Genomic DNA, 56,478 nt, shown 5'->3' on the forward strand with positions numbered 1-56,478 from the left:
GGAGAGGGGAGGAAGTGCGGTGGCTGCCGGAGAAATCGGTGACCGATTCTTCCAGCACCTGCGGCTGTTTGCCCTGGTGGTGGATTTCAGTCAGCAGCCAGAGGTCGTTCCAGCTGGCACGCGGGTGCTCGGTCAGCGCCAGGAAGTGGCCGCTGACCAGCAGCGGCTGATCGCCGTCGCCTTGCGCCAGTTCGAAGTCGTGGCGGTGGCGTTCGAGGATGCGTTGGCTAAGGTGTTTGCCGCGCTCACGGTCGACGAATCGGCCGGGGTAGTCGTAATCCTCAAGGTCGGGTTTGAATTCGCTCTTGGCGTCCGCTTCCATCAGCAGCTTGGGCTTTTCAAAATCGTAGTCGCGGCGGGTCACCCGGCTGGTACGGGTTTCCACGCGCACGCCAAAGCGCTTGATTACTGGTTTGTCGGCGACCAGGCCGCTGTCTTGTTGATAGGCCGTTGGCGCGAGTTTGGGGAAGACGGTTTGGTCGTCACCAAAGGTCAGTACATGGCCTTGGACGCTGTGCTGGAAGTGGTAGTGGATACCCTCTTCCTCGCACAGGCGCTGGACGAAGTGCAGATCGGATTCGTCGTACTGCACGCAGTACTCGCGCTCGGGGTAGATCGAGCCGAGTTGGAAGTCATAGGCGTTGGCCTGAATGCCGTGCTCTTGCAGCACTTGGCTGATGATCTTTTGCACCGTCAGGTGCTGAAATATACGTTGGTTGGTGCGGTGCGCCAGGTAGGCCAGCTGTGGGCGCAAGGTCACGTGGTAGCGGGTCAGGCGTTTACCGGATTCGCCCTGGGCGACGCGGTAGATCTGCCCGTGAATGCCGTGGCCGGCCTGATCGAAGGCGAGAAAGGCGGCTTGGTGCAGCAGGCTTTCTAGGTCCAGATCGGGACGTTCGCTGACCAGTTCCAGCTCGAACTCGAAGGGCTGACTGATCGCCTCGCGACCGTTGAATTCGAGCACCTGCAGGTCGTGGCTAACGCCTTCGATCGTCAGGCTGAAATGAGTCTGGTTGGCGGCGGCGAACATTCGTTGTTCCTCTTCTTTCGATCCATGAATGAGCCGGAAATTTTACGAGCACAGCGGGCTGGTAACCGGGCGTATTCGACGTTTATGCGCTGACGTTTAGCAAAGAAACTGTTGTTGCGTAGCACGTCTCTCGGTGGACAAGGCTTCGCCATGTCGCACCCTAGGGGGCTCACCGGCGTTGCTGTCAGGACTGAAACGCAACGGCCAGGACGATGCCTGGCCGAAGCGGTGTCGTACGAGCTCAGCCAATGCTTAGGCGGAGATCGGGGTACGCCAGTCGTCGGAGCCGGAAGTACCGGAGACTTCGTGGGTCCAGACGATTTTGCGGTAGGTGAAGTACACGTCTTCCAGGTGAGTGAAGTGCGACATGTTCGGGTCTTGGCAGTTCGGCATACGCGACTGCACGTCAACGATCACGGCATCTTCCAGCTCGATGGTGAAGTAGTGCTCTTGAGTACCGGTGGAGGACGTGCGGTACCACTCCAGACGGCACTTGTTCAGACGCTCACCGGAGGTCAGGGAGTTGAAGATCAGCGGCGAGGATTTGTCGAAGACTTTGGTGATCATCAGCGGCTTGTGCACGCGCTGGCCAGTCGGCTGACCGGATTGCGGATCACGCGGGATGATGACCTGGTGGTTGAAGGCTTGAACCAGGATCTGGTCTTCGTGACCTTCCTGGAAGATGTTACCGACGGAGTCTTCGGTGAAAGTGCCGGCAGTGATCAGGCCTTGCTTGGTGCCTTCGAGGGACAGATACGCGGGTGTTGGCATGAGTGCTTTCCTTGCCTTGGGTCATGGATCTGCAGTGATCCGGGAACTACCCCTAAAGCGACAATCATGCCAATTAAATAAAATCCTTATAAATCAATTAGTTATAATAACAAAAGGTGTGCGCATCAAGCTATTGTGCGCCAGTTCACTGAAAGTTGAGCAACTTCTTGCGCAGCTCTGCGCAAGAAGTTGCGCAGCTTGCTCAAAGCCAGTATTTAAAAGGCTTGCAGCCTGATACCCACAGACTTATCAACAGCCTGCTGCGCAATAAACTGCGCAACAGGCTGGCGCCTCAAGCTCGGCTCAAGCCGTCCCGTCAGCCCGGCGACGACGCTGCAACCAGACCACCAGAGCGAACAGCAGGAAGCCCGGAATCCACATCAGCTCCTTGGTCCAGCGATCCGTTGGGGCGCGCACGCTGATAATTTCCTGATCGAACTCCAGGCCGGCTTCGGCCGCCGGGCTGCCGAAGGTGACGCTGTCGACCAGCACCTTGCCACCCTCTTCATAGGTCAGCAGGCCAAGTTTCGCCAGGCGTTCTTCGCCATTGGCACCTTCCGGCACGGGCAACAGCAGGCTGAATTCACGGGCATCGCCCACCGCGTTCTCACCCTTGATGCGCAAGCGCAGCTGGCTGCCATCAGTCACATCGCCCAGGGCCTGGGCCAGTTGTGCCGGCGGAATGTCGCGGTAAGGGTCGTGCACGATGTCCATCCAGAAACCCGGACGGAACAGGGTGAAGGCCACCAGCAACAGCAGCACGCCTTCGTACCAGCGGCTGCGTACCAGGAAGTAGCCCTGGGTGCCGGCCGCAAAGATCAGCATGGCGATGGTTGCCACGATGAAAATCAGCACGCCATGCCAGAAATCCACGTCGATCAGCAGCAAGTCGGTGTTGAAGATAAACAGGAACGGCAACACCGCCGTGCGCAGGCTGTAGTAGAAGGCCTGAATCCCGGTCTTGATCGGGTCGCCCTTGGACACCGCCGCAGCGGCGAACGAGGCCAACCCAACCGGCGGCGTCACGTCGGCCATGATGCCGAAGTAGAAGACGAACAGGTGCACCGCGATCAGCGGCACGATCAAGCCGTTCTGCTGGCCGAGGGTGACGATCACCGGCACCAGCAGGCTGGACACCACGATGTAGTTGGCGGTGGTCGGCAGGCCCATGCCCAGCACCAGGCTGAAGATCGCCGTCAGTACCAGCATCAGCAGCAGGTTGCCCATCGATAGCAGCTCAACTAGATCAGCCAGCACCAGGCCAACCCCGGTTTGCGACACCGCGCCGACGATGATGCCCGCCGCTGCCGTGGCAATACCGATACCGATCATATTGCGCGCGCCGGCAATCAGGCCTTCACGCAGATCGATCACACCATCGATAAACGAGCCGTGGGCATGCGTGCCATCGGTGCGCAGCCAGGTCAGCAACGGGCGCTGAGTCAGCAGGATGATCACCAGCATCACACTGCCCCAGAAGGCCGACAGGCCCGGAGACAGACGCTCGATCATCAGGCACCAGACCAGCACCACCACCGGCAACAAAAAGTGCAGGCCGGAGAGCAGCACGGCACGGGTTTGCGGCAGTTTGTCGATCGGTGCGTCCGGGTCTTCAGCCGGCAGCACCGGCACGCTAGCGGCGATTTTCAGCAGGCCCAGGTAGACCAGCGCCAGCAGCGCGCCGACTCCTGGTAGAGCGTATTCACCCAGCGCCGGCTTGAGCCAGCCGAGGCCGTAATACACCGCCAGCGACAGGCCACTGATCAGCGCCGCACCGAAGGCGAAACCGGTCAGGCGGCGCAACCATGGCTTGGGCTGATGCCCGCCCACCGGCTGCAGGCCGAGCTTGAGCGATTCCAGATGGACGATATACAGCAGGGCGATATAGGAAATCGCGGCCGGCAGGAAGGCGTGCTTGATGATCTCGACATAGGGCATGCCGATGTACTCGACCATCAGAAAGGCCGCCGCGCCCATCACTGGCGGCATGATCTGGCCATTCACCGACGAAGCCACTTCCACCGCGCCGGCCTTCTCGGCCGAGAAGCCGGTGCGCTTCATCATCGGGATGGTGAAGGTGCCGGTGGTCACTACGTTGGCAATCGACGAGCCGGAAATCAGCCCGGTCAAACCCGATGCCACCACAGCCGCCTTGGCCGGACCACCGCGGAAGTGGCCGAGCATGCTGAAGGCCAGCTGAATAAAGTAATGCCCAGCGCCTGCGCGCTCGAGCAAGGCGCCGAACAACACGAAGAGAAACACGAAGCTGGTGGATACACCGAGGGCGATGCCGAACACCCCTTCGGTGGTGATCCACTGGTGGTTGGCCATGGCATTGAAGCTGACCCCACGGTGCGCCAGCATCCCCGGCATATAGGGCCCGGCCAGGCTGTAAACGAGGAACAGCAGGGCGATGATCGCCAGTGGCGGGCCGAGCACGCGGCGGGTGGCTTCCAGCAGCAACGGGATGCCGATGCACGCGGTGAGCATGTCCGCAGTGGTCAGGCTACCGGGGCGCAAGGCCAGCTGCTGGTAGAAAATAAACAGGTAGGCGGCGCTGGCGGCAGCGACCAGGCCCAGGGCGATATCCAGCAGCGGTATGCGGTCACGCGGCGATTTGCGAAAGGCCGGGTAGGCGAGAAACGCCAGCAACAGGGCAAACGCCAGATGGATAGAGCGGGTTTCGGTGTCATTGAATACACCAATGCCGAACACGAACGGCAGCGGCGAGGCGATCCACAGTTGAAACAGTGACCAGAGCAGAGCCAGGCCGGTGATCACCTGGGCCATGGTCCCCAGCGGGGTGCGCGCACCGACATCCTGGGCGATCAGTTCTTCGGTGGACAGTTGCTTGTCATGCATGGGTTGAACCTGCATTCGAGAGTACGGAAAACGGCAAAACCCGCAGCCTTGCAGCTGCGGGTTTGCTTATCTGAAAACACTAGCCCGTTTGCACGGGCAGTCACGTAGCCCGAATAAGCCTAGGCGTAATCCGGGTAACGCGGTCCCGGATTGCGCTGGCGCTTATCCGGGCTACACAGGCTTACAGCCAGCCGCGCTCTTTGTAGTAACGCACTGCGCCTTCGTGCAGCGGAGCGCTGAGGCCGACTTTGATCATGTCTTCTTCTTTCAGGTCGGCAAATGCAGGGTGCAGACGCTTGAAGCGATCAATGTTGTCGAATACCGACTTAACCAGTTGGTAGACCACTTCCGGGCTGGCCTTGGCCGAGGTGGAAAGTACCGCCTTGCCGCCAATCGACGGGGTTGGCGCGTCGTTGCCCTTGTACACGCCGCCGGGAATATCGGCCTTGGTGTAGTAGCTCTTCTCAGCCAGCAGCTTGTCGATTTCTGCACCAGTCACCGGCACCAGTACCGCGTCGGTGGTGGTGGTGGCTTCCTGGATCGCGCCATTTGGATGGCCAACGAAGTAGGTCATCGCATCGATATTGTTGTCGCCCAGGGCAGACGCCTGCTCGGCCGGCTTCAGCTCAGCAGCCAGGGAGAACGCAGAGCGGTCCCAGCCTTTGACCTGCATGATTTCTTCCAGGGTGTCGCGCTGACCGGAACCTGGGTTGCCGATGTTGACGCGCTTGCCTTTGAGGTCATCGAAGCTGGCGATCTTGGCATCACGGCGGGCGAGGATGGTGAACACCTCACTCTGCAGCGAGAACACCGCACGGATGTCCTCCATGGCGCCTTCTTTCTCGAACGGCGCAACGCCCTTCATGGCCTTGAACTGGTGGTCCGACTGCATGATGCCGAAGTTGAACTCGCCACTGCGGATGCCGTTGACGTTGGCCACACCGCCACCGCTGGCTGGGGCGTTGCACTTGATACCGTGCTCAGCCGCACCGCGATTGAGGAAACGGCAGATCGATTGACCGGCAACGTAATAAACGCCGGTTTGACCACCGGTGCCGATGGTGACGAATTTCTCTTCGGCCTGTACGGCGCTGCTCAGGGTAATACCTGCGAGTGCAGCCGACAGGGCCCATGCCAGGGATTTACCTTTCATGGGAGTTCTCCTTTTCTGTTTATTGTTGAGCCGGTCGCACCTTTTGAGTGCGTCCGGAAGGACAAGAGTCTAACCGCTCAGCCACAGGTTGCACGGAGTAATACCGGCCGCAGCAGTAACCAAGTGTTTAGCTAGACGTCTTAACGCTACCGCCAAGCCACAGCTTTGGGCAGAATCAGGCCATGTCCAAGCACACACTCGAGTCACAACACACCTCGGTCAGCGCCAGCATCACCCTCGCGGTGCTGCATGCCGCCAGCCGCCTGGGCGTTGATCGCGCCCAACTGATGAGTGCCTGCGAGCTGCATGACAACCAGCTTAGCGACCCCGATGCGCGTGTGCCCTTCGCCACTCAGGAACAGCTGTGGCAACACCTCAGCCGCATCAAGCATGCCGAACCCGGCCTGGCCCTGGGCTGCAACCTCGCCCCCGGCCCGTTCAGTGTGCTCGGTTACCTGCTGCAGAGTAGCCCGACCCTGGGCGACGCGCTGGCTGCCGGGCTGCGCTATCAGCGCCTGGTCGGCGAAGGCGGCGAGGTGCAACTGCGTGAACAGGGCGATGAACTGCAACTGCTGTATCGCCCATTGCATCCCGAACTGCCGGCCACCCGCACCCGCGTACTGGCGCTGATGGCCTGCTGGGTACAGATGCTCCACCCGCTGCTGGATAACTGGCAGTTGCTGCGCGCGCAGTTTGTTCACCCAGAGCCGCCGACGCTGGACAGCTACCGCGACACCTTCGCTTGCCCGCTGCAGTTTACCGCCAGTGATTACGGCATCGTCCTGCCGCGCAGTCTGGCCCGCGCGCCGCTGATCCAGGCCAACCCGCCACTGCAAAACCTGCTGCGCCAGCACGCCGAAGCCCTGCTCGCCCGTTTGCCCAGCGAAGGGCTAAGCGCCCGCGTGGTGGCTTTGCTCGGTGAACAATTGGCGCGCGGCGAGCCGGATCGCAGCGAACTGGCGCGCCATCTGCACCTGAGCGAACGCACCCTGCAACGACGCCTGGCCGACGAAGGCTGCAACTACCAGCAACTGCTGAATGACACCCGCCAGCAACTGGCCGAACAACACCTGAGCACCGGCGACTTACCCGCCGCAGAAATCGCCCTGCTGCTGGGTTATTCGGAACCCAGCGTGTTCTTTCGCGCGTTTCGCCAATGGACTGGGTTAACACCGGGTGAGTATCGGGCGCAGCAGAAAGCGCAATAACCGGCAGCTAAATCCCCTGCGCCCGTAAAAACGCCAGAAACGCCTCGCGCGAGCTATAGCGTGGGCTAAAGCCGAAGTCCTGTTTTAGCCGGCGATTGCTTAGCACCGGGCGATAGCGCAGAAAATCCACCTGCTCCGGGCCGTAGGGGCTTAGGCCCAGGGGTTTGAGCACGCGCAACGCGCTGCGAATCAGCCAGGCCGGCAGGGCGCGGTAGGGCTTGTTAAGCAGTTCGGCGATTTCCTTGAGTGACAGCGCGCCATCGCCGGCCAGGTTGAAGATGCCGGCGCTCTGCTGGCGCAGGCCGCGGCTGATAATGTCCACCACATCCTGATCCCAGATAAACACGAAGCGGCTGTCGCTGCCGCGAATGCCCAACACTGCGGGCTTTTTAAACAGTTCGCTGATCTGGTTGTTGACCTGTTTGCCGAGAATGGTGCCGGGGCGCAGCACCAGTTGCTTGAGGTGCGGGTGCTGCGCGCGCGCCTCGGCCAGCAGCAACTCCACTTCACGTTTGTGCTTGGCGTAGGCGAAGTGGGGGTGGCCGCGCAGCGGCTGGTCTTCGTCCAGCCACTCGGCATTTTGCGAGTCATAGCCATAGGCGGCGCCGGAGCTGGTAACGATCAACTGTTCGACGCCATGAGTCGCAGCCGCCTGGATCAGCGCCTGGGTGCCGCCGACATCAATGGCATGCAGCTGGGCTTCGCTCATCCCAGGTGGCGGGGTGACGACTGAGGCCAGGTGGACGATTGCTTGCGGCTGCCAGGTGGCCACGCAGTCTTCCACGGCGGCCGGCTGGCTGATATCGAGCAGCACCGGCTCGATATTCAGCTTCATCCCCGCGCGGTTCTGCGGGCGAATATCGGCGGCAATCAGCATCCACTGCGGGTGCTGAATAGCCAGTTGGTTAAGCAACTGCTGGCCGATATAGCCGGCTGCACCTGTGATCAAAACGCGCATTACCCTCTCCATACGCAGCGCGGCCCGAGGGCGCGAAGGCTGCGTTTCTAACGACTGTGATACCCCATTGCAGGCTATCCAGTGGGTTGCGCGGATGCAGTGGCAAGGCTGGCCAAACAGCGTGGCCAAAGGCGACAGATGCGTGTGCCCTGGCCGGCTGGGCGCGCTATGCTCTGCGCCCGCTTATCCGCCCGGCCGTGTCTATATTCGCCAGGCGCGCAGCGCCTAAATCGAGTTCACCCCATGCCCGTGCTGAAACAACACTTCTTCAAGCTGATCGCGCTGATTCAGCGCAACCCCGGGCTGGTTGCGATCTTTGGCTTTGCCTCGGGGTTGGCGAGCTTTCTGCTGGTCGAGCGCCAGGCCGAGCTGGCGCGGGTGTTGGCGCTGGTGATGCTGGTCAGCTGGTTGTGGCTGATTCTGGAAAACATCCTGCGCGAACGCATCGCCCAGTGGTTCGGCTTCGAGTTGCCGCCGCCCCTACTGCGCTATGCGACGCAGATGATCCACCAGGAGAGCCTGTTCTTCGTTCTGCCGTTCTTCTTTATCACCACCACCTGGAACAGCGGCCAGCTGCTGTTCAGCGGCCTACTGGCTAGCGCCGCGCTGATCTCGATCATCGACCCGCTGTACTACCGCTGGCTGGCACCCAAGCGCTGGCTGTTTCTTGCGTATCACACCCTGGCGCTGTTCGCCGTGCTACTCACCGCGCTGCCGATCATCTTCAAACTGACCACCCCGCAGAGCTACCAGCTGGCGCTGGCGGCAGCGGTGCTGCTGTCGTTTCCCTCGCTGTTTACGATTATCACCGTGCAGCGCTGGTGGCGTGGCCTGCTGCTGGTCGGCATGACCCTGGCGATAGGTGCTGGCGGCTGGCTCGCGCGTGTTTGGGTGCCGCCGGCAACCCTGTGGCTGACCGAAGTGGCGGTAACCAGCGAGTTCGACAACCAAAACCGCGCGCCAGGCGAGAGCATCAAGCAGCTGAGCGTGGCGCAACTGCGTAGCCAGGGCCTGTTCGCCTACACCGCGATCAATGCGCCGCGCGGGCTGAACGAGCGGATTTATCACGTCTGGCGCCGTGATGGCGGCGAAGTCGAGCGTATCGCCCTGGATATTCACGGCGGGCGCAAGAATGGCTACCGCGCCTGGACCCACAAAAAGAACTTCCCCACCGACGCCGTAGGCCGCTGGCAGGTGCAGGTACTGACCGAAGCCGGGCAGATGATTGGTGTGCTGCGCTTTAAGGTAGTGGAGTAGCGGGTAGATTGGCGTTGAGGAGCACAGCAACTAAGCCCAACACAGCGTCAACACCCTGTTGGGCTTCGCTGCGCTCAACACCAACCTACGGCTTATTGCGCCGCAGATCGTTGCCGAACGCTTAAGCCGACGTAGCCCGGATGCAATCCGGGGCAAGATTGGGCCGCTGATAGCCCGTCCCGGATTACATCCGGGCTACAGGCCTGCGCTGGCTCTACCCGAAGAACCAGTAGCAGACGAAGATCGCCGCCACCACACCGGCAAACTCGGCGAGCAGCGCGCAGCCCACGGCATGCCGCACGCGCTGAATGCCCACCGCGCCGAAGTACACCGCCAGCACATAGAAGGTGGTTTCCGTGCTGCCCTGGATGGTCGCCGCCACTAGCGCGGCGAAGCTGTCGACACCCTGGGTCTGCATGGTTTCGATCAGCATGGCGCGCGCCGCACTGCCGGAGAACGGCTTGACCAGCGCGGTGGGCAGCGCGTCGACAAAACGGGTATCCCAACCGAGCACCTCGACCAGCCAGCGAATGCCGTCGAGGCCAAATTCCAGCGCACCCGACGCACGCAGCACGCCAATCGCGCAGAGCATCGCCACCAGGTAGGGCAGCAGACTCTTGGCCACGTCAAAGCCTTCTTTCGCGCCTTCGACAAACTCCTCGTACACCGCCACCTTCTTCAGTGCGCCGAGCAGCAGAAACAGCATGATGATGCCGAACAGGGTGAGATTGCCGGCGAGTGACGACAGGGCCGCCAGCGCCGTGGCGGACAGGGTCGCCAGCACGGCCATAAAGCTGCCGAGCAGCAGCGCGCCGGGGATCAGGTACGCCAGCACCACCGGGTCCCACAGGCGCAGGCGCTGCATCAGTGCCACCGACAGCAGGCCGACCAGGGTCGAGGCACTGGTGGCCAGCAGGATCGGCAGAAACACCAAGGTCGGATCAGGCGCACCCTGCTGGGCGCGGTACATAAAGATGGTCACCGGTAGCAGGGTCAGCGACGAGGCGTTGAGCACCAGAAACAGGATCTGCGCGTTACTCGCCGTGGTGCTGCTGGGGTTGAGGGTCTGCAGGGCGCGCATGGCCTTGAGGCCAATCGGCGTGGCGGCGTTGTCCAGGCCCAGGCCATTGGCGGCAAAGTTCATGGTGATCAGGCCGAGAGCGGGATGACCGCGCGGCACTTCCGGCATCAGCCGCGCAAACAGCGGGCCGAGCATGCGCGCCAGGGCATCGACCAGGCCGGCTTTCTCGGCGATGCGCAGCAGGCCGAGCCAGAGGGTCAGGGTGCCGAACAGCAGCACCATGACCTCGACCGACAGCTTGGCCATGGCAAACAGGCTTTCGACCATGGCGGCAAATACCGCCGGATCGTCACCGAGCAGCCAGCGCGACAGGCCGGCCAGCGCCGCCACCACGAAAAACCCCAGCCACAGCCAATTGAGCATGCCGTCTCTCCCCCAGATCAATGGGCGGGATGATAGCGCGGCTTAGTCAAGCTGGGGTGGGGTTAAGCGGTATGGCTCGCTTGAGCCGCGAGCCCTACAACCACTAGTACCAGTTCGGGTCACTTTTCAGCTGCTCTAGCAGCAACTGCTGAGTGGCTTCATCTGGATCGCCGAGCCAGCGCAGAGTCGCATGCTGGCTGGGAGCCTTGTCCGTCGGCAGGCCGTCGGGCAGTTGCACGTAGAGGGCGTAGGCGTCCTCCTTGTCCCAGCTGAAGGCAACGTAGAGCCGCTGATTGAAGCAGTTGTGCGCTTCACACAGCTGGCCGACCAGGTATTTGTCGCCGTCGTCATCCAGGCCCTGCATGGGGCTGGCGATGCCGCTGAGGTTCATCACCCAGTCCGGCAAACGGCTTTCCGCTTGCACCAGTTCCCGCCAACTTTGTTGATAGGCAGGGTCGCTGGCGAGCAGCTCATTGAGGCGGAATTGGCCATCGGTGTCTGCGGCCAAAGCCGCCGCACTGCCGCCCAGCAACAGGGCGGCAAGCAGCGTCTTGATGGTCATGGTTGCTCCTCTATCCACGTGGGCGACGGCCCATAATGAACGAGACGATAAACATCACCAGGAACACCACGAAGAGAATCTTCGCGATACCCGTGGCGGTGCCGGCGATACCACCGAAGCCCAAGACTGCAGCGATGATGGCGATAATCAGAAAGGTAATGGCCCAACTCAGCATGGCGATACTCCTTGCTCGGGTTGTGCGCTTGCGCGCGGGTAGTACGGGCGCGACCTAAAGGCGCGCCCGAAGGACTTACTGCATGGACTGCTTCAGGGTGCGCATGCGGTCATGGTTGGCGCGTACGTTCGGCATTTCTGCAGTCAGCAGGGCCTGCACGTCCGGCTCGGCGCTTTCCAGGGCATCCTCGAAGGCATGCAGGATGCGGTCTTCGGCTTCTTCCAGCTGCGCCACGTAGGTGGCCTCGGTGTCGCTGACCAGGGTTGCCTTGGTATCGGCATAAACCTGACGCAGCTTGCCGACAAAGGTGCCGCCGCTGGCTGGTACTTCCTGGTTGGCGGCGACTTTCACCGACAGCGCGCGAATCAGCTCGCTCTTGCTCTGCGACATGTCGCGGAACAGCACCTGCAGGCGCACGTCCTTCACTTCGTCGTGGGCGTGCTGATAAAAGCGCTGGCCGTCACGGGTGATTTCGATCAGTTCGTTGAGTTGCTCAGTGGTGTCAGTCATGGTGATTCTCCTGTGGGTTGTAGCGGCTGCCCAGGTAACGGGGCAGCCTCAAACAACAGGTAGCGGCCGGCATGGCTGCTGCCCGGATGGATCAACAGCCGGTTAGCTGGCGACGCGCAGGGCATCGGCATCAACACCGCGCACGCCGCGAATATTGCGCGCGGTCTCAATTGCCAATTGCTTCTCGGCATTGCTCAGCACGCTGCCGCTGAGGCTGACCATGCCCTTCTGGGTGTCGACCGAAATATTCAGGCCGTCGAGGTTGCGGCTGTAGATAAAGCTGGATTTCACCTTGCTGGTGATCCACGCATCGCTGATCGCAGCTGCCGTGTCGTCGGCGGCGTTCTGTGCCTTGGCCGCCGTGCTCTTAGTCGCGCTGACGCTCAGCAGGTTGTTCACCTCACGCACGCCCTCGGTGTTGGCCGCCAGGCGACCGGCCAGTTCCTTGGCCTCGGCGCTTTGCGCGCTACCGGTCAGGCTGACCGTACCGTTGGCCGCTGCGACCTTGATGTCCAAACCTTCAGTGTTGCTGTTCCATAGCAGCTTGGATTTCACCGTGGCGGCCAGGGTGGCGTCGTCAAAACGCTGCGACAGGCTCGGCTCAGTGCTGGCCTTGGCTTCGAAGGCCGGGTCGAGGGTCAGCTGGTTGTCGACCTTGTTCACCCCGTCGATACCCAGGGCAATCTGCTCGGCCAGATCACGCTCAACATCGGTCTCGACTTTACCGGTCAGCTTGGCGCTGCCGTTCTCCACATCCACATCGATGGTGAAGGGGTTGAGGTGGCGGTTCAGGGCAAAGGCGGTCCAGATCGAGCCTTCCTGGCGCGCCTCGCTCAGCTCACGGCTGGTATCGCCCTCGGCAGCATAGGCAGCGAAAGGCGCCAGGCCGATCAGGCCGGCGGTCGCAGTGGCCAGGGCCAGAGTTTTCAGTTGATGCATGGCAGTTCCTCCAATGGATAACGATCAGGCTGGCAGCCGTTTGTCGCCGCCGTTACTGATAGATCGCAAGCCCCATGCCAGCTTCTTAAATCACTATAAATACTTAAATATCAAGTACTTAAAATAAATATGCGAGCCTGCCATACGTGCAGCTTGCATGATCGCCAACGAACGGCCGTGCAACTTGCACGACGCCGCGCGGACTAACCCTGTGCACGCAATGACGGTGTGCGGGATTAGAAGGAGAGGGTTATGCACGCAAGCACAGAGGAACACAGCCTGGGGCGCATTCTGCTGGTGGATGACGAGACCGCCATCCTGCGCACCTTCCGCTATTGCCTGGAAGACCAGGGCTATCAGGTGAGTACCGCGAGCAGTGCGGCCCAGGCCGATGCCCTGCTGCTGCGCCAGGTCTTCGATCTGTGCTTTCTCGACCTGCGCCTGGGCGCGGATGACGGCCTGGAGGCGCTGGCGCAAATGCGCCTGCAGGCGCCCTGGATGCGTGTAGTGATCGTTACCGCGCACTCGGCAGTGGACACCGCCGTGGATGCGATCCAGGCCGGCGCGGCGGATTATCTGGTCAAGCCCTGCAGCCCCGAGCAGCTGCGCCTGGCCGCCGCCAAGCAGCTGGAAGCGCGCCAGCTGATCGAACGCCTGGAACGCCTGGAAGGCTATGTGCGCAAGCCCGGCGACGGCCTCGACTCGCAGAGCCCGGCGCTGATGGCGGTGCTGCAGACGGCCAAACAGGTGGCCGATACCGACGCCAATATCCTGATTCTCGGCGAGTCCGGCACCGGCAAGGGCGAGCTGGCGCAGGCCATTCACCGCTGGAGCAAGCGCGCGAAGAAGTCCTGCATCACCATCAACTGCCCCTCGCTGAGCGCCGAGCTGATGGAGAGCGAGCTGTTCGGGCATAACCGCGGGGCCTTTACCGGCGCCAGCGAAAGCACCCTGGGGCGGGTCAACCAGGCCGATGGCGGCAGCCTGTTCCTCGACGAAATAGGCGACTTCCCACTGGCTCTGCAGCCGAAGCTGCTGCGCTTTATTCAGGACAAGGAGTACGAGCGCATCGGCGACCCGGTGACCCGTCAGGCCGATGTGCGGATTCTCGCGGCAACCAACCTCAATCTCGATGAGATGGTGCAACAGGGGCGCTTTCGCGAAGACCTGCTGTATCGCCTCAACGTCATCACCCTGACCCTGCCGCCGCTGCGTGAGCGCCGCGAGGACATTCTCGACCTGGCCGAGCGCTTTCTCGCGCGCTTTGTCGTCGAGTACGCACGCCCGGCGCGCAACTTCAGCGAAGAAGCGCGCGAAGCGCTGCTGACTTACGCCTGGCCGGGCAATATCCGCGAACTGCGCAACGTCATCGAACGTGCCAGCATCATCTGCACGGAAGCGCTGGTGCAGGTCAGCCACCTCGGACTGAGCGCCGCGAGCAGCCAGTGCGCACCGCAGATCGGTGACCAGCTAAGCCTGGAGGCCCTGGAAAAAGCCCATATCAGCGCCGTGATGGCCAACAGCGAAAGCCTCGACCAGGCGGCGAAAACCCTCGGCATCGACGCCTCGACCCTGTACCGCAAACGCAAGCAGCTCAGCCTGTGAAGCTGCGCAGTCGGCTGTTTCTCAGCAGCAGCGCGCTGCTCACCGTGGCCCTGGTCGGGCTGTTGCTGGGGATGTTCAGCGTGCTGCAGCTGACCCAGGTGCAGAGCCAGGCGATGACCCGCAACTTGCAGATCATCGACGCCAGCCTGGGCCTGCGCCAAGAGTTGGGCAAACAGGTGATTCTGCTGCTCGCCGAAGACCTCGACCGCGAAGCGCTGAAAGCCTCCGACCAGCAGTTCAAGGTCTGGCTGCAACGCGCGGCGCAGAGCGCTACGGATGCCAGCGACCGTCAGGCAGTTGCCGAGATCGAGCGCTCTTACGCCAGCTTCGACGACCTGCTGGCCAAGCCACTGCTGGTACGTCGCGAGCTGCTCAGCAATGACAGCTTCGGCCGCGCCATCGAAGCCCTACGTGACCGCATCAACGCGGTGCAGCTGCGCTACGTCAAGGCCATGGAGCAGGAGGAAGCGCGCGCCCGCGAGCGTGCCTGGCTGATCGCCGGCCTGCTCGGGATGATCGGCCTGGCGGTGCTGGTAATCGGCTTTGTCACCGCGCACAGCATCGCCCAGCGCTTCGGCCGGCCTATCGAGGTGTTGGCGCAGGCCGCCGACCAGATCGGCCAGGGCGACTTCCAGGTCACCCTGCCGCTGACCCCGGTGGCGGAAATGTCCGCCCTGAGCCAGCGTTTCGGCCTGATGGCCGAGGCCCTGCGCGAGTTCAAGAACAGCGATCTCGAAGCGCTGCAAGCCGAGCAGCAACGCCTGCAGGCGGTACTCGACAGCATTGATGACGGCCTGCTGATCTTCGATTGCGCCGGCCGGGTCGAACACATCAACCCGGTGGCCCGGCGCCAGTTGGGCTGGGGCGTCGAACAGCTCGGGCAGACCCTCGATGTGGCGCTGAACCGCGCCGATCTGGCCGAGCAGCTGCACCGGGTGCTGCAGGGCGAAAGCCTGGACGAAACCCTGGACGACCTGCAGGTGCAGATCGACGGTGAAAGCCGTTTGCTGGCCTACAGCCTGTCCGGGGTCAGCCACAATGAAGGCCGCCTGATGTGCGCGGTGATGGTGCTGCGCGATGTCACCGAACAGCGCGCCTTTGAGCGGGTACGCAGCGAGTTCGTGCTGCGCGCCTCGCATGAGCTGCGCACCCCAGTGACCGGCATGCTGATGGCGTTTGCCCTGCTGCAGGAGCGCCTGCAGTTCGCCGCCGAATCCCGCGAGGCCGACCTGCTGAACACCGTGGATGAGGAAATGCAGCGCCTGCTGCGCCTGATCAACGATCTGCTGAACTTCTCGCGCTACCAGAACGGCCTGCAAACCCTGGAATTGTCTGCCTGCGCTCTAGAACCGCTGCTGCTGCAAACCCAGCAGCGCTTCGGCGCCCAGGCCGCCGAGCTGCAGGTCAGCCTGGCCTGTGAGGTACACGGCGAACTGCCGGACGTGCAGATCGACCTGCTGCAGATCGAACGGGTGCTCGACAACCTGATCGGCAACGCCCTGCGCCATAGCCACCCCGGCGGGCATATCCGCCTGCAGGCGCGGCAGCAGGATGATCGGGTGGTACTCAGCGTGGAAGACAACGGCGAGGGCATCCCCTATCGCCAGCAGACGCGGATCTTCGAGCCCTTCGTCCAGGTCAGCCGCAAAAAAGGCGGCGCCGGCCTGGGCCTGGCGCTGTGCAAGGAGATCGTCCAGCTGCATGGCGGGCAGATCGGTGTGCACTCACGCGCAGGGCAAGGTGCGCAGTTCTATGTGGCGCTGCCGGTGTAAGGCATTCCCGAGACTGGGTTGCAGGTTGCTTTGTAGGATGGGTTGAGCGTAGCGATACCCATGCTGCGGCCAGCCCCTTATATGCGGGCCGCTGCAACCCCTGATGGGTATCGCAGGCTCAACCCATCCTACGTATTACCGCGTTTCATGTAGCGCACAGCCATAAGCCACGGGCTTACTGCTGGCGGTTAAGCAGCAACAGCAACGCCGCCGTCTCGGCATCCGGCTCACCGTCATAGCGCGCCGGGCGGTATTTCATCTGCAAGGCGGCAATCACGTTGCGCGTGGCCTGGTCCAGCTCGCCATGGCTGGGCACGGCATAGCCCTGGCGCACCAACTGTTCCTGGAACCACTGCACGCTCGGCAGGCTGGCACTGAACAGCGCCTGCTCACGCGCCACCTCGGCAGCATCCGGCCAAGGCATCAGGCCGGCATCGGCCAGACGCTTCCAGGGGAACAGCGGGCCGGGATCGACCTTGCGCTGCGGCGCGACATCGCTGTGCGCCAGGATGCTGCCGGGGGCCAGCTGGTGGCGCTGCATGATGTCCTTGAGCAGCACGATCAGCGCATCGATCTGCGCCGGGGCAAAGGGCTGCCAGTAGCGGCCGTTGGGGGTGTCGTAGAAACCCTGGTTAACCAGCTCGATACCAATCGTGGTGCCATTGAGCCAGGTGCGCCCTTGCCACTGGCTGTCGCCGGCATGCCAGGCGCGGCGGTTTTCATCGACCAGGCGATAGATGGTCGGCGGCGCTTCGCCGATCAGGTAGTGGCTGCTGACGTCGGTCTCGGTCAGTAGCTGTAGCGAGCGCGCCAGATCGGTGGAGGTGTAGTGCAGCACGATGTACTGCACGCGGCTGTTCTGCCCGCTGGCGGTATGGCTGTCGTCGATGCGTAAACCGCCGCTGCAACCGGCCAGCAACAAAACCAGAAAACTTAAACACAGAACTTTCATGGGCTGATATGCAACACGCTTTGCAGGTTATCCAGCAGCATATCGACGCTGAGCATGATCAACAGCATGCCCATCAGCCGCTCCACTGCGGTCAACCCGCGGGGTCCGAGAAAACGCTGCAGCAACGAGGCCTGCAACAGAATAAAAGCGGTCGCCGCCCAGGCCAGCAGCACCGCGGCGTAGAGTTCCCAGAGCGGCCCGTCATGGGTATTGCGCAGGGTCATCAACACCGCCAGGGCGGAAGGCCCGGCCACCGCCGGGGTGGCCAGCGGCACCAGCATCGGCTCGCCATCCGGCACATCACCCAACACCCCTTGCGGGCCGGGGAAGATCAGGCGCATGGCGATCACGAACAGGATGATACCGCCGGCAATCGCGGTTGCCTCTCGCGACAGGCCCAGGGCGCTGAGCACTTTGTCACCAAAGGTAAGAAACAGCAGCAACAGCGCCAGGGCAAACAGCAACTCGCGCGCGGCAACCCACAGGCGGCGCTTGGCCGGCACGTTTTTCAGCGCGGCGATAAAGATGGCGATATTGCCGAAGGGGTCGGTGACCAGAAAGATCAACGCGGCGATGCCGAAAATTTCCATAGCTACTCCTTACAGATCGGCAGAGTTTAGTGCGTATGCCGGCAGAAAACGCCTTTGATCAGGCACAAACGCCACGCTGGTCTATTGCCTGGGCAGGGTGTGACGGACGCTGCTAGACTGGAAACATGTACAGATATGGATTTTTTGTACAGCTTTTGTATTAATCAGGAGATCGACACCATGCGCGCACTGCTGTGGTTCAAACAGGATCTACGCCTTGATGACCACCCCGCCCTACAGGCGGGCCTGACCGCCGAATGCCTGCTTCCGGTGTATGTGCTGGACCCGGCATTGCTACAACTCAACGAATTCGGCATGCGCCGTATGGGCGTGCACCGCGCGCGCTTTCTGCTGGAAACTCTGGTGGCGTTGGAAGGCGAGTTGCGCCAGCGCGGTTCGCACCTGCTGGTGGTGATTGGCTCGGCAGAACAGGCCATTCCCCAACTGGTCGCCCAGTTCAACCTGGATCAGGTGCTGACCCTGGAGGAAATCGCCCCCGACGAACGCGCCCAGGTGGCCCGCGTAGCCCGGCGTCTCGGTGACATTCCCCTGCAGCAGGCGCCGGCCAACAACCTGCTGCGCACAGATGAACTGCCTTTCAGTGTCGAACAACTGCCGCATGTGTTCAGCCGCTTCCGTAGCCTGGTGGAAGAACGCCTGCAGGTGTTCCAGCCGCGCCATGCGCCGGACCGTTTACCGGGGTTGCCGGATGGTGCGCTGGCACTGATGCAACCGCTGCCGACCTTGTCGCAATTGGGCCTCGGCGAGCCGCTCAGTGTGCCGGCCAGTGCCTTCCCGTTCTCCGGCGGTGAGCCCGCGGCGCTGGGCCGGCTGCGTGACTACCTGTGGAAAACCCAGGGCGTGCGCCAGTACAAGGACACCCGCAACGGCATGATCGGCAGCGAGTATTCATCGAAATTCTCGCCCTGGCTGGCCAACGGCAGCCTGTCCGCACGCCGCGTGGTGGCCGAGTTGCGGCGACATGAGGCGCAGTTCAAGCGCAATGACTCGACCCAGTGGCTGTGGGTGGAGATGCTCTGGCGCGACTTCTTTCGCTGGACCCTGATTCGCCACGGCAGCGCGCTGTTCAAGGCCGGCGGCCTGAAAGCCACCGAACGCGCGCCGCAACAGCTCGACCAACGCTTTCAGGACTGGTCACGCGGGCGCACCGGCATGCCACTGGTGGATGCCAATATGCGCGAACTGGCTGCCACCGGTTTTATGTCCAACCGCGGCCGGCAAGTGGTCGCCAGCTACCTGATCAATGACCTGCAGCAGGACTGGCGCCACGGCGCGGCTTGGTTCGAGGAACACCTGATCGACTACGACCCGGCCAGCAACTGGGGCAACTGGGCTTACCTGGCTGGCGTGGGCAACGATCCACGGCACAACCGAGTGTTCAATGCCCTGCGCCAGGCCCGTGAATACGACCCTGACGCGCAGTACGTCAGCCTTTGGCTACCTGAGCTACGCGATGTGCCGCAGGCGCTGCGGCATACGCCCTTCCTGCTCGCCGGCGGGCACTTGCGCAGCCTCGGTTACCCGCAGCTGGACAGCATTCCGGAGAGTTGGAAACCCTATTTGCACGCTGTGGCCTGAGTCGAATTAACTCAGCTCAACCCGGTTGCGTCCGCCGCTCTTGGCCCGATACAGCGCCTGATCGGCCCGCTCGAACACCTTGTCACTGCCTTCCTCACCGGCAAAGGCAGTCAGCCCGGCCGACAGGGTGATGATCACGCGCTCGCCACGAAAGTGGAACGGGCACTGCTCGACGCCATCGAGCAGGGTCTGCAGCAGCTGGTGACCGCCTTCCATGGGCGTCGAGGGAATCAGCAGAACAAATTCCTCGCCGCCAAAACGGGCAATAAAATCGGTCTTGCGCAGGCGCTTGGCCAGCTCACCGGCAATGATCTTCAACACCTTGTCGCCGGCCAGGTGGCCATAGCCATCATTGATCCGCTTGAAGTGGTCGATATCCAGCACCGCCAGCAGCAGTTCGCCGCCGTAGCGCCTCCAGCGCGCCATCTCCAGTTCCAAACGCTCGCTCCAGCCGGCTCGATTAGGCAGGCCGGTCAGCGGATCGATCAGGGCTTTCTGCCGCTGTTCTTCGAGGTGATCGCGGAAGCTCTGCGCTTCCTGCTCCATATCGGCGACCTTCTGGGTCAGGCTTTGCAGGCGCTGCGCCACTTCTTCCTCATGGCCGTCGCGGTGCTTCTGGTGCTCGCTGACCGTGCTGAGCAAACCTTCCAGGCGCGCTTCAAGTGATTGCTTGAGGGTCGGCAGATCGACCGCATCCTGCACGCTGGCCTGCAAGCCACTGACCTGCTCGCGCAGCTCCAGATTAAAAGTGCGCGCACTTTCCACCGACTCGCTGTAGCCCTCATGGGCCTCACTGAGGGTGGTGAGAAATGACGCCAGGCGTTCGTTGAGCTGTTTCAGGTAGCTGGCAAACTCGCGCTGGCCGCTGTCGGTCACGGCCAGCACCAGCACCGCCAAATCGTCCAGCACCGACACCAGCTCGTACCAGTTCAGGCCGCCCTGCACGCGCTGGCGCAAGGCATCGCCCTGGGGCTGATGACGCTCCGGCAGCTCCAGTTCATCAAGCAAACCCATCAGGCTGTCGCCGATATGCGGAGCGACGGCGCTGTAACCCGGCTCAGGAATCTCCGGCAGGGCGTAGGCGGGATCAGCGGAACCCTGGGCTACTGCAACTATTGCAGGCGCCGCTGCTGCGCTTGGCACTTCGGTCGCCACAGGCTGTGGTTCTGACACAGAGCTTGGCGTGACCGGTGCGACTGACGCAGACGCCGCATTGTTCGGCTTTACCTCCGTTTCAGCCGCCGGAGGGGCGACTTGAGGTTGCGCGACAACAGCTGGGGCAGACGCTGTCGGTTGCGGTTGCGGTTGCGGTTGCGGTTGATCGACCTGTACCGATTCGTCGCCAGCTGGGCTGCCAGGCGCAGCCTCCTTGCCGCCAAACAGACGCTGGAGAAACCCCGGACGCGCCTGGTTGGGTTCAGACTCAAGCGCGGCCAAGGCCTGTTGCTGCAGGCTGCTTAACTCGCTGAGCAGCGCCGGCAGTTCGCGCGGCTGGCTGGCACGCTCCTCGATGCGTTTGGCAAATTGTTTGAGCGCCTTGCGCACCTCGCGCGGCGGCTCCAGGGCGAGCAGTTGATCGGTCAGACTCGTCACACCGGAAATGTTCTGCTCGACGCGATCCTGACGGCGCTTTTCCGAGTCCAGCACGGCCTTTTCCAGGCGCGGAATCAACGCCGACAGGCCGGAATCGATATCGTCGCGGCGCAGAATGTCGCGCAGCTCCTGCATGCACTGGTCGACCGACTTGTCACTGCCCTCGGCAGCCAGCGAGCTGCGCACCAAGCCGCGTCTTAGCAGGTCGAGTCGGGCATCCCAGCTGCGTTCGAGTTTTTCTTGCTGTTCCAGGCTTTCCAGGTACTTGCTTTTCCAGCGCTGGGCATCATCGGTCATGGTTGCAGTCCAAACTTAGAATCCGGTCAAGGCTGAATCAGCATAGGCGTTGCCGGCCCATACAGTGAAGTGGGCAAACGAATTTGCACCGCCACCGGCAGGTGGTCGGAAATCGGCTGCGACAACACTTCACAGCGTTCCAGCGGCAAGCCGGGGCTGAGCAGAATGTGGTCAAGGCAGCGCTGCGGCCGCCAGCTGGGAAAGGTGGCCTCGATCTGCGGAGCCAGCAGGCCAAGATCGCGCAGCGGCGAATGCAGCAGCAGATCATTGGCATGGGTGTTCATATCGCCCATCAACACCATGTGCCGATAGTCACTCAGCAGTTCGCGGATATAGGCCAACTGGCGCGTACGGGTACGGGCGCCAAGGGACAGGTGCATCATCACCACGGCAACTGCATCCGGCCCTTCACCGAGGCGCAGCAACATCGCACCACGGCCGGGCGGGCCGGGCAGCGGGTGATCTTCCAGCAAACTGGGGCGCACACGGCTGAGCACGCCATTGCTGTGCTGCGCCAGGCGGCCAAGATTGCGATTGAGTTGCTGATACCAGTAGGGGAAGGCGCCGAGGTGCGCGAGGTGTTCGACCTGATTGACGTAGCCCGAACGCAGGCTGCCGCCATCGACCTCCTGCAGTGCGACCAGGTCGAAATCACCGAGCAGATCGCCAATCCGTTGCAGATTGTCGCTGCGCCCGGCATGCGGCAGCAGATGCTGCCAGCTGCGCGTCAGGTAGTGGTGGTAACGCTGGGTGCTGATGCCCACCTGGATATTGAAACTGAGCAGCCGCAAGCTGCCATTCTGCGGCCAGTCATCCGCTGGCGCGCAACGTGGATTGACCTGTGGGTCGCACAGGTCAATCACCCGTCTGGCCGGCCAGCGCCTGAGCATGACGCGTTATCCGCGCACGCCGATTACTGCGCGGCGCGTTCTTTGGCGATCAGGTGATCAGCCACTTGCAGCGCTTGCTGCGGGCCGCCCGAGCTGCTGATGTCGAAACGGTATTTGCCGTTGACGATCATCACCGGCACGCCCGTGATCTGGTAAGCCATGGCCAGTTTCTTGGCCTTTTCCAGCTGGCTCTTCACGCCGAAGGAGTTGTAGGTTTTGAGGAAGGCGTCCTTGTCGATGCCTTCGGCCGCCAGAAAGTCGGCCATCTCTTCTGGAGTCGCGAGCTTCTTGCCCTGCACGTGGATGGCGTCGAACACTGCGGCATGCACCTTGTGCTCGGCTTTCATCGCCTCAAGGGTGATAAACAGCTGGCCGTGGACGTTCCACATGCCGCCGAACATGGCCGGGATACGCACGAAATTGACATCTTCCGGCAGGGTGTCGATCCACGGGTTGATGGTGGCCTCGAACTTGTAGCAATGGCCACAGCCGTACCAGAACAGCTCGACCACTTCGATCTTGCCTGGCTTGGCAACCGCTACCGGGTTGTTCAGTTCAACATATTGCTTGCCCGCTTCAATCGGCTCGGCATGAGCGCTCAGGCCAAACAGGCTGGCGGTGACGAGAGTGGCACTGAGGATCAGGTTACGCATGCGTTACTCCTTGGCTATAAACGGTGCGTGGTGACGAACCGAAGTTCGACACGCGAGGCAAACTGGGGTTCCGTGCATTGTAGCGATGCGCACAACGAAAAAGGGTGGCCTGAGCCACCCTATTTCATTACGCCATGTCGCGCTGTCAACGGATCAATGCAGACCCTGGATAAAGCTAGATACCGCTTCGATATCCTTGTTGCTCAGCTTGGCTGCGATGGAACGCATGATCATGCTGTCGCCGTCATTGGTGCGGTTGCCTTCGCGGAAGTCAGTCAGCTGCTTGGCGATGTAGGTTGCGTGCTGGCCACCCAGTTGCGGGTAACCGGCGGCATCCAGGCCCGCGCCGTTCGGCGAATGGCAACCGGTGCAGGCAGGCATGCCTTCCGCCAGTTTGCCGCCGCGGAACAGCTCGCCGCCACGCTTAACCAGCTTCGGATCGGCGGCGCCAACACTCATCTGCTGACTGGAGAAGTAAGCGGCGATATCGGCCAAGTCTTCTTCTGTCAGGTTATCCAGCAAACCGGTCATTTCCACGACAGGACGTGCACCGGATTTGATGTCATGCAGCTGCTTGAGCAGGTATCGCTCGCCTTGACCAGCCAGTTTCGGGAAGTTCGGTGCAGCGCTATTACCATCGGCAGCATGGCACGCACCACACACAACAACCTTACCCTGACCGGCTTCAGCATTGCCTGCGGCATGTGCCAGGCCGGTGATGCCCAGGGTCAACAGCAGACTCACGAGTACTTTGTTCATCAGCTAATCCAATTTACGGCTAAGAGAAAGAGTTTATAAGCCGGGCTTACTCGGTCATCAACTTGATGACGGCTTGGTAATCCTCGGCCGAGCAGTCCATGCACAGCCCACGTGGCGGCATAGCACCCAAACCATTGGTGACGCTCTGTACCAGTGCATCGGTGCCTTTGGCCAGGCGCGGTTCCCAGGCAGCCTTGTCGCCTTTCAGCGGCGCGGTGGGGATCGCCCCGTTGTGGCACACCCCACAAGCACGCGCATAGACGGCTTCCGGGTCCTGTGCAGCCTGAGCACTCAACGACAGCATCAATACACTGGCTGCAATCAGCAAGTTTTTCATCAGATCAACCTCATCAGGGAGGGGAACGTACTGCTTTCTAGGGGCAGATGATCTAAATCGTTCCCGTGAACACTTATCCAACAGCGGGAGAAAGCGCACACAAAATCTGCGCCATTATATACTGGCGTCATTGAAACGGAAACGACGCAGCTTGCCGCGCTATGCGGCAACAGGCAGGCTGCGCGCAAATGTCGCAAGGGCATCGCGCCTGTAACGCCACTCTACGCTCGCCCTCACGGATACCCAGATGCAAGCCAAGAACCCCATTATCGGTCTGTGCCAACAGGCTACTTTCCTTATCAGCGCGGCAAAAGTTGACCAGTGCCCTGAAGATTTCGGCCATGAAGTGGCCTTTGCCGGGCGCTCCAACGCCGGTAAATCCAGCGCGCTGAACACCCTGACCCACGCCAGCCTGGCACGCACCTCGAAGACGCCGGGGCGCACCCAGCTGCTCAACTTCTTCAAGCTCGACGAAGAGCGCCGCCTGGTCGACCTGCCCGGTTATGGCTACGCCAAGGTGCCCATCCCGCTGAAACTGCACTGGCAGAAACACCTGGAAGCCTACCTGGGCAGCCGCGAATGCCTGCGCGGCCTGATGCTGATGATGGACATCCGCAAGCCGCTGACCGAGTTCGACATCCTCATGCTGGATTGGTCAGTTGCCAGCGAAATGCCCATGCACATTCTCCTGACCAAGGCCGACAAGCTGGCTTTTGGTGCAGCGAAGAACACCCTGCTCAAGGTCCGCCAAGATATTCAAAAAGGCTGGGGTGATCGCGTCAGCATCCAATTGTTCTCGGCGCCCAAGCGCATTGGCATCGAAGACGCTCAGGAAGTGCTGGCGCAATGGATGCAGCTGGGCGAGTTTGCCCTGCCGGAAGACGAAGAAGTCGACGACTGAAAAGCTCGCGCTGCGGCGGCCCACTGCCAGCCATAAATGACAGACAAAAAAAACCCCGAAACCTCTTATGGGGGAGGGAAGTTTCGGGGTTCAACATCTGAACCGCTAGGGCGGGGTCCAGAATCTGCCAACACTTAACACAACAAAGGAGCATCGAAGGGCTGTCTAGGCCATTCATAAACTCTGAGTGGTTAAGCCGAGGCAAAGTTCAGGATCGTGGCGTAATTAATTAGTTATAAGCGGGGGCGTATTGATACTCATGCGCCTTTAGCGCCCGCCATCCGGGCGCTACAGCCTGGCTATGGGCGTGCATCAATGGGCTTCATCCCAGTTATCGCCCACACCCACTTCCACCAGTAACGGTACATCCAGCTCGGCGGCATTGCCCATCAGCGGCTTGATCTGCGCGCTAACCTGCTCGAGCAGATCCTCACGCACTTCCAGCACCAGTTCGTCGTGAACCTGCAGGATGACTTTGGCATCCAGGCCGGATGCGCTCAACCAGTTGTCCACCGTCACCATCGCACGCTTGATGATGTCCGCTGCCGTGCCTTGCATCGGCGCGTTGATCGCGGTGCGTTCGGCGCCTTTGCGCAACGCCTGGTTCTTCGCATGAATATCCGGCAGGTACAGGCGGCGGCCAAACAGCGTTTCGACAAAGCCCTGCTCGGACGCCTGCTCGCGTGTGCGCTCCATATAGGCCAGCACGCCGGGATAACGGGCGAAATACACATCGATATACGCCTGCGCCTGTTTACGGTCGCAGCCGATCTGCTTGGCCAGACCAAAGGCGCTCATGCCGTAGATCAAACCGAAGTTGATCGCCTTGGCGCTGCGGCGCTGATCGCTGGTTACGTCCTCCAACGCCACGCCGAACACTTCGGCAGCCGTGGCCTTGTGCACGTCGCGGCCATGACGGAAGGCATCCAGCAGGCTTTCGTCTTTGGCCAGGTGGGCCATGATGCGCAGCTCGATCTGCGAGTAGTCCGCCGCCAGCAGCTTGTAGCCCTTGGGCGCAACAAACGCCTGGCGAATACGTCGACCCTCGGCGGTACGGATCGGAATGTTCTGCAGGTTCGGATCGGTGGACGATAAACGCCCGGTGGCCGCCACCGCCTGGTGATAGCTGGTATGGATGCGCCCAGTGCGCGGGTTGATCTGCTCCGGCAAGCGGTCGGTGTAGGTGCTTTTCAGTTTGCTTAAGGAACGGTACTGCATCAGCACCTTGGGCAACTCGAAGTCCTGCTCGGCCAGTTCGGCCAGCACCGCTTCGGCGGTCGAGGCCTGGCCCTTGGCGGTTTTGCTAAGCACCGGCAGACCGAGTTTCTCGTAAAGAATCACGCCCAGCTGCTTGGGTGAGGCCAGGTTGAATTCTTCACCGGCAATCTCGAAGGCCTGACGTTCCAGCGCCACCAGCTTCTCACCCAGCTCGTTGCTTTGCAGGCCGAGCAGATTGGCATCGACCAGCGCACCCTGGCGCTCAATACGCGCCAACACCGGCACCAGCGGCATTTCGATCTCCTGCAGCACCTTGGCCAGGCTCGGCTCGGCTGACAACTTGGCCCACAGGTGCTGATGCAGGCGCAGGGTCACGTCGGCATCCTCGGCGGCATAGGGCGCGGCCTGGGCCAGATCAATCTGGTCAAAGGTCAGCTGCTTGGCGCCCTTGCCGGCAATGTCCTCGAAACGGATATTGCTGTGATCCAGGTACTTGAGCGCCAGGCTGTCCATATCGTGGCGGGTGGCGGTGGCGTCCAGCACGTAGGATTCGAGCATGGTGTCGAACGCTACGCCCTGCACCGCAATTGGCGTCGAGGCATTGGCGAGGATATTAATGTCGTACTTGGCGTGCTGACCGACCTTGGCCTTGTGCGGGTCTTCCAGGATCGGCTTCAACGCCTTGAGCACCGCATCGCGGTCCAGCTGGGTCGGCACGCCCATATAGGAGTGGGCGACCGGGATATACGCCGCCTCGCCAGCCTTGACCGCAAACGACAGGCCAACCAGCTGGGCCTTTTGTGCGTCCAGGCCGGTGGTTTCGGTGTCAAAGGCGATCAGCTCAGCGTTGCGCAGCTTCTCCAGCCAGACGTCGAACTGCGCCTGATCAAGAATGCACTGGTAATCGCCCAGGGCTGCCGCTGCGGGCAACTCGGCAACTACCACCTCGGCAGTCGGTGCTTCAGCAACCGGACTGGTCGGCGTAACGGCAGTGGCGCTAGGCGCCAGGGCAAACAGATCATCGGCAGCCGCCGCAACCGGTGCTTTGACCGCAGGAGCAGGGTTGCTGCGCAGCAACTCATCGCGCCAGGTCTTGAATTCCAGCTCGGCATACAACTCGACCAGGGCCGGCACATCCATCGGGCCCGGGTGCAGCGACTCGATGGCGATATTCAGCGGCACATCCAGCTTGATGGTTGCCAGCGCGTAGGACAGGTAGGCCATATCGCGGTGCTCGGTGAGCTTGGCCGGCAGGGTCTTGGCGCCGCGGATCGGCAGCTCCGGCACTTTATCGAGGTTGGCGTAAAGCACATCGAGGCCGCCGCCGACACCTACCAGCAGGCCCAGCGCGGTCTTTTCACCCACACCCGGTACGCCGGGAATGTTGTCGACCTTGTCGCCCATCAGCGCCAGGTAATCGATGATCAGCTCAGGACCGACACCGAATTTCGCTTTCACGCCATCGATGTCGTAGACGCTACCGGTCATGGTGTTGACCAGGGTAACGTGCGGGCAAACCAGCTGGGCCATGTCCTTGTCGCCGGTGGAGATCACCACATCGCGCCCCTCGGCTGCGCACTGGCGGGCCAGGGTGCCGATCACGTCATCAGCCTCAACACCTTCGACGCACAGCAGCGGATAGCCCATGGCCTTGACGCTGGCGTGCAGCGGCTCGACCTGCACGCGCAACTCATCGGGCATCGACGGGCGATTGGCCTTGTACTCGGCGAACATTTCATCGCGAAAGGTCCCGCCCTTGGCGTCGAACACCACGGCAAACGGGCTTTTTGGGTACTGCTTGCGCAGGCTCTTGAGCATATTCAGCACGCCCTTCACCGCGCCGGTGGGCAAGCCCTTGGAGGTGGTCAGTGGCGGCAGGGCGTGAAAGGCTCGGTAAAGGTAAGAAGAACCGTCAACCAGAACGAGAGGGGCTTGGCTCATGAGCAGGATCAACCTTTTCGGCGGGGGCAGCGGTAGAATGGCTGCACCATTGGAATCAAAGGGACAAGGTTATCATGCGCGCACTCAATCGCCTGTTGCTCGCCAGCCTGCTGGCATTCACCACCCTGGTCGCCCACGCCGAAGACCCGGTTTCGGCCGACCCGGATGTAACCATTCGCCAGGACGGCGACAAGACCATCCATGAATACCGGGTCAACGGTTTTCTCTACGCGGTCAAGGTCATCCCCAAAGGCGGCAAACCGTACTTCCTGGTACGCGCCGATGGCAGCGATGGCAACTTCGTCCGTTCGGACAGCCCGGATATGTTGATTCCGGCCTGGGAAATTTTCAGCTGGTAAGAAGGCAGTTCTGCAATGTCGGTGTTTACCCCGCTTGAGCGCCACGAGCTCGAGGCGTTTCTCGCCCCCTATGGCCTGGGTCGTTTGCGCGACTTCCAGGGCATTGCTGCGGGCAGCGAGAACAGCAATTTCTTCGTCAGCCTGGAGCAGGGCGAATTCGTTCTGACCCTGATCGAGCGCGGCCCGAGCGCCGACCTGCCGTTCTTTATCGAATTGCTCGACGTGCTGCACGACGCCGGCCTGCCGGTGCCTTACGCCCTGCGCACGACCAGCGGTGAAGCACTGCGCAGCCTGGCGGAAAAACCGGCGCTGTTGCAGCCGCGCCTGGCCGGCAAGCATGTGCATGAGGCCAATCCGCATCACTGCCAGGAAGTCGGCGCACTGCTGGCGCGCATCCACCTGGCCACCCGTAACCAGCCGCTGCCGCGCAAGAGTGATCGGGGGCTGGACTGGATGCTCGCTGAAGGCCCAAGCCTGGCCTTGCAGCTACCCGATCAACAGCTGCCGCTGCTGCGTGATGCGCTGGCGGAAATCCACGCGCTCAAGCCACGTATCCTCGCCTTGCCGCAAGCCAATCTGCATGCCGACCTGTTCCGCGACAACGTGCTGTTCGACGGCAACCATCTGGCCGGGGTGATCGACTTCTACAACGCCTGCTCGGGGCCGATGCTCTATGACCTGGCGATTGCCCTGAACGACTGGTGCTCACGGGAGGACGGCAGCCTCGACAGCAAACGCGCACAAGCGCTGCTCGGTGCCTACGCCGGTTTACGGCCATTTACGGCGGTAGAAGCCGAGCTGTGGCCCGCTATGCTGCGCATCGCCTGCGTGCGTTTCTGGCTATCACGCCTGATTGCCGCCGAATCCTTTGCAGGCCAGGAAGTGCTGATCCACGATCCAAACGAGTTCCAACGCCGCCTGGCCCAGCGCCAGCAGGTGGAGCTGGCGCTGCCGTTCGCGTTCTGAGAACTGGGCGCTGACTACAGCGCCTCGAGACAACTCGCCAGCTCACCCGCCATATTTTCCAGCAGGGCTTCATAGCCTTTGGCATCCACTGGCAAGGTACCGCCCATTGAGTCCAGCTCGGCCAGGGTGACCGGCAGGCCGGCGGTCAGGGTTTGCGCCAGCCGCGGGCGAAACGGCGGCTCACTGAAAACACAGGTCGGCCCGGCTTGTTGCAGGCGCTCGCGCATGGCGGCGACGTGCTGGGCGCCTGGCTGCACTTCACCGAGCACGCTAAAAACGCCGGCGTGGTTGAGGCCATAGGCGGCCTCAAAGTAGTCGTAGGCTTCGTGGAAGACGAAGTAGGGCTTGCCGGCCAGACCGTTCAAACGGGTTTTCAGGCGCTGATCCAAAGCATCCAGACGCTGGCCAAACGCCTTGGCATTGGCCTGGTAGCGCGCGGCATTGGCCGGGTCGGCCTGTGCCAGGTCAGCGGCGATCTTGCCGGCGATGATCCGAGCATTGGCGGGCAGCAGCCAGAGGTGCGCATCCAGGCTGCCGGGGCGGTGGGCATGATCATGCTGGTCGGCGGCGTGCGCGTGATCTGCGTGATCTGCGTGATCTGCGTGATCATCTTGATGCTCATCGCTATCACCGAAATGGCGCAGTGCCATGCCTGGCACATCCTGCACCGCCACGCTGGGCTTATCACGGCCCGCCAGCACGCGCGGCAGGAAGCTCTCCAGGTCCTGACCGATCCAATACAGCAGGTCAGCATCACGCACGCGGCGCACATCGGAGGGGCGCAGCGCGTAGTGGTGAGGCGAAGCACCCGGCGGCAGCAGTACATCGGGCTGGCCGACGCCGTCCTGCACGGCAGCAGCAATCAGCTGCAGCGGCTTGATGCTGGTCAGCACGCGCAGCTGGCTTTGCGACTGGGCCTGAACCGCGAAACTCAGGGAAAAACTGATCAACAGCAGGCCTAAAGCCGGAAAAAGACGCAACACGGGGAGCACTCAAGCGGGAAGGAACGAGTAATATAATAACGTCTCTCACCTTATTCGTCGTTGCCCATGACTCAAGCGCCCCTGGCTTCACGCCCACACGACCATTCCCATTGCGTCAGCCATGCCCTGGCCGAGGCCGAGGCCATCTGCGCCCGCCAGGGTCTGCGCCTGACCGTCTTGCGCAAACGCGTGTTGGAGCTGGTCTGGGCCAGCCACAAGCCGCTGGGCGCCTACGACATCCTCGGCGTCTTGAGCGATGAAGACGGCCGCCGCGCCGCGCCGCCCACGGTGTACCGCGCACTGGATTTTCTCTTGGAAAACGGCCTGGTGCACCGCATCGCATCGCTGAACGCCTTTGTCGGCTGCAGCCACCCGGAGCACGCGCACCAGGGTCAGTTCCTGATCTGCCGGGGCTGCCATGCGGCCATCGAGCTGGAACACGCGGCAATCAGCGACGCCATCATCAGCGGCGCGGCCGGCGTCGGTTTCGCCGTGGAAAGCCAGACCGTGGAAGTGGTCGGCCTCTGTGCAGGCTGCCGGGAGCCCGCATGAGCGATAGCCTGATTCGCCTCGCAGGCGTGGGCGTGACCTTCGCCGGACAGAACGTCCTGCAGGATGTGCAGCTCAGCGTGAAGCCGGGTGAAATCGTCACCCTGATCGGCCCCAACGGCGCCGGCAAAACCACCCTGGTGCGCGCCGTACTCGGCCTGCTCAAGCCGGACAGCGGCAGCGTCTGGCGCAAGCCCAAACTGCGCGTCGGCTATATGCCGCAGAAGCTGCACGTGGATGCCACCCTGCCGCTCTCGGTGCTGCGCTTTCTGCGCCTGGTGCCGGGCGTCAGCCGCACGGACGTGCAGGCCGCACTGGCCGAAGTGGGCGCCGAGCAGGTGCTCGACAGCCCGCTGCAAAGCATCTCAGGCGGTGAGCTACAGCGCGTGCTGTTGGCCCGCGCCCTGCTGCGCAAGCCGGAACTGCTGGTGCTGGATGAGCCGGTGCAGGGCGTTGATGTCGCCGGCCAGGCTGAGCTTTATCGCTTGATCACCCAACTGCGCGACCGCCATGGCTGCGGCGTGCTGATGGTCTCCCACGACCTGCACCTGGTGATGAGCACCACCGACCAAGTGGTGTGCCTGAATCGTCATGTGTGCTGTTCCGGCCACCCCGAGCAGGTCAGCTTTGATCCGGCCTTTGTCGAGCTGTTCGGCGAGGACGCCAAGAGCCTGGCCGTTTACACCCACCACCACGATCATGAGCACGACCTGCACGGCGCAGTTGTTACAGAAGCACCGACCAGCCTGAGTATCAAAGGCCCGGTAACACCGCATATCCACGGAGATGGCTGCAAGCATGGCTGATTTTCTGCTCAACGCCCTGCTCGCCGGCCTGGCCCTGGCGCTGGTTGCCGGCCCGCTGGGCTCCTTTGTGGTGTGGCGGCGCATGGCCTATTTCGGCGACACCCTGTCGCATGCCGCGTTGCTCGGCGTGGCCCTCGGCCTGATGCTCGACGTCAGCCCGACCCTGGCGGTAACCGTCGGCTGCGTGCTGCTGGCGGTGCTGCTGGTCACCCTGCAAAGTCGCCAGCCGCTGGCCTCGGACACCCTGCTTGGCATCCTCGCCCACAGCACCCTGTCGCTGGGCCTGGTGGTGCTGAGTTTTATGCAAGATGTGCGCATCGACCTGATGGGCTATCTATTCGGCGATTTGCTGGCAGTGGGACCCACTGATCTCGCCTGGATCATCGGCGGCAGCGCGCTGGTGCTGGTGCTGCTGGCCCTGCTGTGGCGGCCGCTGCTGGCGATTACCGTGCATGAGGAACTGGCCAAGGTCGAAGGCCTGCCAGTGGCGGCGATTCGCCTGAGCCTGATGCTGCTGATTGCCGTGGTGATCGCCGTGGCGATGAAGATCGTCGGCGTGCTGCTGATCACCTCGCTGCTGATCATCCCTGCCGCCGCCGCCCAACGCCATGCGCGCACCCCGGAACAGATGGCCTTCGGCGCCAGTCTGCTAGGCATCGTCGCGGTGTGCGGCGGGCTGAGTCTGTCGTGGTTTCAGGACACTCCGGCCGGCCCGTCCATCGTGGTCAGTGCGGCAACCCTGTTTCTACTGAGCTTTGCCCTGCCACGGCGCACAGCCTGACACCTGCGGTTAAACGGCTTCTCGTCGGGTGGGTTAGGCGCTTGTTACACGCTGGATGGCCTGTGCAATTTGCCGTTGCGCCGTAACCCACCATCGACGCAACACGGAAGATCGCCTGGTGGGTTACGCGACGCGCCAAAGGGGCGGTGCCTGGAAGTACGAGGCATGGCGTCGCTAACCCACCCTACGGAGCCTGCCAAGGCGAACCGCCTGAAAGATTGGTGATGCCCCCGAGCGCAGTGTAAACTTGCGCGTTTTTTGCACAATTCGAGACCCGCAGCAATGAAATCGTCGGTTTTTCGTAATCTTTTGCCCTTTCTGGTTCTGCTGCTAGCCGGCTGCCAAAGCGCGCCACAGCAGCCGGCCAACCTACCGGTGGATGATCTGGTCAGCGCCTTTCGCCAGCTCGACCAGAGCCTCGCCAGCGGTGACCTGAGCAACGCCGAAAGCCAGCTCGGCAACCTGCAACAACGCGCCGCCGGTGATACGCGCCTGGAGCAATACCAGCGCCAGCTCGCCGAAGCCCACCTGCAACAAGGACAAAAAGCCCTGCAGGCCGGTGATCTGGACAACGCCACCAAAGCCCTGAGCCGCGCCCGCAGCCTGATGCCGCAAGCACCCGCGCTGACCACCGGCCTGGATGGCGCCATCGCCCAAGCGCGCGAAGCCGAGCTGGCCGCCGCCGAACAACAGCGGCGTACTGCTGAGCAGGCTGATGCGCGTGCCGAAGCCACGCGCCTGGAGCAGGCGCGCCAGTTGCGTCTGGCTGCCGAGCGCCAGGCCGCCGCGATTCAGGCTACTCAGCTGCCAAATACCCCGCCAGCCGAAGCACCTGCACCGGCCAAGCCGCAGGCCCGGTTGATCGACCCGGCCGCCGCTAGCAGCGTGATCAGCCTGCCGATGCTGGATAACCAGGACAACGAGCGCCTGCGCAGCCTGCTCGATGGCGTTGCGGCGGATATGGTCGCGTTCAATTGCGCAGTGCGTATCGAAGTACGCCAGGCCAAGGATTTCCCCTGGGTCGCCTCTCTGCTCAGTGCGCGGATCAAGCGCCTGGACCCGCGTTTCAACCCGCGCATGAGCCAGGTAATCAAACCTGCTCAGGTGCCGCAGCTGGTGCTCACGCCCAAGCGCTGATAAGGCTTGGGCGGTATAACGACCGGGCTTGCCCGGTCGTTTGCATTGGCGCTGGCTACACTGGGCGGAACAGCCCAGCCATTAATGCGATTTAGCTATAACCATAGGCCCACAAAGATTTTTGCGGCCTAAACAGTGGCGGGTAGACTAGCCGGCCGTTTCTGCCTACCCGGCAACTTTGAAACCCAAAAGGTTTATGCAGTGATCAACTTTCATCAGGTCCACAAGGCGTACCGCGTCAGTGGTCAGGACATCCCCGCGTTGCAGCCGAGTGATCTGCAGATCGCCCGGGGCGAAGTGTTCGGCATCATCGGTCACTCCGGCGCCGGCAAAAGCACCCTGCTACGCCTGATCAACCGTCTGGAAGAGCCTTCTGGCGGGCGTATCGAGATCGACGGCGAAGACGTCACCGCGCTCGACGCCACAGGTCTGCGGCGTTTTCGTCAGCGGGTTGGGATGATCTTCCAGCACTTCAACCTGCTCTCATCCAAAACCGTTGCTGACAACGTCGCCCTGCCGCTGAAGCTGGCCGGTGAGTTGCCGCGCAGTGCGATCAACGCCCGAGTTGCCGAATTGCTGGCACGGGTCGGCCTGCAGGATCACGCCAACAAATACCCGGCGCAGCTCTCCGGTGGACAGAAACAACGCGTCGGCATTGCCCGCGCCTTGGCCACTGAGCCGAAAATCCTGCTGTGCGACGAGGCCACCAGCGCCCTCGACCCGCAGACCACCGCCTCGGTGTTGCAGCTGCTGGCCGAGATCAACCGCGAACTGAACCTGACCATCGTGCTGATCACCCATGAGATGGACGTGATCCGCAGGGTCTGTGACCGCGTGGCGGTGATGGATGCCGGCGTGATCGTCGAATCCGGCCCCGTGGCCGAGGTGTTTCTGCACCCGCAGCACGCCACCACCAAGCGCTTCGTGCAGGAAGCCGAACAGATCGACGAGAACGAACAGCGTGATGATTTTGCCCATGTCGCCGGGCGTATCCTGCGCCTGACCTTCCAGGGTGAGGCGACCTACGCGCCGCTGCTGGGCACCGTAGCGCGCGAGACCGGGGTGGATTACAGCATCCTCGCCGGGCGCATCGACCGCATCAAGGACACCCCCTACGGCCAGCTGACCCTGGCCCTGACCGGCGGCGATCTGGACGCCGCGCTGGCGCGCTTTGCAGCCGCCGACGTGCATCTGGAGGTGCTGCGCTAATGGACGCCTTACTGACTCGCTTGCTGCCCAACGTCGATTGGGCGGAAATCGGCTACGCCAGCCTGGACACCCTGAGCATGCTCGGCGGCTCCATGCTGTTTACCGTGCTGCTCGGCCTGCCGCTGGGCGTGCTGCTATTCCTGACCAGCCCACGGCAGATGTTCGAACAGAAAGCCTTCTATGGCTTCCTGTCGCTGCTGGTGAATATCCTGCGTTCGGTGCCGTTCGTGATCCTGCTGATCGTGATGATCCCCTTCACCGTAATCGTCACCGGCACCTCGCTGGGTGTACCTGGCGCCATTCCGCCACTGGTGGTGGGCGCCACACCATTCTTCGCGCGCCTGGTGGAAACCGCGCTGCGTGAAGTCGACCGCGGCATCATCGAAGCAACCCAGGCCATGGGCGCCACCACCCGGCAGATCGTGGTCAACGCGCTGCTGCCCGAGGCGCTGCCCGGCATCATCGCCGCGATTACCGTAACGGCCATCACCCTGGTGTCCTACACCGCCATGAGCGGCCTGATCGGCGGCGGCGGTCTCGGCGACCTGGCCGTGCGCTATGGCTATCAACGTTATCAACCCGACGTGATGGCGGTGACAGTGATCCTCCTGCTGGTGCTGGTACAGATTCTACAAACCGTCGGCGACAAGCTGGTGGTGCACTTTTCGCGCAAGTAAACCGCTGGCGACTACCCGTCGCCACCCCTGATCCCACAAGGAGTTAGTCATGAAAAAACTGATCGCCGCAGTCGCTGCCCTAGCAGCCTTCTCCGCCCAGGCCGAAAGCCTGAGCGTCGCCGCCACTGCCGTACCGCATGCGGAAATCCTCGAATTCGTTAAGCCGGCGCTGGCCAAAGACGGCGTTGAGCTGAACATCAAGGTGTTCACCGACTACGTGCAACCGAACGTGCAGGTTGCCGAAAAGCGCCTGGATGCCAACTTCTTCCAGCACAAGCCGTACCTGGATGAGTTCAACAAGAGCCGTGGCACCGAGCTGGTCAGCGTGGCCGGCGTGCACGTCGAGCCCTTCGGCGCTTATTCCAGTCAGCACAAAACCCTGGCCGAGCTGCCACAAGGCGCCAACGTGGTGATCCCGAATGACGCCACCAACGGCGGCCGCGCCCTGCTGCTGCTGCAGAAGGCCGGGGTCATTACCCTGAAGCCGGAAGCAGGCATCCTCGCCACGCCGAAAGACATCGTCGAGAACCCGAAAGCCATCAAGGTGCGTGAGCTGGAAGCGGCCACCCTGCCGCGCGTGCTGACCCAAGTCGACCTGGCGCTGATCAACACCAACTACGCCTTGGAAGCCAAACTCAACCCAACCAAGGACGCCCTGGCCATCGAAGGCAGCGACTCGCCGTACGTCAACATCCTCGTGGCGCGTGCCGACAACCAGGACAACGCCGCCCTGCAGAAGCTGGCCAAAGCACTGAACAGCGCCGAAGTGAAGGCTTTTATCGCTGAGAAGTATCAGGGCGCTGTAGTTCCGGCGTTCTAAGGCACAGCGCTGATGCCGTTCACTTAAACTAAGTGAGCGGCACTCTTGTAGCCCGGATGCAATCCGGGAATGATCTTGAGCAGGGTAACCGCCCCCGGATTCCATCCGGGCTACCCTGGGCCAAACCCCGCCTCGTGCGGGGTTTGTCGTTTAAGGTGTAGCGGCAGACTCGCGCAGACACTCCAGCAGGCAGTCCAACGCCGGCTGACGCTGAGCGCGGCGCAATATCGCCACCAGTTCGCGGTGAAAGGTCAGCACGCCCAGTTCGATCACCCGCAACTGCGTCGGCCGCTGCAGCCACAACCCTGCGCGTGGAATCAGCGACACACCAAGGCCACATTCGACCATCCGCACGATGGCCTCCAGCTCATCCAGCTCCAGCGCTTCCTGCACCGTCAGGCGCTGCTCGCGGAGAAACTGGTTGACCCGCCGTCCGCCGAACGAGCGTCGGTCGTATCGCACAAACGGCTGCTCAGCGAGGATCTGCAGCGGATCATCCGCTGTGACGCTGAGTGGGGTGATCAGCACAAAGGGTTCACGCGCCAGACTGATCTGCAGCAGCTCCTTGGGCAGCTCGAACGGCGGCTTGATCAGCAGCGCCAGGTCCAGTTCACCGGCATCGATCTGGCTCAGCAAGTTCAGCGACACGCCCGGCACCAGCTTCAGCTCGACCCGTGGCGCGGCGGCGCGAAAACGCGGCAAGGCCTCGGGCAACAAACCAGTCTGCAAGGTGGCAATCGCACCGACCTTCAGCTCGCCCTGCCACTCAGCCGCGCGGGTCGGCAAGGCCATCTGCGCGTACAACCCAAGCATCTGCTCCGCCAGCGGCAAGGCATGCCGACCGGCAGCATTGAGCACCGCCGAGCGCCCACTGCGCTCGAACAGGCGGACGCCCAGGCCCTGTTCCAGTACACGCATCTGTGCGCTGACCGCCGACTGGGTCAAACCGACCTGCTGGCCAGCCGCAGCGAAGGTGCCATGCCGCGCCACCGCCACAAAGGTTTTCAATTCGCGCAGCATCGACGCCTCGACTGATCAATTTTGTTTGTGCTTGCGAGCAAGGATATTCGCTTTTAATCAGAATCGCTGTTGCTGAGAATCAGCAGACAACACTCTCAAGGAACTTCAGCATGGCTCTCGCACCCTTTCACCTGGCAATTCCCGTCTACGACCTGGCTTCCGCACGGCATTTCTATGGCGAGGTGTTCGGCTGCGCCGAAGGCCGCAGCAGCGACCACTGGGTGGATTTCGACTTCTTCGGCCACCAGCTGGTGATTCACCAGGCGCCGAAGATGGCGCATCAGGAAGCAGCGCACAGCAACCCGGTGGACGGCCACGATGTGCCGGTGCCGCATTTCGGTGTGGTATTGGGCTGGGAGGATTGGCAAACGCTGGCGGCACGGCTACAGGCCAAAGGCACGCCATTTGTGATCGAACCCTATGTGCGCTTCGCCGGCCAGGTCGGCGAGCAGGCCACGCTGTTCCTACTCGACCCCTGTGGCAACGCCCTGGAGTTCAAGGCGTTCAAGGACATCAGCCAGCTATTTGCCAAGTGATGCGTTACGGGCGATCAAACAGGCCGGGCAACTGTGCGGCCAATTTGCTGTTGTTGATCGGGGCGCGGATAAAGCCGCGCTGCCTGCCATCCGGGCCGATCAGCACCAGGTTACCGCTGTGGTCGACGGTGTAGTTTTCCTTGCTGGTATCAGCCGGAATAAACGGAATGCTGACGCCGTTGGCCAGCTTCTGGATGGTCGCCTCTTCGCCGGTCAAGCCGATAAAGCCGGCATCGAAGTAATCCAGGTACTTCTTCAGCTGCTCCGGCGTGTCGCGATTCGGATCGACCGTAACCAGCACAATGCGCAGCTTGGCCAGGGTTTCCGGCGGTAGCTGACCTTGCAATTGACGCAGTTGGGCGAGGGTGGCTGGGCAGATATCCGGGCAGAAGGTGTAACCGAAAAACAGCAGGCTCCACTGATCCTTGAGCTGATCGACCGCCACTGCCTGGCCGTCCTGATTGGTCAGGCTCAGCTCCGGCAGGCTGCGGCTTTGTGGCAGCAGGACGATACCGGCATCCAGCAGCACGGTGGGATCACCCTGGCCCTTGCTGGTCAGCACCTTGTTGACGGTCAGGCCCAGCACCAGGGCGACGATGGCAACGAGAACAAAAACAGTGATCTGGGTTCGGGACATGGCACCAACGATTACAGGTTTAACAGCAGATAGTGGTCGACCAGCAGGGCGATAAACAGCGCGAAAAGATACCAGATGCTGTACTTGAAGGTGCTGATCGCCGCATGCGGTTTGCTGTCACGGTACAGCACCACCGCCCAGTACAGAAAGCGCCCGCCCAACAGCACGGCGCAGGCGAGATAGAGCAGCCCGCTCATATGGATGGCATAAGGCAGCAGGGTCACCGCAAACATCACCAAGGTGTACAGCAGGATATGCACCTTGGTGTAGTGCTCGCCGTGGGTCACCGGCAGCATGGGGATATCGGCCTTGGCGTATTCCTCCTTGCGGTGGATGGCCAGGGCCCAGAAGTGCGGTGGCGTCCAGGCGAAGATGATCAGCGCCAGCAGCAGCGGTTCGGCGCTGATATGCCCGGTAACCGCGACCCAGCCGAGCAGCGGTGGCGCTGCGCCAGCCAGCCCGCCGATGACGATATTTTGCGGCGTGGCGCGCTTAAGAAAGCCGGTGTAGAGCACCGCATAACCGAGCAGCGAAGCCAGGGTCAGCCAGGCCGCCAGCTCGTTGGTAAAGGTCAGCAGCAAGGCCATGCCAGCTACGGCCAGCAGCAGGGCAAAACCCAGCGCGGCAGTGGGCGAGATACGCCCCGAAGTGACCGGACGCTTGAGCGTGCGCGCCATAATCGAATCGATACGCCGATCCACCACATGGTTGACCGCCGCTGCCGCGCCGGCGCACAGACCGATACCCAGGTTGCCGAAGATCAGCACCTGCCAGGCCACGCCTGCGCGGGTGGCGAGGAACATGCCGACCAAGGAGGTGATCAGCATCAGCACCACCACCCTGGGCTTGGTCAGCTCCAGGTAGTCGCGCCAGCTGGCGTGGGCTTGCTGTTCGCGCGCTAGAGTAGCCATAAGGTCTCTCCTCGATTGTTTTTGTTATTTGCTCGGCAACAGCGCAAGGCCAGCCTGCGCCTCTGCTGCCGGAGATGCCAGCCGAACTGCGCTGCGCACCCGGTAGTTGATCAGTACCAGCGTCAGCAGCAGAGCCGCGCCGCCGAGGTTGTGCGCCACCGCTACCAGCAGCGGCAGGTGAAACACTACGTTGCTGATACCCAGGCTGATCTGCACGGCCAGCGCTAGCAGCAACAAGCCGGCTAACCGCGAAAGGCCATGACGCTTGAGTTGCCAGGCCAATAGCAGAAGCACCAGGGTGACCAGCAGTGCGCCGATGCGGTGGGTCATATGAATGGCGGTGCGTGCGGCGCTGTCGAGCTGACCGCCAAGGTAGTTGGGGCCGATATGCTGAGTCAGGTGAAAACCGTTGGCGAAGTCCATCGCCGGCCACCATTCGCCATGACAGGTCGGCAGATCAACGCAGGCAACCGCCGCGTAGTTGCTGCTGACCCAGCCACCAAGGGCGATCTGCCCAACGACCAACAACAGGCCGAGCGCCGCCAGGCTGCGCAGGCGCGCGGGAAGATTGGCCAAGGCGGCCGCCTTGCCGGAGAGACGCAGGGTTAAAAGAAACAACAGGCTAAGGGTGGCGAAACCACCCAGCAGATGCGCCGTAACAACTTGTGGCCAGAGCTTCAGGGTCACCGTCCACATGCCGAAGGCCGCCTGCAGGGTCACCAGGCCCAACAAGAACAGCGGCAGTTTAAGTGGCTGATCCGCCTCGCCACGGCGGCGCAGCGCCTGTACCGCCAAGCCGAGAATCACCAAACCCAGGGCGCCAGCAAAATAGCGGTGGATCATCTCGTACCAGCCCTTGGCCACTTCCACCGGCGCTTCGGGAAAGCGCGCTTCAGCCAGGGTCTGTTTATGCTCGCTCATCGGCACGCCGATAAAGCCGTAGCAGCCAGGCCAGTCGGGACAACCGAGGCCGGCGTGGGTCAGGCGGGTATAGGCACCGAGCAGCACCACCACGACCGCCAACACAGTGGCGAACAGGGCAAAACGGTAACCGGGCTTGCTCATCATCAGTCCTTAGCCATGGGCAGCATTAGCCAATTTGCGAGATTTTCAACAGGTGCCGCAGGTCGTTAAGAATCGCCTTGCCGTTGCTGGTGGCGTCATAACGCAGCACCAGATTGCCGCGCGGGTCGACAATCCACAGCTGCGCGCCTTCTACCTTACCGGCGGCCTTGTCATAAACATCCAGCTGCAGCTGATAGCGCGCCAGCTGCGGGTATTCACGGCGCAGCTGAGCGTCATAGTCGCTGGCGATGGGTTGAGCAGAAGCCAGGCCATGGGCGGCGCGGCCGACATCACGGTTTAAACCGATATGCACCTGACGGGCGAGAAAAACCAACTCCTTGCAGGCGGCATCGCAGACATCCGGCACGGTCACCAACAGCTGCCAGCGTTGCTCATCGGCACCGACCACACCAAGGTCGGCGCGGGTCTGACCGGTACCAATCAGTTCGCCGTGGTAGCTGCGGGTTTCCGGCACCCAGAAGCGCCACTGATACATGGCGCTGGCGAGGATCATCGGACCGATTACCACGACCAGAATCAGGATCAGTTGCAGCCGTCCACGGCGACGCTGGCTGGGTGACACTTCAGGCAGGGCGATGGCTGGGTTCATGGTGAGTCTCCCGCGCGTTAGATAGACCTAAATAGATAAACAGGCAGAGCAAGGCCGCCGCCAGGGCGAACCACTGCACCGCGTAACCGAGGTGTTTGTCGGGACTCATGGCAATAACCGGCCAATCGCTTTGAAATGACGCGGGGCCCGGTTCGAGGCGGACCTCATAGGCCAGACCGCCACGCCCCAGTTGCTGCCACAGGGCATCCGGTTTGACCTCACTAATCAGCCGCGGCCAGCCCGTAGTGGCTTGCTCACCCTGCAGCTGAAACGCTTCCCCCAGCGGCACATACACCATGGCCTGCAGGCGCAACGGCGTATCCGGGGTGGCAAAGGTTGGGCTGATGCGCCGGTCCGGCCAGGCCAGCCAGCCGCGATTGAGCAGCAGCCAGAGGCCGCTGGCCTGATCATAAAAAGGTTGCAACACCTCCACACCGACCTTGCCGTCGCGGGTGCGGTTGTCCAGCAGCAGGGTATGCCGCGCGTCGAAGAAGCCCTGCAACTGCACGCGCTGGTAGGCCGGGTTGGGCTGGCGCTCCAGCTCAGCGATGCTGATGGGTGCGGCCAGTTGCTGGGCCTGATGTGCGGCCAGCAACTCGCGCTTTTCTTCGGCTCGCGCCAGCTGCCAGAAGCCCAGGGCTATCAGGCAGGGAAACAGCAGCAGCACCAGTACGCTAGGCAGCCAGCCAGGACGGAAGGCGCTCATAGCGACCTCCCTAAAGCCCTGTACAAGCTGGCTATACTGCAGCTGAAGCGCATTTCCCTTCCCCCGAAGTTCTGCTTGGGAGTCACGCATGCTCAAAGCCGCGATCGTCCTGTTACTACTGGCTACTCTGGTCAGCCTATTCAGTGGCCTGTTCTTCTTGGTCAAGAACGAAGGTAAAACCTCCCGGGTAGTCAACGCGCTGACTGTGCGCGTGACCCTTACCGCGCTGACCGTTGCCCTGATTGCCTGGGGTTTCTACAGCGGCCAACTGGTCTCGCATGTCACCTGGTAGTCGCGTCACAGCACATAAACGAAGACGAACAGGCCGATCCACACCACATCGACAAAGTGCCAGTACCAGGCCGCCGCCTCGAAGCCGAAGTGTTTGTCTGGGCTAAAGTGGCCACGAATAATGCGAATCAGCATGATGCTCAGCATCAGCGCCCCCAGGGTCACGTGGGCGCCGTGAAAGCCAGTGAGCATAAAGAAGGTCGCGCCGTAGATGCCCGAGCCCAGGGTCAGCCCCAGTTCGGTGTAGGCGTGGATATATTCCTCGACCTGCAGCACCAGAAAGGCAATACCCAGAATCACCGTCAGCGCCAGCCACAGGGTCAGCGGCTTGCGATGGTTCTTGCGCAGCGCGTGGTGGGCGAAGGTCAGGGTGAAGCTGGAGGTCACCAGCAAGATGGTGTTGATCAGCGGCAAACCCCAGGCGCTGATGGTGCCGCTCGGTGCCGGATAGAGTTTCGGGTCAGGCGTGTTGAGCAGCGGCCAGCTGTACTCGAAACCTGGCCAGAGCATGTTGCTCACCCCTTTGTCACCTTCACCACCGAGCCAAGGGCCAGCCCAGGTGCGCACATAGAACAACACACCGAAGAAGGCGGCAAAGAACATCACCTCGGAGAAAATAAACCAGCTCATGCCCCAGCGGAACGAGCGGTCCATCTGCGGGCTGTACATGCCGGAGCGGCTTTCCTTGATCACATTACCGAACCAGCCGAACAGCATATAGGCGAGAAACAGGCCGCCGACAAAGAAGATCAGCGGGCCGTTGGAGTCGGCGCGATCGGCCTTCAGATCGTTGAACCAGGTGCCTACGCCGTACACCGAGAACAGCATGCCCAGGGTGGCGATGATCGGCCACTTGCTCTGGGCCGGGACGTAATAGCTTTCGTGACTTTCGTGACTCGACATTTATTGTTCTCCTTATGGAGTCGCCCGGGTAAGGGTCGCCTGTGCCACCGGCGGCATGCGCGCAGTGACGTCAAACAAGGTGTAGGCCAGGGTCAGGTGGCGAACATCTGCCGGTAAGTCTCTATCGACAATAAAGCGCACCGGCATCTCAATACGCTCGCCGGGCTGCAATACCTGCTGGGTAAAGCAAAAGCATTCAGTCTTGTGAAAATAAGCAGCCGCCTTGGACGGTGCCACGCTAGGGATCGCCTGGGCGGTCATCGGTTTGTCCGTGGGGTTGTAGGCCACATAGACCATCTCGGTGCTCTGACCAGGATGCACCGTCAGCTCATCGGCCAGCGGACGGAATTCCCAGACCATCTCAGCTGAGTTAGTGGCGAGAAACTGCACCCGCACCTGACGCGACTCATCCGTGCTTTGCAGCCCGGCCTCATAGGCACCGGCGGTTTTACCGTTGATGCCGAATGCCTGGCACATCACGTCATAAATCGGCACCAGGGCGAAGCCAAAGCCAAACATACCGACCACCACCAAGCACAGGCGGATAACCAGGCGGCGGGTCGATAGGGCTTCGCTCATGGCCAGCGCTCCTTATTTCACGTCAGGTGGTGTGCTAAAGGTGTGATACGGCGCCGGCGACGGCACCGTCCACTCCAACCCTTCGGCGCCGTCCCACGGCTTGGCCGCGGCAGGTTTACCACCGCGAATGCACTTGATGACGATAAACAGGAACAGCAACTGGGTGGCGCCGAACATAAAGGCACCAATGCTCGACACCATGTTGAAGTTGGCGAACATCATGTTGTAGTCCGGGATACGCCGCGGCATGCCGGCCAGGCCGACAAAGTGCATCGGGAAGAACGCCATATTCATGCCGATAAAGCTCATCCAGAAATGCAGCTTGCCAAGGGTTTCGTCATACATATGCCCGGTCCACTTCGGCAGCCAGAAGTAGGCAGAGGCGAAGATGCCGAAGATCGCCCCAGGCACCAGCACGTAGTGGAAGTGCGCCACCACGAAGTAGGTGTCGTGGTACTGGAAGTCCGCCGGAGCGATGGCCAGCATCAGCCCGGAGAAACCACCGATGGTGAACAGAATGACGAAGGCCACGGAGAACAGCATCGGCGTCTCGAAGGTCATCGAACCGCGCCACATGGTGCTGGCCCAGTTAAACACCTTCACCCCGGTCGGTACGGCAATCAGCATGGTCGCGTACATAAAGAACAGCTCACCCGTGAGCGGTATCCCCACAGTGAACATATGGTGCGCCCAGACGATAAACGACAGGAAGGCAATGCTCGCCGTGGCATAGACCATCGAGGTGTAGCCGAACAGCGGCTTGCGGGCGAAGGCCGGAATAATCGCACTGACCGCGCCGAATGCCGGCAGGATCATGATGTACACCTCGGGGTGGCCGAAGAACCAGAACACGTGCTGGAACAGCACCGGATCACCGCCACCGGCGGCACTGAAGAAGCTGGTGCCGAAATGGATGTCCATCAGCATCATCGTCACGCAACCGGCCAGTACCGGCATTACCGCGATCAGCAGGAAGGCCGTGATCAGCCAGGTCCAGACAAACAACGGCATCTTCATCAGGGTCATGCCGGGGGCGCGCAGGTTGAGGATGGTGGCGACCACGTTGATCGCGCCCATGATCGAACTGATACCCATCAGGTGCACAGCGAAGATAAAGAAAGTCACCGATTCCGGCGCGTAGGTGGTTGATAGCGGCGCGTAGAAGGTCCAGCCGAAGTTGGGCCCGCCGCCCTCCATAAACAATGTGCTGACCAACATGCTGAAGGCCGCTGGCAGCAGCCAGAAGCTGAAGTTGTTCATCCGTGGCAGGGCCATGTCCGGCGCGCCGATCATCAGCGGGATCATCCAGTTGGCCAGGCCGACGAAGGCCGGCATCACCGCGCCAAAGACCATGATCAGGCCGTGCATGGTGGTCATCTGATTAAAGAATTCCGGCTGCACGATCTGCAGGCCCGGCTGGAACAGCTCGGCACGAATCACCATGGCCATGCTGCCGCCCAGCAGGAACATGGCGAAGCTGAACCACAGGTACATGGTGCCGATGTCTTTATGGTTGGTGGTCAACACCCAGCGCATCAGGCCTTTGGCCGGGCCGTGGTGATGGTCATGTCCGGCATGACCGTGGCCAGCGTGGCCCGGATCGATCACTGCACTCATGTCCTTACTCCTGAGCCTGTTTGAACGCGAGGATGTCTTTCGGCGTGACCATGTCGCCTACCGCATTGCCCCAGGCATTGCGTTCGTAGGTGATGATCGCGGCGATATCGACTTCCGAGAGTTGCTTGCCAAAGGCGGCCATGGCGGTGCCAGGCTTGCCGTTGACCACGATAGCGATATGACCTTCAGCAGGCCCCTTGGCGATGGCCGAGCCTTTCAGCGCCGGGAACATCGGTGGCAGACCTTCACCGGTTGGCTGGTGACAGGATGCGCAGTTGGTCTGATAGGACTTCTCGCCACGGACCATCAGCTCGTCCATGGTCCACTCTTTACTGGTCAACTCCTTCTCGGCGGCAGCCAGTTGCTTACGCTCGGACAACCAGGCGCTGAAGTCATCTTTCGACTTCACCTCGACAACAATCGGCATAAAACCGTGGTCCTTGCCGCACAACTCGGTGCACTGGCCACGGTAGATGCCGGGCTCGTCGATGCGCGTCCAGGATTCGTTGATAAAGCCGGGAATGGCGTCCTTCTTCACCGCCAGAGCCGGCACCCACCAGGAGTGGATTACATCGGCAGCGGTGATCAGAAAACGCACTTTGGTGCCGACCGGCACCACCAGCGGCTCGTCTACCTCAAGCAGGTAGTGCTCACCCTTGGTGGCCTTGTTGTTTATCTGATCCTTGGGCGTGGTCAGGTTGCTGAAGAACTCGACATCCTCACCCAGGTATTTGTAGTGCCATTTCCACTGGTAACCGGTTACCTGAATATCCAACTCCGACTCACTGGAGTCATAGATTTCGATCAGGGTCTTGGTCGCCGGTATCGCCATCAGCACCAGAATCACCAACGGCACGACCGTCCAGAGGATCTCGACCGTGGTGCTTTCATGGAAGTGCGCCGGCTGCTGGCCGGTGGAGCGACGGTGAACGAGCATCGACCAGAACATCGCGCCGAACACGATCACGCCGATCACGACGCAGATCCAGAAGATGGTCATATGCAAATCAAATACTGAGCGGCTGACCTCGGTGGCACCGGGCGTCATATTGAAGCCCCAGCTGGCGTGTGCCGAGCTGAATACCAACCACAACAGGAGGCCCATCCAGACTCGTGGATGTCGCATCATTGCGGGTTCCCCTTAATTTTTCTTGTTATCCCGCCGAATCGATCAGTGGCTCAGCCATCACCCATTTTCACGGTGAAAATGCCTGCAAGGGCTGTCCATGCCACCGCTGATTCGGAGTTATCAGGTACTGCCTTTCGAGTTCGAGTATAGACACGGACTTGCACCTGGCAACGCGAAAGCCGAAATGAGCAACGCACTGCAAGCCACGTGCTAAAGACCGCGGCTGGCGCGGGATAGGCCGAGGTGACTGCTGCGGCATATAGCCGACTCGCATAACTGTTTAATAATTATGACAATCGGGTCTTAGCCGAGGCGCTGAGCCAGCTAAGGTTCTCGCCCATGTCCTCATTTCAGGAGCAGTCATGAACATCGCCGCTTTGCACGCACTGATCCAGCGTGCGCACCAACACGAAGCCAGTACGGGTCACCTGGCCAGCCAGATGCAGGCCCACCTGGGGCAACTGCATCCCTCCATCCGCTTACCCAACGAAGACACCCAAGGCGTGCTGCAGCGTTTTGTCAGCGCCTATATCGAGCAGGTGCCGGAGCTGTTGCAAGCCGCCCATCAGGTGTCGCAGGAAGCGGGAATCGAGGCGCAGATCAAACCGGTGCTCAAGGTTGCCGAGCAGTTCTTCCTGCAGCCACCCGCGCTGATGGCCGGCCATGAAGGGCTGGAAGGATTACTCGATGAAGCCTATTTGGCCCATCGTCTGGTAGAAGAAGTGAATGATCGCTACATCACCCACCTGGGCGCGCCGTTGATTCCGCTGGATACCACGGTGGCCAACCTGATCGCCCACCAGCTGATCGGCGAAGCCTTCGCCAACCAGCTGGATGAGGCCGTACACCATGCCGTCGACGGCATGCTCGACGCTGCCAGCTTTGCCCAGGACTCGGTGCAGGCCTACCGCGAACGCCTGCACAACCCGCAGACCGACGCCGCCTGGCAGCGCTGGCCGTGCCTGTCGCGGCAACTCGGGGTTGAGCTGCAGCTGGATGAAACCCGCGCGGCGGGTTAACTGACCGTAAACCCAGCGCGCGTTTGCCAATGCAGTTGGTTTTTCGGCAGCCTGCTAGCTGCTCGGCAGATAGCGTGCGCGAGGTGTGGCCATCGGCAGCGGACCGTCGCCAATCAGGCGGAACTCGCCCTTCTCCGCGTCGTACGCCTTGATCTCGCTGGTTTCAATGTCATACACCCAGCCGTGGATAAACAGCTGGCCGCAGGCCATGCGCGAGGCTACCGAGGGGTGGGTGCGCAGGTGATCGAGCTGCGCCACGACGTTTTCCTCGGTGAGGATGCCCAGGGTGGTGTGGTCGGCGCAGCCGCAGTTGTCCGCCACCACGGTCTTGGCCACTTCGGCATGGCGTAGCCAGGCTTTTACCGTGGGCATGCGCTCCAGGTCAGCTGGGTTGAGCACGGCTTTCATCGCGCCGCAGTCGGAATGCCCGCAGATAATGATGTGCTGCACACCAAGAGCCATCACCGCGTACTCGATAGCCGTAGACACCCCGCCCATCATCTGCCCATAGGGCGGCACCACGTTGCCGACGTTGCGGTTGACGAACAGGTCGCCCGGCGAGCTCTGGGTGATCAGCTCAGGCACCACCCGCGAGTCGGCGCAGGTGATAAACATCGCGCGCGGGTTCTGTGCGGTGGCGAGCTTCTTGAACAGCTCTTCCTGCTGCGGAAAGATCTCGCTGCGAAAGCGCTGGAAACCATCGACGATGCTCTGCAGGGCTTCCTCGGCACTCTCGGTGCCTGTGCGCCCCTGCAGCGGAATCAACTGATGCTTGTATGGCATGTTTGCGACCTCTGAACCTGAAAAAACCTGCTAAAGCGACAGCCAAGCAGGCTGGCAAGTCACATGCCAAGTGTTACTGCCGCAGGCCCTAACGGCAACACCCACCTGGCGATCCGGTTAGAGCAGCGCCAGCTGGCCACCGGGTGGGCAAAAACGTGAGCAGTCGAGGTTGAACGCTTCACGCCGATTCAGGCCCAGGCGCTTGCTGGCCAGGGCAAAACGTTGCGCGAGCAATTCGGCAAACGCCCCTTCACCGCGAAAACGCTGGCCGAAGCGACTGTCATACAGCGCGCCGCCATGGCTCTGACGGATCAGGCTGAGCACATGCTCGGCGCGCTGCGGGTAGTGCGCCTGCAACCATTCCTCGAATAACGGTGCAACTTCACGCGGCAGGCGCAGCAGCATGTAATTGGCGCTCTGCGCGCCGGCCTCCTTGGCCGCTGTCAACAAGTGCTCCAGCTCCATGTCGTTGATCATCGGAATCATCGGCGAACACAGCACGCCGACCGGAATGCGGTTGTCGCGCAGCACGCGAATCGCCCGCAAGCGCGCCGCCGGTGCCGCGGCGCGCGGTTCCATGATGCGTTTAAGCTCATCATCCAAAGTGGTCAGGCTGATCATCACCGCCACCAAGCGCTGTTGCGCCAGTTCAGTGAGCAGGTCGAGGTCACGCAAAATCAGCGAACCCTTGGTGATGATGGTGACCGGGTGACGATAGTCGAGCAGCACCTTGAGGCTGTTGCGCGTCAGCAGGTGCTGGCGCTCGATCGGTTGATAGGGTTCGGTGTTGGAGCCCAGGTTGATCGGCGCACAGACATAGCCGGGCTTGCTCAGCTGCTGTTCGAGCAGGGCCACGGCATTGGTTTTGGCGATCAGCTTGGTTTCGAAATCCAGCCCCGGCGACAGGTCCCAGTAGGCGTGGCTGGGCCTGGCGTAGCAGTAAATGCAGCCATGCTCACAGCCGCGGTAGGGATTCAGCGAGCGGTCGAAGGGCAGGTCCGGTGACTGGTTGCGGGTGATGATGCTTTTTGCGGTTTCGCTGCGCACCTCGGTCGCCCGGCTGGGCGGCACTTCCTGAAACCAGCCGTCATCACTGGCGATAATGCGCTGCGGGGCAAAGCGGTTATGCGGGTTACTGGCGGTACCGCGACCGCGCGGCGGCAAAGAAACGGACATGGGCTGACTCCATAAATTACTGTATATGAATACAGTAATTTACATGCATCACCAACCACCAGTCGTCAGTGGCGCAGCTTGCGCGGCACCTGAATCAACCCGCCACCAGTAGCAACAACAGCGGCAAACTGGCCGCCGCCAGCAGGGTTTGCAGGGTGATGATGCCCGCCATCAACTGGCTGTCGCCGCCCAGCTGACGGGTCAACACATAAGCCGTCGGCGCGGTTGGCAGGGCAAAGAACAGCACCAGCACGGTGCTTTCCATCGCCGGTAAGTGCAGACCATAGGCCACCGCCCAGGCCAGCATCGGCATAGCCAGCAGACGCAGCAGGCTGTTGCAAGCCAGTGCCGGAATCTCACCGCCCAACTGTTCAGGCTTCAGCGCTGCACCAACGCAAAGCAGGCCCAGCGGCAGGCTGGCCGCAGCCAACAGACTGAGCAGCCGGTCACTGCCGCCCGGCAGGCCAAGACCACTGAGGTTGACTAGTGCGCCGCCGAGGCAGGCAAGAATCAACGGGTTTTTCAGAATCGGCAGCAACAGGCTACGCGCACTGACGCCACGCTCGGCGGTCAGCGACCAGACCGACAGCACATTCACCGTCGGCACCATCAGGGCGAGCATGATGGCCGCCAGGGTCAGGCCTTCCTGGCCAAATAGGCTGCCAACAGCTGCCAGACCCAGATAAGTATTGAAACGCAGAATGCCTTGGCTGAACGCCCCAAAACGCCCCGCCGGCCAACCCCGCACGCGGCGCACCACTAGCAGCGCCAGCCAGGCGATGCCCAGCGCCAGCAACACGGCCAACCCAAGGCGCGGCAACGCTGGGTTATCCAGCGGCGCCGTGGCCAGGCTACTGAACAGCAGCGCGGGAAACAGCATGAAGTAGTTCAGCCGCTCGGCACCCGGCCAGAACGCCTCATTGGGGAACGCCCAACAGCGCAGGTAATAACCGGCGACGATCAAGGCAAACAATGGCCACAAGGCCAACAACAGTTCAGTCACGGGAGCCCCCGGTGGTGGTAAGCGCTAATCTTGGTCAGCCCTATCGCGTGACGCAAGGTAGACGTCGGTATTAGGCTGCTTGACCTGAGCATCCCGGCGAGGACGTCTTATGTCCGATATCCACCAAGGCGGTTGCCAATGCGGGGCCTTGCGCTATGAGTTTGCGGCGCCGCTGCGCGACATCGCCCACTGTCATTGCTCGATCTGCCGGCGCAGCACCGGCGGTATCGTCACCACCTGGATCACGGTGCCGCTAGCGAGCTTTCGCTGGCTAGCCGGCACCGCGCGCGAATATGCCTCGTCATCCAGCTGTACGCGCAGCTTCTGCCCAACCTGCGGCGCGCACCTGACGCTGTTCACCACCCTCAGCCCGCACAGCCTGGATATCACCATCGCCACCCTCGACCAGCCTGAACTGGCGCAGGCGGATCGCCATATCTGGGTGCAGAGCCGGCTGCCCTGGCTGAGTCTGGACCCTAACCTGCCGGAAGAAAGGCAGGAGATCATCGAATAAAGCACGCTGACCGCAAACCCTCGCATAGGTCTGAGCCCCTGCCCTATGCGCGAAGACCCTTTGGGCGGCGCGCACCAGGCTTGCCATCCGCACCGGAAGATGAACTACGTTGTTCAATGGATGGGTTCAAGCACTTGGAATATCTGCGACGCTGGCCGCCTACGCATTAGCGCACAGCGTTCTCATAATAACGACCCAGCAGCTGATAAGAGACGCAGTTGTAGCCGCAGAAAAGCATTCCCTAAAAACATCGCCTGTGTCACATTTTGTATCCAATGACGCCTGTAAACATTGATTCCAAAAGGCTTTTTCACAGCACTGACAACACGCAGCAGTTCCGACATGATGAGCAGGCTAAATCGCGCTGTCCGGCGATTCGCGCATCTCACGACCATCTAGGCTAAGGATAACCGCACATGCCGGGTGCATTACTTCGCACAGGTAACCTTCAGGAGTTCAAGGCGCTCGGCGTCGATGGCCAGCCGGTGTACACCGCCGCGCTGCAACTGCGCGAAGCGATTCGTCTGAAGATGGGGCGAGAGGCCGCCAGTTGCCTGGCCATCCCCCAGCCCAATGAAACCGGTGACCGTATCGACTGGTACGCACCCGATGAAGGTGATGTGGTGCCGTGGTCCGCCGCAACCGCCGAAGAACGCAGCGACGCGTACCAGCAGCTTGATGCCATGCATGCGCAACTGGGCAGCACCAGCACCAGCATGCGCAATGACGTACAGAGCCGCGAAAAGCAGATCTTCGGCCGCCTACTGGAAAAGACCGTCCATTTCCCCGACAGCGATCACGTCTATCTGGTCAACGGCAAACCGGTCATTTCCTTCTGGGGCTTTACCGATAATGCCGGCACCTACGACCACGACCCGCTGCTATGCCTGCGCCCACCCGTGCCTAATGCGGCACCGCTAGCGCCGCCAGTTAGCCCCGCACCACTTGCAGCCGCTCCAGTAATAGAAGCCAAGCGCCCTTGGTGGCGCTGGCTACTGTGGCTGTTGCCCCTGCTGTTATTGCTTCTGCTACTGCTGTTGCTGTTGCGCGCTTGTGCACCGAGCGTGCCGCTGCCACTGGGCCTGGACCAAATCGACCTGCCGGGCCTTGCGCACGTTCGTAGCGTGGATCTGCCCAGCGTCAATCTGGGTGGGGTAAACGGCGTGATCACGGGCCAGGGCGACATCAACGGACAATTAGCAGGCGGTCAACCCGCGGAAGGCGAATTACCTGATGGGCAACTGCCTACCGATGAAGATGAACAGCCCGCCGCTCCTGGTGAAGAGCCTGCTGGCGAAGAACCCGGCGCAGACGCGTCAACGCCACCAGCAGGCGAAGAACCTGGCGAGCAACCGCCTATTGATCCCGAAACAGGCCAGCCACAGCCGCGCAAACAACCGCCCGGCCGCGACGTACCACAAGACCTGAGCATTCCGCCGCAAGCGCTGGAAACCGGCTCCACTGAATTCCTCAACGGCAGTTGGAAAGCCGGTGCCGGGATTCAGGATGCGCAAACCGGCAAACCGATGCAGCTGGAATACGACTTCAAAGACGGTAAAGGCCAGGTCAAGGTCCGCCGTGGTGATGGCGTTGAATGTTCTGGAACCGTTAACGCCGCCATGCAGGGCGGCAAACTGGCGATCAATAATCAGGGCCAAGCGGCCTGCAATGACGGCAGCAGTTACAAACTGCCGGAAGTAACCTGCAGCCCAGACAACCGTAGCGCCGCGGATTGCTCCGGCAACTACGAAAACCAGCAGTTCCCCATGTCGATGCGACAAGGCGAACAGTAACGGTCATTACCGTGTATTGAGCAAAGAACAGGCAAGGTGCAATGAAGCGGATCAGCGCAGGCGAACAGCCGCGAGCTGATTCCACACGGCCTGTCACTACGGGCTGGCTGTGGCGCACATGGCCTGTGGCTTAGTGGAATGGATGGCAACGCAGCCTGACCCCAGCACAGCTGACGTCAGGCGCCTAGGCGAAAGAACAGGGGCGGAAGAACAGCACTATGTTTCCAGAAAGAACGGATTACGAAGAAAAAATCACCCTGATCATGGGCAGTGGCGTCCAGTTTCTGGACTTCCCCATCACCCTGGAACTGCGCCGCGAACTACCCGGCGAGTTCGTTCGTCAGCGTCAAGACGGCCCACTGGCGCGTCTGCTGTTCGATGACCGGAGCAACCAGTTCTATCACCCGGCCGCTCCCGGCCAGGCCGTAAGTCCGGCCTACAGCGTGACAGTGGATCAATCCGTACGCCTGCTCAAAGGCCTGTGGCTGCCGCTGCCCTTCTTCCGGTTCAACCCACCACGGCGCTTTGATGATGGCCCGTCCAACTGGGCGCGGGTGCGCATCGTTGAACTGAAGCCCGGCGAAGACCCGGACGGCCACACCCACCGCGTGACCCTGGCCTTCGATACCAAAGTTTTCGCCAGCCGCAGCGACACCGCCTACCTCGCGCCGACCAGCGATGACGTGCGCGCCGGCGCGTCCTTCGCCCTGGCCCATCAAGCCAACGAAATGGGCTGGTTCCTCGACCTCGGCTGGGTCAACGACTGGCTGCGCGAAGTGTTCAGCGAACAGGCGCAACTACCGCCCGTGCGCATGCAACTGGATGACATCGAAAACGAATGCCAGGAGCTGTACCACCAGGCGCATTACCTCAACCTCCTGCATATTCTCGGCAGCGCCCTGACCGTGCCGGAGATGAAAGTCGTCTCCAACCGCGACAGCGACCTGCACAAAGCCATTCCTGTGGACATGGTGCTGGACGTCGGCAACTCGCGCACCTGCGGCATCCTGATCGAAGACCACCCGCAGGAAAACGACGGCCTGAGCAAACGCTACGAGTTGGAGCTGCGCGACCTGACCCAGCCCGAGCACGTTTACCCCGAGCCTTTCGAAAGCCGCATCGAGTTCGCCCAGGCCGTGTTCGGAAAGGATCATTTCTCGGTACAAAGTGGCCGCCGCGAGGCCTTCCAGTGGCCGACCATCGCCCGTGTCGGCCGCGAAGCTGGACGCCTGGCCAGCCGTCGCCGGGGCACCGAAGGTTCCACCGGCCTGTCCAGCCCGAAACGCTACCTGTGGGACGAAGACAACTACGAGCCCGGCTGGCGCTTCAACTGCGCCTACGTCAAAGCCGACAGCGAACCCCACGCCACTGCTGCGCCAGTCGCCAGTTTGATCAATGAAAAAGGCCAGGCGTTGTATAGCCTGCCGTTCGATGAGCGCATGCCGGTGTTCCACCCGCATTACTCGCGCAGCTCGCTGATGACCTTCATGCTCTGCGAAGTGCTGGCCCAGGCGCTGATGCAGATCAACAGCCCGTCCCAGCGCCTGCGCATGAGCCACTCGCGGGTACCGCGCCACCTGCGCTCGATCATCCTCACCGTGCCGCCGTCCATGCCCAAACCTGAGCGAGAGATCTTCGCCAAATGCATGGAGCAGGCCATCGGCCTGGTATGGAAAAGCCTCGGCTGGCACCCGGAAGATGATCCGATCAACATCAAGGATGCCAAGAGCCGCGAAACCGCCTGGCCGTTTCTGCCCGAAGTGCATGTGCAATGGGACGAAGCCACCTGTGGCCAGGTGGTGTACCTGTTCAACGAAACCCAGAACAACTTTGCCGGCCGCCCGGAAGAGTTCTTCGCCGCCATGGCACGCCCGGATCAACCACATAAAAACCGCCTGACTATCGGCTCGATCGATATCGGTGGCGGTACGACTGACCTGGTGATCACCGAGTACCGCCTCGACGATGGCGTCGGCAGTAACGTCTACATCACCCCGTCCCAGCGTTTTCGTGATGGGTTCAAGGTGGCCGGTGACGACATCCTGCTCGACGTGATCCGCCAGTTCGTCCTGCCCGCGCTAAGCGCAGCGCTGACCCAGGCCGGCGTGGAAAACCCCGACGCGCTGCTGTCCAAACTGATCGGTAATGAGCCACTCACCGTGCAGGACGGCGTACTGCGCCAGCAACTCACCCTGCAACTGTTCAGCCCGATTGGCCTGCGTCTGCTCAAAGCATACGAGCAATATGACCCGCTGGATGCCGGCACGCTGGTCAGTGGCAGCTTCGGTGAATTGCTGGGCGACGAACGTCCCACCGACGATGTACTGGACTATGTAACGGGGGCGGTGCGCCGTCATTTGGGCGCGGGCAGCAAACCGTTCAGCCTGCTGGACGTGGTGTTGAACGTAAACCTGCGGCGCATTCACGAAGCCTTTATTACCGACCGGATGAACATCGGCAAGACCATCAAGGCGCTGTGCGAAGTGGTCTACAACTACCCCTGTGATGTGCTTCTGTTGACCGGCCGACCTTCGCGCCTGCCGGGCGTACAGGCGCTGTTCCGCAAGCTGCTGCCGCTGCCACCGGGACGCATCCTGCCGCTGAACCAGTACCGCACCGGCGGCTGGTATCCGTTCAACAAGCTTGATCGTATTGAAGACCCGAAAACAACTGCAGCGGTGGGCGCCATGCTTTGTCTGCTCAGCCGCAGTCTGCGCCTACCCAACTTCTTCTTCCGCTCGGCGGCGTTCACGCCGTACTCGACCCTGAAGCATCTGGGGCTGCTGGATAACAACAACGTGATCAAGGACGGCAACGTCTACTTCCGCGACATCGACCTGGATGACCCGCAATACCAACTGCCGGATCAGACCTTCGAGATGCGCGGCACCATGCGCTTGGGCTTCCGCCAACTGGGCGACGAGCGCTGGTCCGCAGCGCCGCTGTATATCCTCAGCATCGAAAACCAGAAGCTGCGTGAGCAAGTGGCCTCCCAAGGGCTGGTACTGAAAGTGCGCCTGGGCATCAAACCATCGCGCAACCCGGCGGAGGGCAGCGAAAGCTTCGAGTTCCTCGGTGCCGAGTCCGACGGCGGTTCGGTCAGCCGTGCGCATATTCGTTTACGCCTCAACACCCTGGCCGATGCCGGGCTGGGTGAGTCGCAATATTGGCTGGACAGCGGGAGCGTGTTTCGCAAATGAGTAACTCGCCTGAGCAACTGACTCAACACTGGTCTGCCATCCACAGCGGTGCCGGCGATGCGATTCGCTGGATCAACGACGTGCGCCGCACAGCGCCGCGCCTGGATAACGAAGCAGACGACCTGATCCTCAGCCTGCGCCGTGTGCGCAACACTGCCGATCGTTTGGGCGGGGTTTCCAACCTGCCGATGACCGTGGGCTTCTTCGGTCTGTCCCAGGCCGGCAAGTCCTACCTGATCTCGACTCTCGCAGCCGGTGCCAACGGCAAGCTGGAAACCGATTTTGGCGGCAGTCGGCTGGACTTCCTCACCCACGTCAACCCGCCCGGTGGCGGCAAGGAAGCTACAGGTCTGGTGACCCGTTTCAGCCGCACCGCCAAGCCAGGGCCGAACGACTTTCCGCTGGAACTGAAGCTGTTTGCCGAAGTGGAACTGGCCAAGGTACTGGCCAACTCCTTCTTCAACGACTTCAACACCGAGAAGGTGCTCTATCGCCTCGACGAAAGCGCCATCCGTCAGCTGCTCAAAGAGTTGGGCAAACGTCGCCAGCTCAGCCAGGTGCCGGGCGTCAGCGAAGATGATGTGGTCGCCCTGTGGGACTACCTGCAAGACAATTTCCCGGCCTCCATTTCCGGCCTGGCCGGCTATTACTGGCCAGCGGCGGTGGAACTCGCGCCATGGCTGAGCCTGGAAGACCGCAGCAAACTGTTCTCGATTTTCTGGG

General features: G+C 61.8%; 54 protein-coding genes (1 of these 54 only partly in view). 22 read left to right on the plus strand and 32 right to left on the minus strand.

Annotation, left to right across the window (positions count from 1 at the left end):
- From tssI to Q8M42_RS00020, 4 genes are all read right to left on the minus strand, one after another.
- On the minus strand, positions 1-1,030 hold a 1,030-nt coding region (tssI, locus tag Q8M42_RS00005), incomplete at its 3' end, for a type VI secretion system tip protein TssI/VgrG (RefSeq protein ID WP_305282778.1).
- 252 nt (positions 1,031-1,282) lie between these two features.
- Positions 1,283-1,801, minus strand: coding sequence for an Hcp family type VI secretion system effector (locus Q8M42_RS00010; protein ID WP_090241257.1), 519 nt, complete (start codon positions 1,799-1,801; stop codon positions 1,283-1,285).
- A gap of 303 nt (positions 1,802-2,104) precedes the next feature.
- Positions 2,105-4,663: a TRAP transporter permease gene (locus tag Q8M42_RS00015; RefSeq protein ID WP_304865881.1), complete on the minus strand. Its 2,559-nt coding sequence runs from the start codon at positions 4,661-4,663 to the stop codon at positions 2,105-2,107.
- 181 nt (positions 4,664-4,844) lie between these two features.
- The gene (locus tag Q8M42_RS00020; RefSeq protein ID WP_275959892.1) at positions 4,845-5,816 is read right to left on the minus strand and encodes a TAXI family TRAP transporter solute-binding subunit; all 972 of its coding nucleotides are present in this window, start codon (positions 5,814-5,816) and stop codon (positions 4,845-4,847) included.
- A 182-nt stretch (positions 5,817-5,998) separates the two neighbouring features.
- Here Q8M42_RS00020 and Q8M42_RS00025 point away from each other — a divergent pair, with 182 nt between their 5' ends.
- Positions 5,999-7,024: an AraC family transcriptional regulator gene (locus Q8M42_RS00025; RefSeq protein WP_304865876.1), complete on the plus strand. Its 1,026-nt coding sequence runs from the start codon at positions 5,999-6,001 to the stop codon at positions 7,022-7,024.
- Between the two features lie 7 nt (positions 7,025-7,031).
- Here Q8M42_RS00025 and Q8M42_RS00030 read toward each other — a convergent pair whose 3' ends face one another.
- On the minus strand, positions 7,032-7,982 hold the full coding sequence (locus Q8M42_RS00030) for an SDR family oxidoreductase (RefSeq protein ID WP_304865873.1): 951 nt from the start codon (positions 7,980-7,982) through the stop codon (positions 7,032-7,034).
- 243 nt (positions 7,983-8,225) lie between these two features.
- Here Q8M42_RS00030 and Q8M42_RS00035 point away from each other — a divergent pair, with 243 nt between their 5' ends.
- Positions 8,226-9,239, plus strand: coding sequence for a DUF5924 family protein (locus tag Q8M42_RS00035; protein WP_304865871.1), 1,014 nt, complete (start codon positions 8,226-8,228; stop codon positions 9,237-9,239).
- 214 nt (positions 9,240-9,453) lie between these two features.
- Here Q8M42_RS00035 and Q8M42_RS00040 read toward each other — a convergent pair whose 3' ends face one another.
- From Q8M42_RS00040 to Q8M42_RS00060, 5 genes are all read right to left on the minus strand, one after another.
- Complete coding sequence (locus tag Q8M42_RS00040; protein WP_304865868.1) at positions 9,454-10,683, minus strand: nucleoside recognition domain-containing protein; 1,230 nt, start codon at positions 10,681-10,683, stop codon at positions 9,454-9,456.
- 103 nt (positions 10,684-10,786) lie between these two features.
- A complete protein-coding gene (locus tag Q8M42_RS00045) occupies positions 10,787-11,245 on the minus strand; it encodes an inhibitor of vertebrate lysozyme family protein (protein ID WP_304865865.1) in 459 nt (152 codons plus the stop codon).
- A 10-nt stretch (positions 11,246-11,255) separates the two neighbouring features.
- Entirely contained in the window at positions 11,256-11,420 is a 165-nt protein-coding gene (locus tag Q8M42_RS00050) for a DUF1328 domain-containing protein (protein WP_090379030.1), read from the minus strand.
- Between the two features lie 75 nt (positions 11,421-11,495).
- Entirely contained in the window at positions 11,496-11,930 is a 435-nt protein-coding gene (locus Q8M42_RS00055; RefSeq protein WP_304865860.1) for a PA2169 family four-helix-bundle protein, read from the minus strand.
- A gap of 102 nt (positions 11,931-12,032) precedes the next feature.
- Complete coding sequence (locus tag Q8M42_RS00060; RefSeq protein WP_304865857.1) at positions 12,033-12,869, minus strand: BON domain-containing protein; 837 nt, start codon at positions 12,867-12,869, stop codon at positions 12,033-12,035.
- 252 nt (positions 12,870-13,121) lie between these two features.
- Between Q8M42_RS00060 and algB the strand changes: the two genes are divergently transcribed.
- Together algB and Q8M42_RS00070 are read left to right on the plus strand one after the other, a co-directional pair.
- Positions 13,122-14,474, plus strand: coding sequence for a sigma-54-dependent response regulator transcription factor AlgB (algB, locus tag Q8M42_RS00065; protein WP_304865854.1), 1,353 nt, complete (start codon positions 13,122-13,124; stop codon positions 14,472-14,474).
- The gene (locus Q8M42_RS00070) at positions 14,471-16,246 is read left to right on the plus strand and encodes a KinB sensor domain-containing domain (protein ID WP_304865851.1); all 1,776 of its coding nucleotides are present in this window, start codon (positions 14,471-14,473) and stop codon (positions 16,244-16,246) included. Before algB ends, Q8M42_RS00070 begins: the two co-directional genes overlap by 4 nt.
- 175 nt (positions 16,247-16,421) lie before the next feature.
- Here the strand turns inward: Q8M42_RS00070 and Q8M42_RS00075 are convergent, their stop codons facing one another.
- Together Q8M42_RS00075 and Q8M42_RS00080 are read right to left on the minus strand one after the other, a co-directional pair.
- Positions 16,422-17,198 (minus strand): N-acetylmuramoyl-L-alanine amidase, encoded by a 777-nt coding sequence (locus Q8M42_RS00075; protein WP_304865848.1) that lies wholly within the window; start codon positions 17,196-17,198, stop codon positions 16,422-16,424.
- A complete protein-coding gene (locus tag Q8M42_RS00080; protein WP_275959909.1) occupies positions 17,195-17,788 on the minus strand; it encodes a MarC family protein in 594 nt (197 codons plus the stop codon). Before Q8M42_RS00080 ends, Q8M42_RS00075 begins: the two co-directional genes overlap by 4 nt.
- 180 nt (positions 17,789-17,968) lie before the next feature.
- Here Q8M42_RS00080 and Q8M42_RS00085 point away from each other — a divergent pair, with 180 nt between their 5' ends.
- Positions 17,969-19,387, plus strand: a complete 1,419-nt coding sequence (locus Q8M42_RS00085; RefSeq protein ID WP_304865845.1) for a DASH family cryptochrome — start codon at positions 17,969-17,971, stop codon at positions 19,385-19,387.
- A 6-nt stretch (positions 19,388-19,393) separates the two neighbouring features.
- On the opposite strand, the gene Q8M42_RS00090 is transcribed toward Q8M42_RS00085, so the two are convergent.
- The 5 genes from Q8M42_RS00090 to Q8M42_RS00110 form a co-directional block, all read right to left on the minus strand.
- A complete protein-coding gene (locus Q8M42_RS00090; RefSeq protein ID WP_304865842.1) occupies positions 19,394-21,277 on the minus strand; it encodes a diguanylate cyclase in 1,884 nt (627 codons plus the stop codon).
- 26 nt (positions 21,278-21,303) lie between these two features.
- A complete protein-coding gene (locus Q8M42_RS00095; RefSeq protein ID WP_304865839.1) occupies positions 21,304-22,167 on the minus strand; it encodes an endonuclease/exonuclease/phosphatase family protein in 864 nt (287 codons plus the stop codon).
- A gap of 23 nt (positions 22,168-22,190) precedes the next feature.
- Positions 22,191-22,820 carry a thiol:disulfide interchange protein DsbA/DsbL gene (locus tag Q8M42_RS00100; RefSeq protein ID WP_304865837.1) on the minus strand — a complete coding sequence of 210 codons (630 nt, stop codon included), beginning with the start codon at positions 22,818-22,820 and terminating at the stop codon, positions 22,191-22,193.
- A gap of 153 nt (positions 22,821-22,973) precedes the next feature.
- A complete protein-coding gene (locus tag Q8M42_RS00105) occupies positions 22,974-23,579 on the minus strand; it encodes a cytochrome c (protein WP_304865834.1) in 606 nt (201 codons plus the stop codon).
- Positions 23,580-23,625: 46 nt separating this feature from the next.
- Positions 23,626-23,916 (minus strand): cytochrome c5 family protein, encoded by a 291-nt coding sequence (locus Q8M42_RS00110; protein ID WP_304865831.1) that lies wholly within the window; start codon positions 23,914-23,916, stop codon positions 23,626-23,628.
- Positions 23,917-24,163: 247 nt separating this feature from the next.
- Between Q8M42_RS00110 and yihA the strand changes: the two genes are divergently transcribed.
- Positions 24,164-24,817 (plus strand): ribosome biogenesis GTP-binding protein YihA/YsxC, encoded by a 654-nt coding sequence (gene yihA, locus Q8M42_RS00115; protein ID WP_304865828.1) that lies wholly within the window; start codon positions 24,164-24,166, stop codon positions 24,815-24,817.
- Between the two features lie 312 nt (positions 24,818-25,129).
- On the opposite strand, the gene polA is transcribed toward yihA, so the two are convergent.
- The gene (gene polA, locus Q8M42_RS00120) at positions 25,130-27,976 is read right to left on the minus strand and encodes a DNA polymerase I (protein ID WP_304865825.1); all 2,847 of its coding nucleotides are present in this window, start codon (positions 27,974-27,976) and stop codon (positions 25,130-25,132) included.
- A gap of 74 nt (positions 27,977-28,050) precedes the next feature.
- Here polA and Q8M42_RS00125 point away from each other — a divergent pair, with 74 nt between their 5' ends.
- Both Q8M42_RS00125 and Q8M42_RS00130 read left to right on the plus strand, forming a co-directional pair.
- Complete coding sequence (locus tag Q8M42_RS00125; RefSeq protein ID WP_275959918.1) at positions 28,051-28,335, plus strand: DUF2782 domain-containing protein; 285 nt, start codon at positions 28,051-28,053, stop codon at positions 28,333-28,335.
- A 15-nt stretch (positions 28,336-28,350) separates the two neighbouring features.
- On the plus strand, positions 28,351-29,301 hold the full coding sequence (locus Q8M42_RS00130; RefSeq protein WP_304865822.1) for a homoserine kinase: 951 nt from the start codon (positions 28,351-28,353) through the stop codon (positions 29,299-29,301).
- A gap of 14 nt (positions 29,302-29,315) precedes the next feature.
- Here Q8M42_RS00130 and znuA read toward each other — a convergent pair whose 3' ends face one another.
- The gene (gene znuA / locus Q8M42_RS00135) at positions 29,316-30,257 is read right to left on the minus strand and encodes a zinc ABC transporter substrate-binding protein ZnuA (RefSeq protein ID WP_304865905.1); all 942 of its coding nucleotides are present in this window, start codon (positions 30,255-30,257) and stop codon (positions 29,316-29,318) included.
- A 93-nt stretch (positions 30,258-30,350) separates the two neighbouring features.
- Here znuA and Q8M42_RS00140 point away from each other — a divergent pair, with 93 nt between their 5' ends.
- The 7 genes from Q8M42_RS00140 to Q8M42_RS00170 all read left to right on the plus strand — a co-directional run bounded on the left by Q8M42_RS00140 (position 30,351) and on the right by Q8M42_RS00170 (position 36,263).
- The gene (locus Q8M42_RS00140; RefSeq protein WP_304865819.1) at positions 30,351-30,836 is read left to right on the plus strand and encodes a Fur family transcriptional regulator; all 486 of its coding nucleotides are present in this window, start codon (positions 30,351-30,353) and stop codon (positions 30,834-30,836) included.
- Positions 30,833-31,639 (plus strand): zinc ABC transporter ATP-binding protein ZnuC, encoded by an 807-nt coding sequence (znuC, locus tag Q8M42_RS00145; protein ID WP_304865816.1) that lies wholly within the window; start codon positions 30,833-30,835, stop codon positions 31,637-31,639. Before Q8M42_RS00140 ends, znuC begins: the two co-directional genes overlap by 4 nt.
- Positions 31,632-32,420 carry a zinc ABC transporter permease subunit ZnuB gene (gene znuB / locus Q8M42_RS00150; protein WP_275959922.1) on the plus strand — a complete coding sequence of 263 codons (789 nt, stop codon included), beginning with the start codon at positions 31,632-31,634 and terminating at the stop codon, positions 32,418-32,420. The genes znuC and znuB overlap by 8 nt, the downstream gene beginning before the upstream one ends.
- A 282-nt stretch (positions 32,421-32,702) precedes the next feature.
- Positions 32,703-33,557, plus strand: a complete 855-nt coding sequence (locus tag Q8M42_RS00155; protein WP_304865812.1) for a PA5502 family lipoprotein — start codon at positions 32,703-32,705, stop codon at positions 33,555-33,557.
- Between the two features lie 201 nt (positions 33,558-33,758).
- The gene (locus Q8M42_RS00160; RefSeq protein WP_304865810.1) at positions 33,759-34,766 is read left to right on the plus strand and encodes a methionine ABC transporter ATP-binding protein; all 1,008 of its coding nucleotides are present in this window, start codon (positions 33,759-33,761) and stop codon (positions 34,764-34,766) included.
- A complete protein-coding gene (locus Q8M42_RS00165; protein ID WP_304865808.1) occupies positions 34,766-35,443 on the plus strand; it encodes a methionine ABC transporter permease in 678 nt (225 codons plus the stop codon). Before Q8M42_RS00160 ends, Q8M42_RS00165 begins: the two co-directional genes overlap by 1 nt.
- A 49-nt stretch (positions 35,444-35,492) precedes the next feature.
- Positions 35,493-36,263: a MetQ/NlpA family ABC transporter substrate-binding protein gene (locus Q8M42_RS00170; RefSeq protein ID WP_304865806.1), complete on the plus strand. Its 771-nt coding sequence runs from the start codon at positions 35,493-35,495 to the stop codon at positions 36,261-36,263.
- Between the two features lie 150 nt (positions 36,264-36,413).
- Here the strand turns inward: Q8M42_RS00170 and Q8M42_RS00175 are convergent, their stop codons facing one another.
- Positions 36,414-37,283, minus strand: a complete 870-nt coding sequence (locus tag Q8M42_RS00175; RefSeq protein ID WP_304865803.1) for a LysR substrate-binding domain-containing protein — start codon at positions 37,281-37,283, stop codon at positions 36,414-36,416.
- A gap of 110 nt (positions 37,284-37,393) precedes the next feature.
- Here Q8M42_RS00175 and Q8M42_RS00180 point away from each other — a divergent pair, with 110 nt between their 5' ends.
- Entirely contained in the window at positions 37,394-37,819 is a 426-nt protein-coding gene (locus Q8M42_RS00180) for a VOC family protein (RefSeq protein WP_304865801.1), read from the plus strand.
- A 4-nt stretch (positions 37,820-37,823) separates the two neighbouring features.
- Here the strand turns inward: Q8M42_RS00180 and Q8M42_RS00185 are convergent, their stop codons facing one another.
- Genes Q8M42_RS00185 through Q8M42_RS00205 form a run of 5 tightly spaced genes read right to left on the minus strand, consistent with a single transcriptional unit; the run spans position 37,824 to position 41,748 of the window.
- Complete coding sequence (locus tag Q8M42_RS00185; RefSeq protein WP_304865798.1) at positions 37,824-38,456, minus strand: SCO family protein; 633 nt, start codon at positions 38,454-38,456, stop codon at positions 37,824-37,826.
- A gap of 11 nt (positions 38,457-38,467) precedes the next feature.
- Positions 38,468-39,367 carry a heme o synthase gene (cyoE, locus tag Q8M42_RS00190; RefSeq protein ID WP_304865795.1) on the minus strand — a complete coding sequence of 300 codons (900 nt, stop codon included), beginning with the start codon at positions 39,365-39,367 and terminating at the stop codon, positions 38,468-38,470.
- 24 nt (positions 39,368-39,391) lie between these two features.
- Complete coding sequence (locus tag Q8M42_RS00195) at positions 39,392-40,432, minus strand: heme A synthase (RefSeq protein ID WP_304865792.1); 1,041 nt, start codon at positions 40,430-40,432, stop codon at positions 39,392-39,394.
- Positions 40,433-40,457: 25 nt separating this feature from the next.
- Positions 40,458-41,042, minus strand: coding sequence for a hypothetical protein (locus tag Q8M42_RS00200; protein ID WP_304865789.1), 585 nt, complete (start codon positions 41,040-41,042; stop codon positions 40,458-40,460).
- The gene (locus Q8M42_RS00205; RefSeq protein ID WP_304865787.1) at positions 41,017-41,748 is read right to left on the minus strand and encodes an SURF1 family protein; all 732 of its coding nucleotides are present in this window, start codon (positions 41,746-41,748) and stop codon (positions 41,017-41,019) included. The genes Q8M42_RS00200 and Q8M42_RS00205 overlap by 26 nt, the downstream gene beginning before the upstream one ends.
- A gap of 88 nt (positions 41,749-41,836) precedes the next feature.
- On the opposite strand from Q8M42_RS00205, the gene Q8M42_RS00210 reads away from it, so the two are divergent.
- Positions 41,837-42,040, plus strand: coding sequence for a twin transmembrane helix small protein (locus tag Q8M42_RS00210; RefSeq protein WP_304865784.1), 204 nt, complete (start codon positions 41,837-41,839; stop codon positions 42,038-42,040).
- Positions 42,041-42,045: 5 nt separating this feature from the next.
- Here the strand turns inward: Q8M42_RS00210 and Q8M42_RS00215 are convergent, their stop codons facing one another.
- The 4 genes from Q8M42_RS00215 to coxB are packed head-to-tail and all read right to left on the minus strand — an operon-like array spanning position 42,046 to position 46,267.
- A complete protein-coding gene (locus Q8M42_RS00215; protein WP_304865781.1) occupies positions 42,046-42,942 on the minus strand; it encodes a cytochrome c oxidase subunit 3 in 897 nt (298 codons plus the stop codon).
- Positions 42,943-42,954: 12 nt separating this feature from the next.
- Complete coding sequence (locus Q8M42_RS00220; protein ID WP_304865778.1) at positions 42,955-43,521, minus strand: cytochrome c oxidase assembly protein; 567 nt, start codon at positions 43,519-43,521, stop codon at positions 42,955-42,957.
- A 12-nt stretch (positions 43,522-43,533) separates the two neighbouring features.
- Positions 43,534-45,138, minus strand: a complete 1,605-nt coding sequence (gene ctaD / locus Q8M42_RS00225) for a cytochrome c oxidase subunit I (protein WP_304865775.1) — start codon at positions 45,136-45,138, stop codon at positions 43,534-43,536.
- 4 nt (positions 45,139-45,142) lie between these two features.
- A complete protein-coding gene (gene coxB / locus Q8M42_RS00230) occupies positions 45,143-46,267 on the minus strand; it encodes a cytochrome c oxidase subunit II (protein ID WP_304865773.1) in 1,125 nt (374 codons plus the stop codon).
- Between the two features lie 362 nt (positions 46,268-46,629).
- Here coxB and Q8M42_RS00235 point away from each other — a divergent pair, with 362 nt between their 5' ends.
- Positions 46,630-47,286 carry a hypothetical protein gene (locus tag Q8M42_RS00235; protein ID WP_304865770.1) on the plus strand — a complete coding sequence of 219 codons (657 nt, stop codon included), beginning with the start codon at positions 46,630-46,632 and terminating at the stop codon, positions 47,284-47,286.
- A gap of 54 nt (positions 47,287-47,340) precedes the next feature.
- On the opposite strand, the gene Q8M42_RS00240 is transcribed toward Q8M42_RS00235, so the two are convergent.
- The 3 genes from Q8M42_RS00240 to Q8M42_RS00250 all read right to left on the minus strand — a co-directional run bounded on the left by Q8M42_RS00240 (position 47,341) and on the right by Q8M42_RS00250 (position 50,248).
- Positions 47,341-48,069, minus strand: coding sequence for a carbonic anhydrase (locus tag Q8M42_RS00240; protein ID WP_304865768.1), 729 nt, complete (start codon positions 48,067-48,069; stop codon positions 47,341-47,343).
- Between the two features lie 117 nt (positions 48,070-48,186).
- On the minus strand, positions 48,187-49,245 hold the full coding sequence (locus Q8M42_RS00245; protein ID WP_305282817.1) for a PA0069 family radical SAM protein: 1,059 nt from the start codon (positions 49,243-49,245) through the stop codon (positions 48,187-48,189).
- A 94-nt stretch (positions 49,246-49,339) separates the two neighbouring features.
- Complete coding sequence (locus Q8M42_RS00250) at positions 49,340-50,248, minus strand: AEC family transporter (RefSeq protein ID WP_304865762.1); 909 nt, start codon at positions 50,246-50,248, stop codon at positions 49,340-49,342.
- A 109-nt stretch (positions 50,249-50,357) separates the two neighbouring features.
- Between Q8M42_RS00250 and Q8M42_RS00255 the strand changes: the two genes are divergently transcribed.
- From Q8M42_RS00255 to Q8M42_RS00270, 4 genes are all read left to right on the plus strand, one after another.
- On the plus strand, positions 50,358-50,762 hold the full coding sequence (locus Q8M42_RS00255; protein WP_304865760.1) for a GFA family protein: 405 nt from the start codon (positions 50,358-50,360) through the stop codon (positions 50,760-50,762).
- A 416-nt stretch (positions 50,763-51,178) separates the two neighbouring features.
- Positions 51,179-52,555, plus strand: a complete 1,377-nt coding sequence (locus tag Q8M42_RS00260) for an SrfA family protein (protein WP_304865757.1) — start codon at positions 51,179-51,181, stop codon at positions 52,553-52,555.
- A gap of 218 nt (positions 52,556-52,773) precedes the next feature.
- A complete protein-coding gene (locus Q8M42_RS00265; protein ID WP_304865754.1) occupies positions 52,774-55,755 on the plus strand; it encodes a virulence factor SrfB in 2,982 nt (993 codons plus the stop codon).
- Positions 55,752-56,478, plus strand: partial view of a putative virulence factor gene (locus Q8M42_RS00270; RefSeq protein ID WP_304865752.1) — the 5' end (the start) only. Its footprint extends 1,979 nt past the window's final position; only the first 727 of its 2,706 coding nucleotides appear in the window; its start codon is at positions 55,752-55,754; its stop codon lies off the right edge, out of view. The genes Q8M42_RS00265 and Q8M42_RS00270 overlap by 4 nt, the downstream gene beginning before the upstream one ends.

Source organism: Pseudomonas sp., from assembly GCF_030684895.1.
Classification (GTDB): Bacteria; Pseudomonadota; Gammaproteobacteria; order Pseudomonadales; family Pseudomonadaceae; genus Aquipseudomonas.

Coding starts and splice junctions, on each gene's coding strand:
- Q8M42_RS00090 (WP_304865842.1), bottom strand. CDS start 21,277: ATGACCGATGATGCCCAGCGCTGGAAAAGCAAGTACCTGGAAAGCCTG.
- algB (WP_304865854.1), top strand. CDS start 13,122: ATGCACGCAAGCACAGAGGAACACAGCCTGGGGCGCATTCTGCTGGTG.
- Q8M42_RS00040 (WP_304865868.1), bottom strand. CDS start 10,683: ATGCTCAATTGGCTGTGGCTGGGGTTTTTCGTGGTGGCGGCGCTGGCC.
- Q8M42_RS00245 (WP_305282817.1), bottom strand. CDS start 49,245: ATGTCCGTTTCTTTGCCGCCGCGCGGTCGCGGTACCGCCAGTAACCCG.
- Q8M42_RS00030 (WP_304865873.1), bottom strand. CDS start 7,982: ATGCGCGTTTTGATCACAGGTGCAGCCGGCTATATCGGCCAGCAGTTG.
- Q8M42_RS00155 (WP_304865812.1), top strand. CDS start 32,703: ATGAAATCGTCGGTTTTTCGTAATCTTTTGCCCTTTCTGGTTCTGCTG.
- Q8M42_RS00060 (WP_304865857.1), bottom strand. CDS start 12,869: ATGCATCAACTGAAAACTCTGGCCCTGGCCACTGCGACCGCCGGCCTG.
- Q8M42_RS00140 (WP_304865819.1), top strand. CDS start 30,351: ATGACTCAAGCGCCCCTGGCTTCACGCCCACACGACCATTCCCATTGC.
- Q8M42_RS00100 (WP_304865837.1), bottom strand. CDS start 22,820: ATGCGTAACCTGATCCTCAGTGCCACTCTCGTCACCGCCAGCCTGTTT.
- Q8M42_RS00200 (WP_304865789.1), bottom strand. CDS start 41,042: ATGAACCCAGCCATCGCCCTGCCTGAAGTGTCACCCAGCCAGCGTCGC.
- Q8M42_RS00035 (WP_304865871.1), top strand. CDS start 8,226: ATGCCCGTGCTGAAACAACACTTCTTCAAGCTGATCGCGCTGATTCAG.
- Q8M42_RS00220 (WP_304865778.1), bottom strand. CDS start 43,521: ATGAGCGAAGCCCTATCGACCCGCCGCCTGGTTATCCGCCTGTGCTTG.
- Q8M42_RS00265 (WP_304865754.1), top strand. CDS start 52,774: ATGTTTCCAGAAAGAACGGATTACGAAGAAAAAATCACCCTGATCATG.
- ctaD (WP_304865775.1), bottom strand. CDS start 45,138: ATGAGTGCAGTGATCGATCCGGGCCACGCTGGCCACGGTCATGCCGGA.
- cyoE (WP_304865795.1), bottom strand. CDS start 39,367: ATGGCTACTCTAGCGCGCGAACAGCAAGCCCACGCCAGCTGGCGCGAC.
- Q8M42_RS00085 (WP_304865845.1), top strand. CDS start 17,969: ATGCGCGCACTGCTGTGGTTCAAACAGGATCTACGCCTTGATGACCAC.
- Q8M42_RS00130 (WP_304865822.1), top strand. CDS start 28,351: ATGTCGGTGTTTACCCCGCTTGAGCGCCACGAGCTCGAGGCGTTTCTC.
- Q8M42_RS00195 (WP_304865792.1), bottom strand. CDS start 40,432: ATGAGCAAGCCCGGTTACCGTTTTGCCCTGTTCGCCACTGTGTTGGCG.
- Q8M42_RS00165 (WP_304865808.1), top strand. CDS start 34,766: ATGGACGCCTTACTGACTCGCTTGCTGCCCAACGTCGATTGGGCGGAA.
- Q8M42_RS00260 (WP_304865757.1), top strand. CDS start 51,179: ATGCCGGGTGCATTACTTCGCACAGGTAACCTTCAGGAGTTCAAGGCG.
- Q8M42_RS00125 (WP_275959918.1), top strand. CDS start 28,051: ATGCGCGCACTCAATCGCCTGTTGCTCGCCAGCCTGCTGGCATTCACC.
- Q8M42_RS00255 (WP_304865760.1), top strand. CDS start 50,358: ATGTCCGATATCCACCAAGGCGGTTGCCAATGCGGGGCCTTGCGCTAT.
- Q8M42_RS00105 (WP_304865834.1), bottom strand. CDS start 23,579: ATGAACAAAGTACTCGTGAGTCTGCTGTTGACCCTGGGCATCACCGGC.
- Q8M42_RS00045 (WP_304865865.1), bottom strand. CDS start 11,245: ATGACCATCAAGACGCTGCTTGCCGCCCTGTTGCTGGGCGGCAGTGCG.
- Q8M42_RS00215 (WP_304865781.1), bottom strand. CDS start 42,942: ATGTCGAGTCACGAAAGTCACGAAAGCTATTACGTCCCGGCCCAGAGC.
- Q8M42_RS00175 (WP_304865803.1), bottom strand. CDS start 37,283: ATGCTGCGCGAATTGAAAACCTTTGTGGCGGTGGCGCGGCATGGCACC.
- Q8M42_RS00095 (WP_304865839.1), bottom strand. CDS start 22,167: ATGCTCAGGCGCTGGCCGGCCAGACGGGTGATTGACCTGTGCGACCCA.
- znuC (WP_304865816.1), top strand. CDS start 30,833: ATGAGCGATAGCCTGATTCGCCTCGCAGGCGTGGGCGTGACCTTCGCC.
- Q8M42_RS00185 (WP_304865798.1), bottom strand. CDS start 38,456: ATGTCCCGAACCCAGATCACTGTTTTTGTTCTCGTTGCCATCGTCGCC.
- Q8M42_RS00205 (WP_304865787.1), bottom strand. CDS start 41,748: ATGAGCGCCTTCCGTCCTGGCTGGCTGCCTAGCGTACTGGTGCTGCTG.
- znuB (WP_275959922.1), top strand. CDS start 31,632: ATGGCTGATTTTCTGCTCAACGCCCTGCTCGCCGGCCTGGCCCTGGCG.
- coxB (WP_304865773.1), bottom strand. CDS start 46,267: ATGATGCGACATCCACGAGTCTGGATGGGCCTCCTGTTGTGGTTGGTA.
- Q8M42_RS00025 (WP_304865876.1), top strand. CDS start 5,999: ATGTCCAAGCACACACTCGAGTCACAACACACCTCGGTCAGCGCCAGC.
- Q8M42_RS00170 (WP_304865806.1), top strand. CDS start 35,493: ATGAAAAAACTGATCGCCGCAGTCGCTGCCCTAGCAGCCTTCTCCGCC.
- Q8M42_RS00235 (WP_304865770.1), top strand. CDS start 46,630: ATGAACATCGCCGCTTTGCACGCACTGATCCAGCGTGCGCACCAACAC.
- Q8M42_RS00015 (WP_304865881.1), bottom strand. CDS start 4,663: ATGCATGACAAGCAACTGTCCACCGAAGAACTGATCGCCCAGGATGTC.
- Q8M42_RS00050 (WP_090379030.1), bottom strand. CDS start 11,420: ATGCTGAGTTGGGCCATTACCTTTCTGATTATCGCCATCATCGCTGCA.
- Q8M42_RS00010 (WP_090241257.1), bottom strand. CDS start 1,801: ATGCCAACACCCGCGTATCTGTCCCTCGAAGGCACCAAGCAAGGCCTG.
- Q8M42_RS00020 (WP_275959892.1), bottom strand. CDS start 5,816: ATGAAAGGTAAATCCCTGGCATGGGCCCTGTCGGCTGCACTCGCAGGT.
- Q8M42_RS00240 (WP_304865768.1), bottom strand. CDS start 48,069: ATGCCATACAAGCATCAGTTGATTCCGCTGCAGGGGCGCACAGGCACC.
- Q8M42_RS00180 (WP_304865801.1), top strand. CDS start 37,394: ATGGCTCTCGCACCCTTTCACCTGGCAATTCCCGTCTACGACCTGGCT.
- Q8M42_RS00075 (WP_304865848.1), bottom strand. CDS start 17,198: ATGAAAGTTCTGTGTTTAAGTTTTCTGGTTTTGTTGCTGGCCGGTTGC.
- Q8M42_RS00055 (WP_304865860.1), bottom strand. CDS start 11,930: ATGACTGACACCACTGAGCAACTCAACGAACTGATCGAAATCACCCGT.
- polA (WP_304865825.1), bottom strand. CDS start 27,976: ATGAGCCAAGCCCCTCTCGTTCTGGTTGACGGTTCTTCTTACCTTTAC.
- yihA (WP_304865828.1), top strand. CDS start 24,164: ATGCAAGCCAAGAACCCCATTATCGGTCTGTGCCAACAGGCTACTTTC.
- Q8M42_RS00110 (WP_304865831.1), bottom strand. CDS start 23,916: ATGAAAAACTTGCTGATTGCAGCCAGTGTATTGATGCTGTCGTTGAGT.
- Q8M42_RS00210 (WP_304865784.1), top strand. CDS start 41,837: ATGCTCAAAGCCGCGATCGTCCTGTTACTACTGGCTACTCTGGTCAGC.
- Q8M42_RS00080 (WP_275959909.1), bottom strand. CDS start 17,788: ATGGAAATTTTCGGCATCGCCGCGTTGATCTTTCTGGTCACCGACCCC.